Raw genomic sequence first — 56,602 nt, forward strand, 5'->3', positions numbered from 1 at the left:
CGGTAGAGGCGGACCGCCTCGGGCACGTCCTGGGCCACGCCGAGGCCGGTTTCGTAGGCGTAGCCGAGGTTCGTCTGCGCCGCCGCGTGTCCCTGAGCGCTCGCCGCCCGCAGAAGGTCGACCCCGGCCGCCGTGTCCACAGGGACGCCCTCGCCCCGCAGACGCATCCAGCCAAGGATGGACTGCGCCTCGGCGTGGCCCGCCGCGGCGGCCTCCTCCAGCACGACCACCGAGGCGGCCACGTCGGTGTCTCGCAGGCGGAGGGCCTCGGCGACGCGGGCGTCGAGGCCGGCCGCCGGGCGCTCGATCGTGGTGCCGGCCGGGACGAAGTAGAAGTCGCCGTCGTAGGACCACGAGGTCCACGGCTCCTGCTCGAAATCGCTGGCTTCCCGAACCCGCCGCTGGACGTTCCGGAGCAGTTGGATGAGTTCGAGGCCCGGCGTGTAGAACTCCTCCAGGAAGGCCTCCGTGAACAGCCCGTTGCGCCCGCTCATGTTGTCGCTGGCCCGCTCGCCCTGCGCCGTCGCGAACGAGATGACCGACCCCGACGGCCCCTGCGTCGAGGCCCACCCCCCGGCCGACGACCGCCACGACCGGAAGGGGTTGTCCCGGCAGGCGTCGAGGAAGACGAGCTTCAGCCGGGCCTCCGAGTCGTCGAGCGTGGAGAGGACCTCGCCGAGCGCGATCGAGCGGTAGCGCATCTGGGACTCCGTCACGACGTCGGCGTCGATCGGCACGAGGAAGTTGTCGCCCTCGACCTGGACGCCGTGGCCGGCATAGAAGAACAGGGCCACCTCGGCGCCGACCGCGTCGTCGGCGAAGTCGGCGAGGGCCTGCCCCATCTCCCCGTACGTCAGGTCGGTGTGGGCGTGGACGGCGAACCCGGCGGCGGCGAGGGCGCCGGACACGTCCTCGACATCGTTGGTGGGGTTCTGGAGCGCCGTCGCGTGCTCGTACGACGCGTTCCCGATGACGAGCGCGACGCGAGCCCCGGCCTCGACCTCGAGCCCCCGCGACCCCTCCGGTTGGGCCGACGCAGCGCTCGCGAGGGCGACGAATAGGAACAGACGGAATGCAGAGCGAAACATCGAACCAGCGGCTTAGTCGATCGGCGTGAGTGGGCGGAGCACGCGGAAGCCGATGTGGCCGTGCGTGTCCTTCGGGTCGGTGCCCTGGGTCATCTCAGCGGCGACGGCCTCGCGCCGGGTCGTGAACGAGCCGCCGGCGACGACGGCACTCGTGCCGCGGGCGTCGCGGAGCCACTCCCACACGTTCCCGAGCATGTGGTGGAGGCCGAGGCGGTCGGGCGCGATGGCCGGGGCCGGGACGGCAGCCCCGGCACCCGCCGAGCGGAGGTTCGCCTGCGCTTCCACGGCCGTGTCGGACCCGAGGCGGTAGGCCCATACCCATTCGGACTCGCTCGGCAACGTCCCTCCGACCCACCGCGCGTACTCGCGGGCGCCGTACCACGTCGCGTCGATGGCGGGCCGGTCCGCGGCGCCTTCCGTCGGCCGCCAGACGTCGCCGCGGGCGAACTCGATCTCCCGCGGTCGGTCGACGACGTACGGCTGGTTGCTCGTCCCGTCGAGATGGTTGAGGAAGTCGGCGAACTGGGCGTTGGTAACCTCCGTCGTCGAGAGGAGATAGCCGACGTCGGGGACGCCCTCGCGGGCCAGGAGCGCCGCGGCCTCCGACACGTAGGCGTCGACCCCGGGGATGAACGCGAACGTGAGGCGCGGCCCGTCGGACGGCCACGTGTCGGCCGCGACGCGGGGCGCCACTTCGTCGAGGGTCGCCACGGCGGCGGGATCGCCTGGGATCAAGCGGAGGAGGACGGCCGCCGCCTGGGCCAGCATCTGGAGGTCCCCACGCTCCGCCGATGCCGCCATCTGGAGCCGGAGCAGCTGGACACGCTGGGCCGCGAGTGGGTCGAGCCCGGCCTCGATGGCGAGCACGCGGTCGACCGTCGCCATGCGCTGGAGCCACAGCACGCGGTCGTCGCTCTCGGTGGCGAGGGCATAAAGGCAGGCGCGCGCGGCCGCGTAGGCGCCCTGCCGGATCTGCGCGTCGGCGGCGGCCGCCGTCTCGGCGAGATCGCTCGCGGGGCACCCGACGTCGGGCGCGGCGCCGTCCGACACCGTCTCGTCGGGCGCCTGGGCCTCGGCCGCGGGCTCCTCGGGGGGAGCGACCTCCGCCGCCACCGTCATCTCCGGCCGCTCGCGCACGCGCATGGGACGCGGCCGCTCGACCGCCGGCAGGCGCCAGCCCGCGACGGGGTCGTCGGGGGTCGATTCCGCGCCGTCGAGCAGCCCCGCCAGGAGTTCGGCTGGGAACGTCGCCGCCGCCGCGACGCCGCCCGGCGCGGGGGGGCTCACGGCCGGCGCGACGGCGCCTTCCTCCGTCGGTTGAGCGCCCTCTGGGTCCGGGGCCTCCGCCCCCTCCACCACGAGCGGCGGCGCACCACGCGCCGGCAACTCGGCGACCGTGAACTCCGTGGCCACCGGAACGGTCACCGTCCGCTGGCGGACTTGGCCGTCGGCGAACCGGAACGTGAGTGCATGCGACTCGGACGGGACGCGGAGCCTCGCGCTACCCCGCGCGACGAGCGTCCCGTCGACCTCCACGCGGGCCCCCGACCGGGTGAGGACGACGAGCCATCGCCCGACCCCGGCGCCGGGGTCGGTGCGGGCGAGACCCGCCTCGCCGCGAGCCACCCGGACGGCCTCGACCATGCAGCCGGGCTGGCACTCGGCGTCCGCCAGCAGAGTAGCCGTGCCACCGTCTCCCACGCGGTAGAGCGCCGTCACGACTTCCACCGCGCCCACGTCATCGGCCTCGTAGAGCAGGGCGCCGGCGTCGAACCCCTCGGCCAGCGGGACGGCTGCGGGCTGGGCCGTGGCGACCCCGGCCATCAACCCGGCCACGGCCAGCAGCACGCCTGTCCGGCGACGCAGGTGCTCTCGTCCCATTCGTCTCCTGGCTTAAAAAGTGATGCCGATCCGGAAGATGCCGACCCGGCTCTGCTCAACGTAGCCGTCGGCCGACAGGGCATCGGCGAGGTCGCTCGCGCTCTCGACGCCGGCCGGGTCCCATTGCGTGACCTGCCGCGTGTACCCGAGGGCCACGCCGAGACCGGTCTCCGCGACTTCGGCTACCCGGACCTCGGCGTCGAGCCTGACCGTCCGCTGCCCGAAGGCCGGGTCGAAGGCGATGTCGGAAAAGTCGGTGATCGTGCCCGGCGCCACCACGAACGCCAGCGTGCCGACGATCTCGGACGCGACCGAACTCGCGATCTCGGTCCCGGCCTCGAGCCCGAGCCCTACCCCGATGCCGAACCGCCCGAGGTGGAAGGCATCGGGGCCCTCCTCGGTCTCGGACGCCGGCTGCGGGGGCTGGAGATACTGGTACCCGAACGAGAACTGGATCGGGACGAGCGGCGTGACCCACGACTCGTCGCCGACGGTGAAGGCCCGGATCGTCGGACCGACCTGGAGGTCGACGAGGGCCGCGCTTCCGAGCGTCGTCGTCGAGCCGGGCGCGGCGCTCTCGGAGGCCACGTACCCCAGCGTCAGCGTCGACGACTCGCCGGCGAGCCGGAAGGCAATCCCGCTCCGCTCCTGCTCGGGGACGGGCGGCCGGTCGAGGCCGTCGTGGCCGAACAACGACTGGAATCGGAGCGGCCCGACGGTCACCGAGGCCGAGCGGCCGGCGGTGATCGGGTCGGACGCGGAGCCGCGGTACTGGGCGTCGGCGGGGGCGGCCGCGAGGACCAGGCAAAAAACGGCGAGGGCCGCCCGGAAGGGCGGAGGGAGTAAACGCATACGTCGACTGCGTTTCGGCGGAGGTGAGCGCCGGAAGGTAGAGCGAACCGCCGTTTGGCGTGTCGGGCATCCACCCGATTTTCCGAACCGGCCTCTCGTCACCCTTCGAGAGCGGATCTGCCCAGCCGTATGGGCCGCCCGCTCTACCTTCGGCGCCGTCTCGGCTCATCATCTCATGCGGATCCCCCTCGTCCTCGCCGCTCTGCTCGCACTCGTGCCCCCCGCGCACGGCCAGCCCGACCGGTCGGGCCTCGTGGTGCCCGTGGCCGGGGTCCCGCTCGACCCCGTCGACCTGCTCCGGGCCGAGAACCCGGCCCAGGCGTTCTCGGTGACGCTCGAGACCGAGAACGGGGCGACGCTCGTGCCCGAAGGCGAGGAGGTCCAGTTCCGAGTGGTGTCGATGCAGGCGGGGTACCTGACGCTCGTGTTACAGAGTGAGGACGGCACCGTGTCCGTCCTCTACCCGAACCGCTTCGCCCGCGGCGAGAGGATCGCGGCCGGCGCGACAGTCCGGATTCCGGAGGGGCCGGGGTTTAGGTTCACCTCGAAGGCCCCTTTTGGGCGCGACGTCGTCAAAGCTCTCGTCACCCCGCAGCCCCTCATCCATCCCGACCGCGCAGCGACGGCCTGGCGACGTTCCTCGATGATCCAAGTCTCGGGACCTCCGCCGACCGACGCCGGCACCGAGCTCGGCGGCCTCGACCCGGCGACGTGGGGCACGGCCTCGCTCGCCTTCGAGACCGTGCCGACGCGGGCGACGGGCGCGCCGCCGGTCCTCCCCCCGCCCCCGGAGAGCGCGTATCGCCCTGAGGCGCCGCTCGACGCGTGGCTCGATCGCTACCAAGATCTCCGTGGGACCCCGTCGGAGGTGAAGACGTGGGGCCTGTTCAGCCCGCCGCCGGCCCCGGCCCGGAGCGAGCCCGAGGCGGCCGAGCACGACAGCACGCTCGTCGTCGTGTACCGCCCGACGACCGGCTGGCGGAGCTTCGGCCGGCCGAGCGGCGGCGGCGGCGTCTTCGGGCAGGTCCGCTACGTCGACCCCGCCCAGGACACGCCCGATGCCTCCGGCACGCGGTCACTCCGGCGGGCCTTCGGCGGGACGTTCGACGAGGTCCTCGCCGGCCTCGACGCCGACCCCGACGTGCTGGCCGCCGTGCCGAACTACCGCGTCCAGTCGCTCGGTTTCCGGTCGGCATCGCGCCCGCCGACGGCCCCGGCCACCGGCGCCCCGGGCACGCCGACCTACTGGGAGGCCCAGTGGGGCCTCCACAACCCGTTCTTCCGGTCGCCCGCCGAGCGGCTCGACGTGGCGTGGCGGGCGGCCATGGAGCAGTACCGCGGGCCCGACGGGCCCGTCGTGGTGGCCGTCCTCGACACGGGCGTCCGGTTCGACAACCCCCACCTCGGCCCCGTCCTCTGGCGCAACGAGCTGGAGATCGCCGAGAACGGGATCGACGACGACGGGAACGGCTTCGTCGACGACGTTCGCGGATGGGACGCGCTCGACGGCGACGGCGACCCGACGGACCCGAACGCGGAGGAGAGCCACGGGACCTTCGTGGCATCCCAGATCGGCGGCGTCGGCGCCGCGATCCAGTCGATGGCCCCCGACGTCCGGATCCTGCCGGTCCGGGTGCTCGACGCCGAGGGCGGCGGCTCGCTCCGCCAGCTCATCGAGGGCGTCCGCTACGCCGCACGGAACGGGGCCCGAGTGGTCAACCTGTCGTTCGGGATCCCGCCGATGGACGAGGCGAACCCGGCGCTGGAGCGGCTCCTGGCGGCGCTCTACGCCGAGGCCGCCGACCTCGGCGTGGTGATGGTGATGGCCGCCGGCAACCACGCCGCCGACGGCCGGACCGTCCACGTCTACCCGTCGGGCGTCCGGGGGGAGAACACGATCTCGGCGGCGGCGCTGACGATGACGGGCGAGCTCGCGCCCTTCTCGAACTACGGGCCGGCCGTCGACGTGGCCGCGCCGGGGCAGGCCATCGTGAGCCACGCCGGACGCGGCGTCACGGTCGACGCGTTCGACGGGACGTCGATGGCGGCCCCGTTCGTGTCGGCGCTCGCCGCGATGCTCATCGCGCAGAACCCGACCTGGACGCCCGCCGAGGTCCGGGCGGCGATCGTCGAGACCGTCCGCCCGATTCCGTCGCTGGACGTCGCCTCGGGCGGGCTCATCGACGCGGCGGCGGCGCTCGCGCGGGCGCGTCAGTAGGCCTCCAGCTTCAGGTCCTCGATGGCGAACTGGAGCGTCCGCGTGACGCTCCCACCGGGGTCGAGCTCGAAGCGGAACTGCCGGGCCACGTAGCCCGGCGCCTCGACCTCCACCATGAGCACGCCCGGCGCCAGCCCGGCGAACCCGACGTCGCCGTTCCCATCGGTCGTCCCCGCGCTTGACGTCCCGACGACGCGGACGCGGGCGCTCGGGATCGGCGTGCCGTCGTCGGCGAGGACGACGGCCTGGATGGCGCCGGTCTGCGTGACTGGTTCGACGGGGGCCCGGGGCTGGGGAGCGGGGCGGGCGGGTGCGGTCTGGACCGGCGCGGTCTGCGCGGGCGTCGGAGTCACAGCCGGCGGGGCCTGGACGTCGGCCGGCGGCGGCTCGGGGTCAGAGGCCTCGGCCGGCCCCTCGGCCGGACCGTCGGCGGCCTCCGACGCGGGCTCGCCGACCGTCTCGACCGCAGCGGCTGTCGGAGGGCCGCCGGTCGCGGGCCACGCGACCCACACCCCGAGGCCGCTCGCCGCGAGGGCGACGGCGCCGAGGGCGGCCCACACCACAGGCCTCGACACCGCCGACGACGGCGCCGAGGCGGCCACGGCCGAGACGACGTGAGGCGCGGGAGGGGGCGCCGCGAGAGCCTGGTCAAGCGCGCGCGCCATCAAGGCGGCGCTCGAAAAGCGGTCGTCGGGGTCGAGCGCGGTCGCCGTGCGGATCCAGTCGCGGAGCCCGACGGGGAGCGCGGCGCCGTCGAGGGCCGCGTCGAATGGGTCTCGGCCGGAGGTGTGGAGCGCGTCGGAGCGACGGCGGGCGGTGAACTCGCGCGCCTCGGCGGGCGCCAGGAGCGTGTAGGCCGTCATCCCGACGCTGTAGAGGTCGCTCTCGGCGCGCGTCTCTTCGCCGCGGTCGACCTCCGGAGCCGCGTAGCCGGGCGAGCCGGCGCCGACGGCGGACGGGACGACGGCCGTGAGCTCCGAGATGCCGCTCCGCGCGATGCCGAGGTCCACGACGTAGAGGTTGTCGTGGGCATCGAGGATGAGGTTGTCGGGCTTGACGTCGCGGTGGAAGACCGGCGTATCGGTCACGGGCCGCCCCCCCAGGTCGCGCGACGGCCGCGTATGGAGCGTGTGGAGATAGTCGAGCACCCGGAGCGTGTCGCGGAGCCACGGGACGGCTTCGTCGACCGTGAACGGCGCTTCCCGCTCGCGGCGGCGCTTTTTGAGCGAGTCGCCCGCGATGTACTCCATGACCACGACCCACCGGCCGCGGTCCTCGAACAGGGCCTCAACGACCGGGAGGCGGGGGTGCCGGAGCCGTCGGAGCAGCAGGGCCTCCTTCCGCAGCAGGTCCTGGTTGAGCTGGTCGTGCCCCGTGTCGACCCGGCTCACCTTCAGCGCTACCTCGCGCGACCCGAACTCGCGCTCCCCGATGTGCCCGGTGTCGACGGCCCGAAGGACGCTCCCGGAGGCGCCCTCCCCCAGCGCCCCGAGCACCCGGTACTTCCCCCCGACGAGGTCGCCCGGCCGGAACGGGTCGGCGGGCGACGTGCGGGCTACGGTCGTCTCGTCGCGGAGCACGGCCATGACCCGGTCGAACAGCACCTTGTCGTTCCGGCGGAGCGCCGCCAGCTTCGCGTGTCGCTCGTCCTCGCTCAACCCCTCCAGTCGAGCGACGAGATCCTTCGGGGTCGGCGAGCCGGGGGAAGTCATGAGGTCGTGAGCGTCGGTCGCGCCGAACCTACCGCGTCGGGCACACATGGGACCCGGCCGTCGTCTGCGCCTCTCCCCTGCGCGTCCCCACCGTGCCCATGCCGCCCGTCCGCCCCACCCCGCCCGGCCCCGGGCAGCGCTCCGTCTGGGACTTCCCACGGCCGCCGGCCCTCGAACCCGTCGGTGAGACGGTCCGCATCGACTTCGGCGGGCGGGAGATCGCGCGGACCGACCGCGCGCTCCAGATCCTCGAGACGAGCCACCCGCCGACGGTCTACCTCCCGCCTGACGCCTTCGCCGAGGGCGTGCTCGTCCCCCGCCCCGAAACGTCCGGTTGCGAGTGGAAGGGGCGCGCGGTCTACTTCGACGTCGTCTCCGGCGGCGCCCGGGCCGAGAAGGCCGCGTGGGGCTACCCCGACCCGACGCCAGCCTTCCGCGCCCTCAAAGACCGCGTCGCCGTCTACGCCGGGCCGATGGACGCCTGCTGGATCGGCGACGAGCGCGTCGAGCCGCAGCCGGGCGGGTTCTACGGCGGCTGGGTCACGTCCCGCGTCGTCGGCCCGTTCAGGGGCGCGCCGGGCACGTGGGGCTGGTAACGGCGGGCGGCCTCGGCGCTAGGTTCGGTCCCCTTCCAGCCGCCCCATGCCCCTCCGCCTCTCCGACCTCCCCGTCGCCCACGCCAACCGTGGCGCGGTCCGCGCGCTCCTGTTGGCGGCCGTGGCGGTGGTGTTCGTGGCGATGGTCTCCGAGGTCGCGATGGCCGCGTTCTTGGGGGTCGTGATCGCGGTGTTCTTGCTGCCAGTCCACACGTGGCTTGTGTCCCGGCTCAGGAAGGCGACGCCGGCGGCGCTCGTGACGCTCCTCCTCGTCATCGTACCGGTGCTGGCGGTCGCCGGATACGGATACCTGGAGGTCCGAGACGCGGCCGAGTACCTGGGCGCGCACACGGCGGAGGTGGCCCAGAAGGTGGCCGAGGCCGTGAGCCGCCTCCCGTTCGTGACCTCCGACGTCAGCGGGGTGATCGAGTCGGGGTTGGACCGGGCGGCCGAGGCCGCGACGGGCGTGCCGGACGGGCTCCAGGACGCGATCGGGGAGTTCGCCGTCGCCGCCGCGATGTTCCTGTTCACGGCCTTCTACGTGCTGACCGAGCGGGCCCGGATCGTGGCCTACCTCCGCGAGCGCGTGCCCGCCAGCTACGCCCCGCTGGCCGCCCACCTCGAGCGTCATGCGAAGGGCGTGCTCTACGGGGCCATCTACGCGACGCTCGTCGCCCAGACGCTCAAGGCGCTGTGGCTGCTCGCGCTCCTCCTGGTGTTCGGCGTCCCGCTCCCGTTCACGCTCGCGCTTCTGGCCTTCGTGATCGGCTTCTTCCCCGTCGTCGGGTCGTGGACGATCTACCTGCCGGCGGCCGGCTGGCTCCTCGTCTTCGACGGGTCGCCGGGGAAGGCGGCGGCCCTCGTGGCGCTGGCGTTCGTCGTCAGCACGCCGCTCGTGACGTTCTACGTCCGCCCGAAGTTGGCCGCCGACCGATCCCACGTGCTCGACTTCTACTGGATGTTCGTCGGGCTGACGGCCGGGGTCTTCGCCTTCGGGATCCCCGGCGTCGTGCTCGGGCCGGTCGTCGTGGGGCTGTTGAAGGCGCTCCTCGACGTGGTCACCGACGACGAGAGCTGGCGGACGGCCGACGGCGACGACCCCGAAGCCGACGTCCTCGCCCAGGACGCCGTCGAGGCGGCCGGCTAGCGGGCCAGCCAGTCGGCGTAGAGCTCGGGGCGTCGGTCGCGGAGGAACAGCCGCCGCGCGTGCGACTGGCGCACCGCGTCGAGGTCGACGTCGGCGATCAGGATCTCCTCCGTGCCCTGGCCCGCACGGGCGATCACGCGGCCGTCCGGCGAGCAAACGAAGCTTTCGCCGGCGAACGTCAGCCGCTCCTCCGGCCCGACGCGATTTGCGAGCGCGGTGAAGTACCCGTTTTGGAACGCCGCGACGCGCATCTCGGCCTCGTACAGCCCCTCGGGCCATTCCCCGACGGCCCCGGCCTGCGGCACCACGACGAGCTCGGCGCCGTCGAGCGCGAGCGCGCGCATGGCCTCCGGGTAGTGCCGGTCGTAGCAGATCGCCACGCCGACGCGACCGGCCGCCGTCTCGTAGACCGGCAGCCCGCGGTCGCCCGGCGCGTAGTAGCCCTGCTCGTGGAACGCCTCGTAGTCGGTGATGTGAATCATCCGCGTCCGTCCGAGCAGCGTCCCGTCGGCGTCGATGACGGGCGACGTGTCGTAGGTCCGGTCCCCATCCCGCTCGAACAGGTTGAGCACGGCGACGACGCCCCGCGCGGCGCACCGCTGCTGAAACGCCTCGACGGTCGGGCCGGGGATCGGCTCGGCCCGGGCGAGCGCCTCGGGCGTCGCGTGGCGCTGGGGGTAGAACGGCGTGAACGGGAGCTCGGCGAAGGCGACGAGGTCGGCCCCGGCGTCGGCGGCGCGATCGAAGGCTGCCAACCCGCGGCGGAGGTTGTCGTCGAGGTTGTCGGTGGCGGGCTGCTGGACGAGGGCGAGGCGCATGGAGGCTGGGGGCTGGAGGGTGGGGACACAAGGTGAGCACGCCTCGACCGCAGAGCCCCCCTTTCCGTTGTCGTCCCGAGCGGAGCGAGGGGTGTCATTTCGGCTGGCTCCCCACTCACCACGAGTGGCACGCTCGGGTCCGACGATCCTTCGCTGCGCCGCTACGCGGCTCCGCTCAGGATGACACATCGGAGGCCGCGAGCCGGCGGACACCCCGACGACGCGGGCCCCTCCTTCTCGGTGCCGAGGCGGGCAGGGCAGGTGTCGTCCGTTTCCGACTCTCCCGTTCCCGCGAGCGCCGCAGGCCGCCCTCTTCCCCCGGCTTTCGCGGTCTCGGGGTCGGCGGCTCTGTTGTTTTGAGCCACTCCCAACCGACCCCACCCCCATGGAGCGCACGCTCGCCATCATCAAGCCGGACGCCGTCAAGGCGGGCCACGCCGGCAAGATCCTCGACCGCATCCTCTCGGAGGGCTTCGCCGTCCGCGCGATGAAGCTCGTCACCCTGACCCAGGCCCAGGCCGAGGGGTTCTACGCCGTCCACGCCGAGCGGCCGTTCTTCGGCGAGCTCACCGAGTTCATGTCGTCCGGCCCGTGCGTCCCGCTGGTCCTCGAGCGCGAGGACGCCGTCGCCAAGTGGCGGGAGGTGATCGGCGCGACGAACCCGGCCGAGGCCGCCGAGGGCACGATTCGGAAGCAGTTCGCGACCTCGATGGGCGAGAACGCCGTCCACGGCTCCGACTCCGCCGAGAACGGCGTCAAGGAGGGCCGCTACTTCTTCTCGGAGAGCGAGATCGTCCAGAACGGCGCCGACGTCATCGACGCGTAGCGCGTCGTCGCCACGGATTTTGCGGCCGGTGCCTCCCCGCGCCGGCCGTTTTTTGTAGCTCTGCTCGCCTCGGCACCGAGGCGGGCGGAGCTAGCGGCGACGGCGACCGTTGCCGCGGCTGCCGGGGAGCGGGCGCCCGAGCCGCGGCGCGAACAGGTCGCTCGTGTCGACGGCGTTCGTGACGGCCGGCATCGTCGGGTCCGAGACGTCGGCGCCGTCGAGGTCGAACGTCTCCGTCGGGTTGTTGTCGCCATCGACGAGGACGACGCGCGGCTTGTGGGCCTCGGCCTCCTCCGGCGTCATGTCGGCGTAGGCCATCACCACCACGAGGTCGCCGGGCGCGCAGAGGCGGGCGGCCGGGCCGTTGAGGCAAACCGTCCGAGTCCCGGCCTCGGCCGGGATCGTGTACGTTTCGAGCCGGCTCCCGTTGTTCACGTTGACGACCTGGACGCGCTCGTACGGCAGGATCGAGGCCGCCTCCATCAGTTCCCGGTCGAGCGTGATCGAGCCCTCGTAGTGGAGGGCGGCCTCGGTCACCGTCAAGCGGTGGAGCTTGCCTTTGAAGAGGGTGATCGTCATGGCGGGAGGGGTGGGGGATGCGGGGCGGGGGATGCGGGCCTCATCCCGCGTCTCTCACCATCAGCGTGGTGTTGTCGATGAGTCGGGTGTCGCCGAAGTACACGGCGAGAGCGGCAAGGTAGCGGCCTCCGGAAGGGCGTTCTGGTGAGAGTGTGTCAACGGGCTGCAGCGCGTCCGCGTCGACGACCTCGGCGTACTGGAGCCGCGCGAGCGGAGCGGCGGCGACCTGCGCTTCCATCGTCCCGCGGATCGCCGCCGCGTCGCGCTCGCCGAGCTCGACGGCGGCCTCGGCCGCGCGGAGCGCCTGCGAGAGCACGACGGCCTGCGCGCGCTCCTCGTCCGAGAGGTAGCGGTTGCGCGACGAGAGCGCCAGCCCGTCCGGCTCCCGCACGATGGGGTGCCCCACGAGTTCGACCCCGAACCCGAGCTCGGCCGTCATCCGGCGGAGGATCGCCAGTTGCTGGGCGTCCTTCTGGCCGAACACGGCGAGGTGCGGGCGGCACGCCAAAAACAGCTTCGTCACGACCGTCGTGACGCCCTCGAAGTGGCCGGGACGCGTGGCCCCGCAGAGGTGCCGGTCGAGGTCACGGACCGACACCGTCACCCACGGCGGGAGCCCGAACGGGTACATCACCCCGGCCGAGGGCGCGAAGACGGCGTCCACCCCGCCCGCCTCCGCCAGCGCGTCGAGGTCGGCGTCGAGCGTGCGCGGGTAGGCCTCGAAGTCCTCGCCCGGCCCGAACTGGGTCGGGTTGACGAAGACGGAGACGGTCACGTGCCCGTCGCCTCCGGCCCGCTGGCGGGCCTCGCGCACGAGCGCGAGGTGCCCGTCGTGGAGCGCGCCCATGGTGGGGACGAGCACGAGGCGGCGGCCGGCGGCGCGGGCCGCGTCGGCCTCGGCCTGCATGGCCTCGATGGTGCGGTGGACCGGTGGGCGGGTGGGCACGGGGGCGCGGGGGACGTCAGATCGATGGACGGGCTCGGACGGATCAAGTTCGCGGAGACCGCCCGAACCGCTTCCGCTCGGCCCGGTACGTTCTCGTGCCCTCCCCGCCTCGTCCCTACGGCTTCGCTCCGGAGAGCCGTCGAGGCGGTCCGACTCCCCTCCCCCATCAGCCTCCCCATGTCCGACGTCCGCATCGAAACCGACTCGCTCGGCGAGGTCCGCGTGCCCGCCGAGGCGCTCTACGGCGCCCAGACGCAGCGCGCCAAGGACAACTTCCCCGTCTCGTCACTCCGCTTCCCGCGCCGGTTTATCGAGGCGCTCGGGACCGTCAAGGCCGCGTCGGCGCGCGCCAACAAGCAGCTCGGCTTGCTCGAGCCCGAGACGGCAGACGCCATCGACGCCGCCGCGCTGCGCGTGCGGGAGGGCGACCTCGACGACCAGTTCGTGCTCGACATCTTCCAGACGGGCTCGGGCACGTCGACGAACATGAACGCCAACGAGGTCATCGCCAACGTCGCGACGCAGACGCTCGGCGGCGCGCTCGGCTCGAAGGGCGTCCACCCCAATGACGACGTCAACTACGGCCAGTCGTCGAACGACGTGATCCCGACGGCCATGCACGTCGCGGCGCGCGTGGCGATCGAGCGGGATCTGCTGCCGGCGCTGGAGCGGTTCGCGAGCGCGCTCGAGGACAAGGCCCAGGCTTTCGACGACGTCATCAAGAGCGGGCGGACGCACCTCATGGACGCCACGCCGGTCCGCCTCGGGCAGGAGTTCGGCGGGTACGCCGCCCAGGTCCGGAAGGGCATCGCGCGCGTCGAGGCCGCCTCCGAAGAGCTGGCCGAGCTCGCCCTCGGCGGGACGGCCGTCGGGACCGGCATCAACCGGCCCGACGCGTTCCCCGAGGCGGCCATCGCCGAGATCTCCGAGATCACGGGCGTGGCCTTCCGTGAGGCCGAGAACCACTTCGAGGCGCAGGCCGCCAAGGACGGGTACGTCGCCGCCGCCGGCGCGCTCAACACGCTGGCGGTGTCGCTGCTGAAGATCGCCAACGACATCCGGCACCTCTCGTCGGGCCCCACGTCGGGGCTGTCGGAGATCCAACTCCCGGCCATCCAGCCGGGCTCGTCGATCATGCCGGGCAAGGTGAACCCGGTAATGAGCGAGGCCATGATGATGGTGGCCGCGCGCGTGATGGGCAACGCCGTGACGATCACCGTCGGCGGGCAGCACGGGAACTTCGAGCTCAACGTGATGATGCCGGTCATGGCCCACGCCATGCTGGAGTCGATCGAGGCGCTCTCGGGCGTGCTCGACGCGTTCCGCGAGCGGTGCCTCGAGGGCATCACGGCCAACCGCGAGCGGGCGCGCGAGCTGCTGGAAAAGAACCCGTCGATCGCGACGGCCCTCAACGCCGAGATCGGCTACGACGCCGCGTCCAAGGTGGCCAAGAAGGCCGCGGCCGAGCAGAAGTCGGTCCGCGAGGTGCTGCTGGACATGGGCCTCATCCCGGAGCAGCGGATCGACGAGGTCCTCGACGTCCGCTCGATGACGGAGCCGGGCATCCCGGGCGAGTAGCGGCCCCCGTCCGCCTCGGTGGCTGCCCCGACGGTGCCGTCGAGGCGGGCAAGACGACGCAACCCGAGACCGTGTGGCCGGTTCAACGGACGCCCCGAGGCTCCCGTCGGTGCCGCCTCCCATCGGAACCGTGGAGCGCCATTCTGCCCCCTCCCAATGCGCGCGGCTCTCTGTGTTCTCGCCCTCGTTGCCCTCGCCGCCTGCGGCCCCGGCGACGAGTCGGCCGCCCCCGTCACCGAGGCGGGCCCGGCCCCAGCCGACACCGCCCGCGCGCCCGCCCCGCCACCCGCAACCGACACGACGCTCACGGCCGACGGCTGGGGCCCGCTCACCGTCGGCATGACGAGGGCCGAGCTCGTGGAGGCCGTGGGCGATGCGCCCCCCGACGTGGCGACGGGCCTGGCGGACACGGGCTCGTGCGAGGAGTTTCACCCGGTCCGCGCCCCGGAAGGCCTGCTCGTGATGCTCGAAGACGGCGTGCTCACGCGCGTCTCGGCCAGCGGGGAGTCCGAGGTGACGACGCCCGAGGGCCTCGGCCTCGGCGACGCCGCGGCCGACGTCGAGGCGGCCCACGGCGACGACGCCGTAGTCACGCCCCACAAGTACGTCGAGGCGCCCGCCGCGTACGTCACCGTCTGGCGGTCGGGCGACGGCGGCGAGGCCGTCCGCGGGATCCGCTACGAGATCGGGGCGGACGCGACCGTCGAGCGGATCCACGGCGGGGGCCCCAGCATCGAGTATGTCGAGGGGTGCCTCTGAGGGCTACTCCGGCACCGGGACCCCAGGGAAGGGCCAGAGGGGTGACGGGTCGGGCACGCCGACGCCGAGCGCCAGGAGCAACTCCGCCAGCTGGCCCCGGTAGTACACGAGCGGAGTGAGCCCGAACGTGCGGAGCGCGTCGCCACGGGGGAGTCGCGCGACCGGGTCCCCCTCCCGCTCCAGCAGCCAAGGAGCCCTCATGTCGTCCGGTCCAAGGCCGATCAGCGCCCGCCGGACGCTCTCCTCGTTGGCCGCGTACGCCTCGCTGATCTCGGCCGACATCTCGAGGTCGAGGGCCGGCTCGAGGTCGAGCGCCAGCTTGTCGAGTTCCAAGATCCACCCGATCCGTTCCACGAGGCGGACGAGGCGCCACGAGAGCGTCCGGATGGTGGGGAGGTCGGGGTGGGGAGACCAGTCGAGGTGCGCCTCCGGGAGCAGCAAGAGGAGCGTTCCTGTGCGCTCGACCTCGATGAGGGCCTCGTTCAAGATGGCCGGACGGGGCCGTTTCACGGACGTCTGCTCCGCCTCCCGTCGTCGGGCCGGACGGGGGGGCCGAGCGTTGGGATCTGGGGACCAACGCACGACCTCGGCGAATGCGAGGGCCGTGTCGTTCCCCAGGACCCACGACGCTCCGGACGGCCACGTGCTGGTGTGAGCCACGACGAACTGAGCGCGGTGGTCCTGACCCTGATGGGTCAGGATGCGGACCGTCTGGTCACGTCTGGGGACCCGGTCGGCGAGGTTGTACCAGCCGGGCGGCAGATCGAGGGGAAGGGGCGGCACGGCGAGTCTCATCGGGCGGTCTGCATAGGGTCGAGGGCGCCGTCGGTTCCGCATGGATGAGATCGACGCCGGTACTGTTCAAAACCTATGCACGCCTTTGGACCGCCCGCCGCCCGTCGATACCCCCCTCCCCACCCCCGACACCGATGCCGAGGACCACCGCTGAGCGGACACGCCACCGTCTGACCCGGCGCTACGCGGTTGCCGTGGTCTCGATCGCGGTCGCCGCCATCGCCGCGCACTCGCTGATCGGGGTAGCGCTGCTCCAACGGACGCGGGACGCACACGTCGTGAACCTCGCCGGACGCCAGCGGATGCTGAGCCAGAGGATCGCCAAAGAGGCCGTCCTCCTGAGCACGGGCCGAACCGGCGCCTCGGCGGCGACCCTTCGAGCTCTCGCGGACGAGTGGGCGGGGACGCACCGCGGTCTCCTCGACGGAGACGCGAGCCGCGGGCTCCCCGGCCTCGACGCTCCCTCCATCCGTCCCGCACTCGACGCCCTCTCCGACGAGATCGCGCGCGTCCAAAGGGCGGTGGAGGGGCTCACCACGTCGGCGGCGACGGGGGACTCCGCACAGACCGAGCGCCACCTCGGCGAGATCCTCGAGGCCGAGCGATCGTTCCTTCCGCGAATGGACCGCGTCGTGTTCTCACTCGACGACGCCTCCGTGCGGACGAGCCGTCGGCTCCAGTGGGTCGTGCTCAGCCTCCTCGTATTCATCCTGGCGCTCCTCGCCGCGGTCGCCCGGTACATTTTCCGCCCCTCGATCCGCGACGTCGTCCGGGCCCTCGATCGGGTGGGGGAGCAGGCACGGCTCCTCCGGACCGTGATCGACGCGATCCCTGACCACATCTACGTCAAGGACGTGGAGGGGCGAGCCACGCTCCGGAACGTCGCCAGCGCACGGGCCCTCGGCTTCGACGACCCCAAGCTCGCCGTGGGGCACACCGACTCCGAATCCGGATCGGCGCTGGGCACCGCGGCCCTCCGCGACGACCTGGAGGTGATCCGCACCGGCGTGCCCCTGTTGGACAAGGAGGAGCGCGGTGAGAAGGGAGAGTGGTTCGTGACGACCAAGATGCCACTCCGCGACGACGCCGGCGACGTCGTCGGACTGGTCGGCGTGACCCGGAACGTGACGGCCATCCGTGAGGCCGCCGCGATGTTCGAGGGGCTCGTGGAGCACTCCGTCGCCGGGACGGCCATCATCCAAGACGGCCACATGGCCTACGTCAACCCCCGCATGGCCGAGATCTTCGGGTACACGGTCGAGGAGATGACGGGCCTCCCCGCCCTCTCGATCGTCCACGAGGACGACCAGGATCTGGTGCGCGAGAACCTCCGCCGCCGGATCGAGGGCGAGGCCACCGCGATCAGCTACAACGCTCGGGGCCGCACGAAGACGGGCCGGACGATCCACGTCGAGTTGGCGGGGGTCGGCGGGGAGCACGAGGGGCGCCCCGCCGTGATCGGCACGGCCATGGACGTCACCGAGCGGGAGGAGGTCGAGCAGACGCTCTACCACCAGGCCCACCACGACCCGCTCACCGGCCTGCCCAACCGTGCGCTCTTCCAGGTGCGACTGGACGTCGCCGTCGAACGGGGGGACCGCGTGAACGACGAGGCCGGCTACGCCGTGCTGTTCATCGACCTCGACCGGTTCAAGGTGGTCAACGACACGCTGGGCCACTCGGCGGGCGACCGACTGTTGCAGAAGGTCGGCGAACGGATCGAGAGGGTGGTCCGTCCCCGTGACACGGTCGCGCGCTTCGGAGGCGACGAGTTCGCCGTTCTCCTCGACAAGGTCGCGGGGCCCGAGCACGCCGAGCGCGTAGCGGCCCGGGTCAAGGACGCCCTCTCCTCCCCCATCCGTGTCGATGGGAATGACCTCTCCGTCGGGGCCTCCGTCGGGATCGTCATGGCACGGGCGGATCACTGCGACGCCGACGCGGTGCTTCGCGAGGCCGACCTCGCGATGTACGAGGCGAAGCGCGCCGGCCGCGGCCGCTCCGCGACCTACGACATCGTCGCCCATGGGGCGATGTCCCGGCGGCTTCGCCTCGAAATAGACCTCCCGCAAGCCGTCGAACGGGACGAGCTCCGCCTGGCCTATCAGCCCATCGTCGATCTCACCGACGGAGCCCTCGTGGGGTTTGAGGCGCTCGTCCGATGGGAACACCCGGAGCACGGCCTGCTCTATCCCGACGCGTTCATCGGCGCGGCGGAGGACAGCGGGCAGGTCGCCGCCGTCGACCGGTGGGTCCTGCGCGAGGCGTCCCGACAGATGGCTGCGTGGCGGGAGGGCCTCGCCGACGACGCGGTCCTGATGCTCAACGTGAACTGCACTGGCCGGGACCTCCTCGAGTCCGACTACACCGACGCCGTCCGGCGGATCCGCGACGAGGGCGGCGACCCCGACCACCTCTTCCTCGAGATCACCGAGTCCGTCCTGGTCGAGGACCCCGACGCCGTGACGGCCGAGCTGAGAAGCCTCCAGAACGTCGGCGTCCGGTTCTGCATCGACGACTTCGGGACCGGGTACTCCTCGCTGGCGAGCCTCCACAGCCTCCCGGTGGACCGGGTCAAGGTCGACCGCTCCTTCGTCGCGGAGATGGCCGAGCGGACGGAGAGCGCGGCGCTGGTGCGCACGATCATCCGGCTCGGCCAGATCCTTGGCAAGTCGATCGTCGCCGAGGGGATCGAGACCGTCGCGCACCTGGAGGCGCTCTGCGGGATGGGCTGCGCCTACGGCCAGGGGTACCTCTTCAGCCGGCCCCTCTGGCCGGACCAAGTGAGCGAGTTGCTCGCCTCGGAGCGGCCTCCGTGGGCGACCTATTGGGCGGACGCCGACGTGATGGCCGTGTAGGGGACCCGCACGGAGCCTCTCCGTTGTCTCAGGCGTGACCGCCCTCGGCCCAGGCGTTTCCGGGCCGGGCGTCCGTGAAGCGAGGGCGTTGCGCCGTGGCAGCCTGCCTCGCGGGGACGGGGGCACGACGCCGCCTGGGAGGGTCGTCGGGGGATCGCATGGAGGCTCCGCCCGCGGAGTCTCTCCCTCCCGAGGCCGATCTCGTAACCCCCCGAGACTCAATCCACCGGAGCAAGGGGACCCCCCCACGCCCCACTCGTTCCAATTGGAGTGGGTATCCGGGTCGGCACAGTACTTGATTTGGGACGTCCCTCACTCACCCCGTCCCCCCATGGGCCAGCAGCAGCTTCTCCTCCTCGTCCTCGGCGTCGTCATCGTCGGGCTCGCCGTCGTCGTCGGCATCCAGAGCTTCAACGAGAACCAGCGGAAGTCCGAAGTCGACACCTACACCGCACAGGGCGTCGCCCTGGCCGGCGACATCATCGCCTACTACATGAAGCCCGAGGCGACCGGCGGTGGCGGCCAGGACGCGGCCAATCTCGCCACGCTGACGATCGACGAGCTCGGCTACAGGCGGGATGTCTACGACACGTGGCAGGGCTACAACCGCACGGGCATCCTCTCGGACGGCGTGGTCCGCTACGTCGCGCCCGACGCGACGGCCCCCCTGCTCCACATCCACAAGTATCCGTCGACGAACGGCGACACGCGTGTCGAAGTGTACGTATTTGGCCCGTCTGAGGACTGCATCGTCGCCCGGAACGACAGGCTGAACGTGAGCGCCACGTGGTCGGACGGGGGGAGCGACGGGACGCCACCCGCCAACCCGAACCCGGGCGTCTGCTCCTGGTAGCGGACGCGACCGACCGACTCCCCTGCCCGCCTCGGTGACGCCGCCGAGGCGGGCAGGGTCAGGCCGTGCCTCCGATCCAGTCGGTCCGCGCGGTCATGGCCTCGAAACCGACCCGACCCGAGAGGAGCCGCGTGACCTCGGTGTGGCGCTGGCGGACCGACAGCCGGTCGGCCTCCAGCGCGAGGGTGGCGTCGGCGCCGTCGAGGATCGCGTCGGCCTCGTGGCGCAGCGCGACCCGCTGACGCTCGTCCGCCACGCGACCGGCGACCTCGCCGATCGTCTTGAGCGCGTGGAGCGCGGCGTTCCGGTCGGACGCGAGGTACGGCCGGAGCTGCCCGAAGACGCCCCCGACGAACTGCTCGAACGTCGTCGGGTGCGCGACGACGCGGAGGGCGCCGTCGTCGTCGTAGCGCTCGGGGCGGGGGAAGTCGCGGCCGGCGAGGTCCTTGAGCGCGGCGCCGAGCCAGTCGAGGCAGGCGATGGCCGTGAACGGGTCGTTCACGCCCGGCGAGAGCGCCCGCGCCGCGATCTCGACCAGCTCATCGATCAGGAAGCGGACGTCCTGACGGGCCGTCCGCTTGGCGCCCCAGGCGAACGCCGTCCGGATGGCGTCGCGGGTCTCATCCGTGACGTGATCGGGCGGCCAGGCGAGGACGAGCGTGTCGCCGTCCGCCACGAAGTCGCCCGGCCGGTGCCGGATGCGGAGCAGGAGGTCGTGCTCGCACGCCAGCCGGAGGACCGCGTCGGCGTCGATGCCCGACACGTAGCCGGCGCCGTCGGCCGCCACGCGCTGGGCGTCGTCGTAGAACCCGTCCGGGAGGGGCGACTCGGGGTCCTCCCCGTCCGCCTCGCGCGTCGCGTTCCCCTCCCCGATCCGCTCCGGAAACAGCGTGTCGACCTTGCCGAGGAGGTCGCGCCCGACGCCCGCGACGAGGTTCGAGACGTGGATGCTCTCCGGGACGTGGTGGATGAAGTAGATCAGCACGCCGACGGACGCCACCGCCAGCGCCAGCCCGACGAGGATGGCGACGTGCGGAACGAACTCGCCTACGGCCCCCTCCCCTTCCGCCGCCGTGCGGATCGTGCGGAGCACGAGGAGGCAGTAGAGGAACGTCGCGATAAAGGTGCCGAGCGTGACCTGGTTGCCCCGGTCGTCCATGAAGTTGGCCAGGAGCCGCGGGCCGTACTGGCCGCTCGCGTAGACCACGCTCGCGATCGTGATCGAGAACGTCACGCCGGCCACGCCGATCATCGATCCGGCGATCGTCGAGAGGACCGCCCGTGCGCCCTCGGGCCGGTTCCCGTACAGGAACGGGACCTCGCGGATCCACTCGGCCCCGACCCGCCCGTCGAAGCTGATCAGCGCGACCGACAGCACGGCCGCGCCGATCGTCATGAGCGACGGGATGAACCAGTAGCTGGCGCGGACAGCCTCCCAGGTAGCGGCGGCGCGGGCGTGGATCGGGGGCACGGAACGGAGGGGGAGGTCCGGGCCCAACGCCTCTCCCCCGTCCCGGCTCCGCGACCCTCGTTCGTGGGGAACGCCCGGACCTAGCGCCGGTGCGTCTTGCGGGCTCGGCGGAGGGCGCTCGGCTCGCCCGGCGACACGAACGGACTATCGATCACGACGAACCGGTAGTCGAGGTCGATCCCGCGCGAGATGCCGATCCGACTCGTGGTCTCGACGCGAGCGTCAGGGACGGCCTCCCCTTCTGCGAAGAACAGCGGCGGCGAGGTGAGGTCGGTCCCGTGGAGCCGGCTCTCGGTCGCCTCCGGCGGCTCGTTGATGCCGAACGCCTGCGTCAGCTTGCCCGGCCCGTTCGTCAGGTCCCGCCGCCGGCGCACCGAGGCGGGGCGGTTGGCGGTCATGGCCGCCTCGCCCTCGACCGGCTCGACGGCCCGGATCAGCACGGCGCCGGCCTCGCCCTCGGGCTCGGTCACGACGTTCAAGAGCCAGTGCGTGTAGTAGATCTTGTAGACGTACGCCGTGCCCGGCGCCGCGAACAGATCCGCCGCGCGACCGACGGGCTGGACGCGGCCGTCGTCGCCGAACGTGGCCTTCCACCCGTGCATCGCGGGGTCGTCGGCTCGGTAGCCCTCGGTCTCGACGATCCGCCCGACCAACCGGCCGTCGTCTGGCGACTCGTAGACGAGGAGCGCACCGAGGAGGTCGCGGGCGACCTGGAGCGTCGGGCGGGCGAAGAACGAGAGTGGGAGCGGCGACACGCGTAACACGGGGGCGGTCCATTCGTACGGGCGTCCTCGCTCCCGTGTGCCGCCATGCCCCGCCGCCGTCTCCAGCGCATCGCTCTTTCCGTCCTGTTCATTCTGTTCGCGACCGTCGCGCTCCGACAGCTCCGGGGCCTCTTCCAGCACGACCATCACCGGGAGCACCGGATCGAGCACGTCCACCGGCACCACGACCGGACGGACCGACACCACCGCCACCATCACGACGTGCACGTTGAGGTGGACGAGGACGTCGTCGTCGAGATCCGGTAGCCCACCCCGCCTCGAGGCGTCGACGGACGAGAGCGGAGGGAGGCCACGCCGTCGCGGGAATGTGGCTCCGTCCGGGGAGGACGGGAGATGTGCGCGGAGTCGTCCGACTCCGTCGTGCGGCCGAAGTGCGGTTTTTTTAGCACGTCCCTGTAACTTCAGCCCGGCGCCCTCCGTCGGACGGGCGCACCCTGTCTCCCCTCCCCGCCCATGTCCCGTCCCCGCGCCCAGCGAGCCCTCCTGACTCTTTTCGGGCTCCTCCTCGTCGCCGTCGCGGCCACATCCATCCGGCCCGCCGTCCGCAGCTCGGGCCCCATCGAGCACCGCGTCGCGCACGTCGACGAGCGGAAGGTCGAGGTCGCCGTCCGGTCCGTCTCATCGCGCGACGTCCTCTTCGACGAGTCCTTCCGCGTCCGCGAGGGTGGCGAGCTGACGGTCGACCTGGGGAGCGAGAGCGTGACCGTCCGGACCGTCCGCGGCGACCGGGCGCGCGTCATCGTCGAGGGCGACGGCCGCGACGCCGAGGTGGAGTTCGAGCGCCGCCGGTTCTCGGCCCGCGCCGACGGCGCCGACCTCGTCGTCCGGACCGACCCGCCCCGCCGGCGCTGGTCGATGACCCGGACCGACGCCCGGTTCCGGGTCACGGTCGAGATCCCACGCCGGTACTCGGCCGACATCGACCTCGGCTCCGGCAGCGTCGACGTGGCGTCCCTCATGGGCGACCTCCGCGTCGACGTCGGGAGCGGCTCGGTCCGCGTCGAGGACGTCGAGGGCGACGAGATCTCCCTCGACACGGGGTCCGGCAGCGTCCGCGCCCAGACGCTCCGCGGCGATGTCCGCATCGACACCGGCTCCGGGAGCGTCTCCGTCGACCGCGTTTACGGCCCCCTCTCCGTCGACACGGGCTCCGGCAGCGTCTCCGTCGGTGAGGTCGACGGCGAGACCCACATCGACACGGGCTCGGGCGGCGTCTCGATGACGCTCCGGTCGGCCGCGGCGTCGCGCGTCAGCACCGGCAGCGGCTCGGTCGAGCTCCGCCTCCCGCGCGGCGCCGGCTTCGACGTCGACCTCGACGGCGGCTCGGTCCGCATCGACGAGGCCCTCGGGTTCTCGGGCCACCGCGAGCGCGACGAGGCCCGCGGCCGGCTCGGGCGCGGCGGCCCGATGCTCTCCGTCGGCACCGGCAGCGGGACGATCCGCCTTGTGACCGGCTAGGCCCCACGGTCCCCTCTCTCTCCCGCCCCGACGGCGTCCGCCAGCGACTGGCGGGCGCCCTCGGCGTCCGTGATCGGCGCCTGGCAGACGTGGTTCTCGCAGACGTAGGCCGTCGCGCGGCCGTCGACGGCCGTCTGCGCTTCCGCGAACGGGACGAGGTCCGTGATCGGCGCCGGCCCCTGGCCGGGCGCGCGGAGGACGAACACGGCGTGCGGCGCGTAGACCTCGCGGACGGCCCTCAGCATCGCGGCCGTCTCGTGCATGCCCTTCCCGTCGGCGACGACGACCTCCTGCGTCGGCCCCTCGGCGAACAGCGCGGCCGTCAGAAGGTGCGTGAACCCGTCCGGGTGCTCGCGGACGACGTCGGGCGCCTGGAGCCCGCGGTGAGCCGCGGCCTCGAGCTCGTCCCGACCCGTGAGCCGCGCCAGCCGGAGTCCGTTGAGGATCGCGACGCTGTTGCCGGCCGGGAGCGCGCCGTCGTCGAGCGCCCGCTGGCGGACGAGGAGGTCGAGTGCGTCGGCCGGAGAGAGGAAGTAGCCGCCGTCGGGCGCCTCGAAGCGGTCGCGCATCCGGTCGTGGAGGTCGAGCGCGGCGCCGAAGTAGGCGGGGTCGAACGTCGTCTGGTAGAGCTCGATCAGCCCCCAGACGAAGAAGGCGTAGTCGTCGAGGAGGCCCGGGATGCCGGCCTCGCCGTTCCGCCAGCGGTGGAGGAGGTCGCCGGCGTCCGACCGCATCTCGCGGAGGACGAACCGGGCCGCCTCGGTGGCGGCGTCGGCGTAGTCGGTCCGCCCGAACGTCCGGGCCGCGACGGCGAGCGCGGCAATCGCAAGGCCGTTCCAGTCGGCGAGGACCTTGTCGTCGAGGAGCGGCCGGGGGCGCTCGCTGCGGGCGTCGAGGAGTCGGACACGGATGCCGTCGAGCCGCTCGCGGAGGACATCGGGCTCGAGCTTGAGGCGGTGGGCGGGCGCCGCCAGCGGGTCCGCCGCGCCGAGGCGGCGCTCGTACAGGTGGAGGACGTTGGCGCCGGTCGGCTGGTGGGTCGCCTCGTCGAGGTAGTTGCCACCCGCGTCGGCGCCCCAGACGTCGGCCGCGAGGCGGGCATCGTCCGGCCCGAGTGAGGCTTCCAGCTCCGCCATCGTCCAGACGTAGAAGGCGCCCTCCTCGCGCTCGCCGGCGGCATTGAGCGAGTCGGCGTCCTCGGCCGAGGCGAAGGCGCCGCCGGGCTGGCGGAGGTCGCGGAGGACGTAGCCGAGCGTCGCCTCGGCGGCCTCACGGAGGTCGTCGGCGCCCGTGGCGTGGGCGGTTTCGGTGCAGGCGATGACGTAGAGCGCCTGGTCGTAGAGCATCTTCTCGAAGTGCGGGAGCAGCCACTCCCGGTCGGTCGAGTAGCGGTGGAGCCCGCCGCCGACCTGGTCGTAGGCGCCGCCGCGGCGGACCGCCCGGAGCGCGGCGACGGCGACACGGGCGAGCGCGGCGTCGCCGGTGATCGCAGCCCGACGGATAAGAAACAGCGCGTGGTGCGGCGTCGGAAACTTGGGCGCGGCGCCGAAGCCGCCGTGCTCGGGGTCGGCCCGGCGGAGGAGCGCACGCGTGGCGGCCTCGATCTCGGCCTCGCCGAGCGCGTCGCCCCCTTCGGGCTCCGCCATCTGCCGCACGATGCCCGCCAGCTCCTGGGCGGACCGGCGGACGCCGTCGGCGTTCTGGCGCCAGTGCTCTGACACATTCTCGGCGAGCTCGCGGACGCCGATCCGCCCGCCTCGGCTCTCGCGCGGGAGGTACGTCCCCACCCAGAACGGCTCGCGCGTGTCCGGCGTGAGGAGCGCCGTGAGCGGCCAGCCGCCGCGGCCCGTCGCGGCGAGCACCGCCGCCATGTAGACGCCGTCGACGTCCGGCCGCTCCTCCCGGTCCACCTTGATGCAGACGAACGCGTCGTTGAGCGCCCGCGCCGTCTCGGGGTCCTCGAACGACTCGTGCTCCATCACGTGGCACCAGTGGCACGTCGCGTAGCCGATCGACAGGAACACCGGCACGTCGCGGCGGCGAGCCTCCTCGAAGGCCGCGTCCGACCACGGCCACCAGTCGACGGGGTTGCCAGCGTGCTGGAGGAGGTAGGGGGAGTTGGCGTCGGCGAGCCGGTTCATGGAGGTGGGGGTGCGGGAGGCGCGTACGAGCGGCGCCGGGCGCGGTGCCCCGTCACGGATCCGGGACGGATGTGCAGACCAAAGTGCATGAGGTGGAGGCGCTCAGAAAATGAGCGATACGTGCACAGGTCTGACGACACTCTCCATTCATGGTCCGCCTCTCGATTCTCTGCCTTCTCCTTCTCGCCGCGTGCCGACCGGCGCCCTCCGGCCTGACGCCTCACGAGGCCGCCCTCGCCCACCTCGACGCGCTCCGCGCCGGCGACGCCGACCGGGCGCTCGCGCTCCTCGACGAGGCGGCTGAGGCCGGCCACCTCGAGGCGCTCCACATCCTCGCGCATGCCCACGGCCGAGGCTACCTCCAAACGCCCTACGACTCGGTTCAGAAGTCCACGTCGCACCTCCCGATCTTCTCGACGCGGTGGGAGGCGGGGCGGGCCCTGCGCCGCTTCGAACGCGCCCTCCGTGACTCCGTCCGCGCAGGAAGCGTCGAGGCGCAGTTTCTGGTGGCCGACCGCCTCCTCGGCACGCGACGGATCCCTGGCGCGCGTGACGAGGTCGACCCCGACTCCGCCCGCGCCCTCTACCACACGCTGGCCGCCCGCGACGCTGACCCTCTCCGCCTCGCCTTCCTCGCCAACCGGCTCGGTGACGACGAGGCGTACCTCGCGCACCTCGACGACGCTGCCGAGGCGGGCGACCCCAACGCGTGCGTCTTCCGCTACTGGCGGCGCCGAGACCGCGACGCCCGGTTCTCCGCGGCCGGCGTAGCCCGGGAGATCGACGCGCTCGAGGCGTGCCGCGCGCGCGCCCTTGAGGCTCACCACGACGCCGAGATGTTCACGTCCGGCGAGCGCGTCGTCGGCGACCTCGCGGCACAAGCGCGCGAGGGGAACGCCGAGGCCACCGCGACGCTCGACTCGCTCCGGGCGACCGGGGTGTTTGATCGCCATCCCCGGCTGGCACCGCTCGCCGACGCCGGCGTGCCGGGCTGACCCGAAAAGAGCCCCCGCCCCGAAGGGCGAGGGCTCTAGGGCCGGGGAGGTGGTGGGCTCCCCGAGTCCGCCAGATCGGCTTAGCGGACGACCGTGAGCTGCCGCGTCAGGCGCTGCCCGTCGACGTCGAGGACGACGACGTAGACGCCCGCCGGCAGGGCCGACGTGTCGAGCGCAACATCGGTCCGTCCCGCCTGGAGGCGGCCGGCGTGCGGGCTCGCGACCTCGCGGCCGAGCAGGTCCAAGACGGCCACGCGGGCGTCGCCGGCCTCCGGCATCGAGACGCCGACCGTGGCGACCGATGTGGCCGGGTTCGGGCCGACCGCGAGGTCGAGCACGAGCGCCTCGGCCTTCGCCGGGACGACCCCGAGCACGTCGCTCGGCGGGGCCACCGGCGGCTCGTCCATCGCCACGGCGTCCAACTCGCCGGTCGCCGTCATCAGCGCCTGCGTCGAGTAGTACGCGACCTGCGTGATCCGGTAGCCGTAGCCCGTGACCGAGTAGTCGGTCACGATGTTCGACTTGATCGTCGAGCCGTCGACGACGGCCCAGAAGCCGGACCGGGTGCCGGTGTAGGTCGCCCGGGTCGTGTTGCCCGCGTCCTTGATGTAGACGAAGTCGTAGTTGTTCTCGAGCTCGAACTGGGCGAAGTACATCGCGACCTGCTGGGCGCCGGTCTTCGTGTAGGTGTGGGTGTAGTTGTAGTTGTTGGCGTACGGGTGCGGCGTCTGCGCGTTCGCCGACTCGTAGTACCACTGGGCGGTGCCACCGCCGCCTCCGCCACCGCCGCCGGACGAACCGACGCCGACCGCGGCCCACGCGTTCGTGACCGCCGTGACCTGCGACGAGCCCGACCCGTAGAGGTCTGTGGCCGCCTGGATCGTCCCGGCGCGGGCGGCCGAGAAGGTCGTCGAGGACGTGAAGTAGTTGGCGAGGGCGCGGTACCAGATCCGCTCGGTCGCGTTGCGGCCGATGCTGGAGACGCTCACGCCGTTGTGCGTGCCGCCGGCCGCCATCAGGTAGGCCGCCTTGTTCGGGATGCCCGAGTTCGTGTGGACGCCGCAGTAGTCGTTCGACTGTGACGGTGAGCATGAGCCGGGGTAGAGTCGGTCGTCGTAGTGGTCCGGCTGGCCCTCGGCGGGCGGGTTGCTCAGGCTGCGGAGCGCGTCACCGCCGGTGCCCGGCGTGTACGAGTTCTCCCCGAGCGTCCAGTCGTCCCGGTCCACCATCACGGCGAAGATGTCGGAGACCGACTCGTTGAGCGCGCCCGACTCCTTCTGGTAGACGAGGCCAGCCGTGTACTCGGTCACGGCGTGCGTCAGCTCGTGGGCCGCGATGTCGAGTTCGACGAGCGGGCCGAACGTGGAGCCGTCGCCGTCGCCGTAGACCATCTGCTGGCCGTTCCAGAACGCGTTGTTGTAGCCCGAGCGGTGGTGGACCGTGCTCGTCATGTTCGCGCCGGAGCCGTTGTAGCTGTTCCGGCCGTGCGTGTTCAGGAAGTAGTCGTACGTGAGGATCTGGCCGTAATGGGCGTCAACGCCGGCTCGGGCCGCCGACGACGTGAAGTTGTTGTCGGAATCCGTGATGTAGCTGCCCGGGAGCGAGGTCCCGTTGTTTCCCGTCATCGTCCGGATGTAGGACGGGCCGCGGGTCGTGTCGTAGAGGTAGTAGGTCCCGCCCGAGGAGTAGGTCGGGATCGTGACCGTCCCGCTGTAGAGGCTCGAGCCGGAGCCCGTCTCGGGCGCGACCATGGCGAGCACCGACGAGTCGCTCTGGCGGGCGTATGGGACGCCCGAGGCGGCCGCGGTCGCCTCGACGCGCGGGTCGAAGGTGTGGATCGAGTTGAACCGGTGCAGGACGTCGCCCGTCTTCGCGTCGACGAAGACCTCCCAGTTGGCCGGGCGCGGCGCGTCGACGAAGAGGCGGACGTGGTACGCCAGCCGGTAGCCGTCGTCGTGGGGGTAGACGACGAGGTCGGCCGTCGGCGTCCAATCCATGGCGTCGCCGAAGGCGTCGGCCGGGACGGAGTCGCGGAACTCGACGGGGCCGAGGTCTCGCTTGGCGAGCACCAGGGACGCGTCGGCGGCGAGCGCCGGCCGCGTGTCGATGTCTGTGGCGCCCGGGTGGAGGTCGCCCCCCCACGCGACGGCCCGGCCGTCGCGGATGTGGAGGGCGCCGTCGCCGGTCCACACCGGCACGCCGTCGACCGTCTGGCGGACGCGGACGTGCGTCATGCCGAGGTCGTCGGTCTCGGTCCGCTCGACGCGGAGCTCCGGGGCCGAGGCGAACCCGAACGCGGCGGCGTGATCGCGGAAGAAGCCGGACACGTCGTTGGCAGACGCGCGGCCGAGGTCGCCGGCGAGGAACGTCGGCGTGTCGCGGTCGGTGGCGTAGACGGAACGCGTGACGGCGCCGAACTCGGCGGCGACGGCCTCGCGGGCGTCCTGGGCCGAGGCGCCGGGGGTGAGGAGGAGAGCAGAGAGCGCGAGGGCAGCTAGGCCCCTGCGGAGAGGTGCAACACGCATAGAGATGGGTGGTGGGATGACCCCGGCGAACCGCGCCGGGCTGTGCGCCACGCTAGGCGCTCACCTCCCATTCACACAACTCCCACGACACCTTCCAACGAGAGAGGGCGTGGCACCTCGCGCCGTCAACGGGCGTGCAATCGGGGCTGGACCCGCTCTACTGGGGGACAAGTGCGTGCCCCACCTTTTTGAGAAGAAACAATGAACCGTAGGACAAAATCGGACGCCGTGAGCGGTGCATCCGAGGAGTAGTACGCCGATCACGGGACCGGTCGTCTAGAACGTTCCCTCGGCCTTGATCTGCAGGTACCGGTTGACCGCGTCCACCGTCAGCCGCTCCGGTGTAGTGAGGAGCGCGCCGACGCCGTGGCGCTCCAGCGTCCGTGCGATCTCACGCTTCTCGAGGGCCAGCGACTCGGCGGTCGCCTTGACGTAGACGTCCTCGAGTCGCTCGGCCGTCGACGTGAGGAGGTCGCGGATGCCGGTGTTCTCGAACAGGACCACGACGAGGCGGTGGCTCCGCGCGATCCGCCGGAGATAGGGGAGCTGGCGCTCGAGCCCGGCGACCGTGTCGAAGTTGGTCATCAGCAGGACGAGCGACCGCTGGCGGAGGCGCCCGCGGAGGACGGCGTAGAGGTCCTCGAACGACGGGTCCTGGTAGCCGGGGTCGAGCCGGTAGAGCGCGTCGAGGAGCGCCGCCAGCTGCCCGCGGCGACGGTCGGGCGGGACGACCCCGCGGGCCTCGCGGTCGAACGCCACGAGGCCGGCCCGGTCGCCTGTGAGGAGGGCCGTGTTGAGGAGGACGAGCGCGGCGTTGACGGCGTGGTCGAGCAGCGTCATCCCCTCGAACGGCGACCGCATCGCGCGCCCCATGTCGAGCGCGACGACGACCGGCTGCTCTCGCTCGTCCTGGTAGGTGTTGACCATGAGCCGCGGCTCGTGCGCGCTCCGCCGCGCCGTCGCCTTCCAGTTGACCGAGCGGCGGTCGTCGCCCGGGACGTACGGGCGGACCTGGTCGAACTCCATCGTGTGCCCCCGCCGCCGGACGCGCTTCACGCCGACCTCCCGGAGCCGGTCGCTCTCGGCCAGGAACGCGTAGCGCTTCATCTGCTGGATCGAGGGGTAGACGACCGCCTCGCCGCCCTCGGCCACCACGAACCGCCGCGCGACGAGCCCGAGCGGCGACGACACATACACGAGAAGCCGGCCAAAGTCGTACGCCCCGCGCTCCGTCGGCCGGAGGGAATACGCGAGCCGGGCCTCACCGCGCGCGGGCACCGGCACCACGACGCCGTCGCCGCGCTCCTGGAACTGGACCGGCACCTCGTCGATCACGCGCGCCGACACCCGGACCCCGTACCGACTGCGGACGAGGACCTCGACCTCGTTGGGGTCGCCGAGGGACAGCTTCTCGGGGACCTCGCGCCGCCCCGTGACCGCACCGCCCGTCCCCCACAGCAGCACGAGGTCGGCCACGACGAGGGCGGCGAGCGCGAACGCGGCGACCTCGACGACCGGAAGCAGCGGCGCCCACACGAACGCGGCGACGAACGCCGCTGCCAGCCCGAGGAGGGCCCAGAACGGCCGGGCGGTGAGGAACAGGTCGCGGAAGGGGTTGGGAAATCGGGACGGGGGGCCCGGGGCACCCGCCTCGGCGCCGCGCTCACCGAGGCGGACGGAGTCGCCCCCCCCCTGCCCTGCCGACGCCGCGACGACGCCGGCCGGGTGAGCCTCGGCCCGTTCCTCGTTCCCGTTCCCCATGCCCCTTACCTCGGCACCTCGATCTCCTCGACGATCCGCCGGAGGACCGTCTCGGGACGAACGCCCTCGATCTCACGCTCGGCCGTCAAGAGGACGCGGTGCCGAAGCACCGGCGCCACGATCGTGCGGAGGTCGTCGGGCGTGGCGAAGTCGCGGCCCGACATGGCGGCGACGGCCTTCCCGCCACGGACGAGCGCCAGCGTCGCGCGGGGGCTGGCACCGAGCGACAGCGACGGGTGCCGCCGCGTCGCCGCCACGATCGCTGCTGCGTAGGTGAGCACGGGAAGCTCGACGCGGACGCCGCGGACCGCTGCTCGCGCCTCGCGGAGCGCGTCGGCGTCGAGGACGACCTCGACCTGCTCCTCGTCCATCACGCCGCCGAAGCCCTGGAACCGCGTCAGCATCTCGACCTCCTCCTCCTGCGACGGGTACTCGACCACGACCTTGAACAGGAACCGGTCGAGTTGGGCCTCCGGGAGCCGGTACGTCCCCTCGTGCTCGATCGGGTTCTGCGTGGCGACGACCATGAACGGGTCCGGCAGCTTGTGCGTCGTGCCGTCGACGGTCGCCTGACGCTCCTCCATCGTCTCGAACAGGGCCGCCTGCGTCTTGGCGGGCGCCCGGTTGATCTCGTCGATCAGGACGAGCTGGGCGAAGATGGGGCCCGGGTGGAACTCGAAGGTCCGCGTGGCCGGCGAGAACACGCTCGTGCCGAGGACGTCGGCCGGCATGAGGTCGGGGGTGAACTGGATCCGCGCGTAGTCGAGCCCCGAGGCCTTCGCCAGCAGCCGCGCCGTGAGCGTCTTGGCGACGCCCGGGACGCCCTCGATGAGCGCGTGGCCGCCCGCGAGGAGGCACGCCACGAGCTCGTCGATCAGCCCGTGCTGGCCCACGACGACGCAGCCGATCTGGGTGCGGAGCGCGTCGACGGCGGCCTCGACCGGCGCGAGGTCGGCCGTTGGGGCGAACGGGTCCGGCGCAGAATCGGATGTCGGCGCGGCCTCCTCCACCTCGGCCCTTCGGCTTCGCTCAGGAGAGCCGTCGAGGCAGGCGGGGTCGGGCGGCGTGTCGGGAGCGTCGGGCATGGGTCGGCGACTAGACGTGGCGGAAGAAACGGGCGACGCGGGCGTCGAGGCGGACGAGGTCGTGGGCGTCGGGCCGCTGGCGGGCGCGACGGAGCGCGCCGAAGAGTTGCTGGGCCTCGTCCTCGGGCACGCCGGCGCGGGCGGCGGCGAGGCGGGCGGTGTCGTCGTCGAGCGCGGGCTCCGTGATGCGGAGCTCCGTGCGGAGCCGGTCGAGCACGACGCGCTCCATCCGCCGCGCGAGGGCCCGGTCGTCGCGGTGGACGAACCGGAGGCGGCCGACGGTCCGCGCGAACTCGCGCTGCGCGTTCGGGGGGGGCGCCACGACGGGGACGGCCCGCTGCCATCGGCGCCCGCGGAAGGCGAGGTACAGCACGCCCGCCAGCAGCAAGACGACGTAGGCGCCGCGGAGCGCGGGCGTCTGGAGGACGTAGCGGAGCGGCGTCGCGGCGTGCTCTTGGTACGGCTTGAGGTAGTCGTCCCACAGGACGGGCTGATCCGGGAGCGAGGCGACGAGGGCGGCGGCGTAGGCCGGGCCGTCGCCGGCGCCCGTGAGCGCGGCGTTCGAGACGGCCAGCGGGGTCGACGAGATCAGCACCTCGCCCCGCCCGTGGCGGACGCGCACGAGCGTCACCATCCGCTCGGTCTCCTCCCACGGCCAGACGGCGTGACCCAGCACCTCCGTCCGTGCCGGGTCGAGGCCGACGATTTCGGCTAGCTGCACGTCGATCGGGAACGCGTAGTCGCCCGCGACCCCGGGCGGTACCAGCGTGAGCGTGTCGGGATTGAACTCCGCCCGCGCTCCGAAGGCCTCCACCCCGCCGAACACCGGATCCACCATGATGGCCTCCGGCTCCTCGTAGACGCCCAGGTCGCCGTCCGCCAGGACGCCCTCCTCCGCCTCGGTCGTGTCGGGGACCATGAGCGCGTCGGCGAGCGGGCCGCTCAGGCCGTGCGTGAGGAGGGCGAGCGTGTTGCCGCGCGCCACGAAGTCGAGGACCCGCTCGGCCTCGGCCGCGTCGGGCGCGACCGACTGGGCGAGGACGAGGTACGTCCGGCCGCGGAGCGTCGTGTCGGCGAACAGCTCGAAGGCCGGGACGGCGACGGGTTCGACGGGCTGGCCGAGCCACGCGGGGAGCGATTCGTAAAACACCTCGGCGTCGAAGGGGGCGTCGCCCTCCCGCTCCAGCCGCACGCGGAGGTCGAGCGGCTTCGGCCGTGCCATCTCGACGGCGATCAGGGCGAGGATCATCACGCCCACGAGGAGGAGGTAGCCGCGGACGCTCATGCGGGCACCGAGGCGGGCGGGGCCGGGGCGGCCTCGTCGAAGAGCGGGGCCAGCTCGGCGTGGAGCGCCGGCGGGACGGGCCGCTCCCCGTACCACACGGCGTCGAACACGCGCGTGGCGCGGGCAAAGGTCGCGGCGCGGTCGGGGCGGGCGGCGCGGACCTCGGCGACGTACTGGCGGTTCGTCTTGTCGCGGCGCCACGCGATCGCCCCGGCCGCGTCGAGCGCCTGGAGCAGGAGGAGGTAGCGCACGCGGATCGCCTCGCGGTGCTCTCCCGCATCGAGCGCCTCGCGGAGGCGCGTAGCCAGGTCCACCTCGGCGATGTCCTCGGCGTCGAGGAGCGGGCCGACGCCGCCTCCCGCGTCGGAGCGGCGGGCGAATACGCCCCCGCCTTCGACCCGGAGCAACCGAGCCACGGCCCAGCCGACGACGAGCACGGCGAGCCCGATCAGCACGTAGCGGCGCACGTCGGGCGTCGTGTTCTCGTAGACCGGATCCCAGAGGGTCCGCCGGAGCCAGCGCAGGAACTGCTCCCACAGCGATGGGCCCTCGGCCTGTGGGGTGTCGTACTGGAAGTCCGGGTCGGCGCGGTAGGCACCGAGCGTGGCCGGGGCCGGCGCGGGGACGAGCGTGTCGGTGGCGAGAGGGGCGCCGTAGACGTCGGCCGGGTCCTCCGGTGGGAGGCGATCGGCCGGGAGGACCTCCGTTGGCGGCGGAGCGGGCGGTGGCGGCGGGGTCGCGGGGGGCGCTGGCGGGGGCGCCTCCTGGGCGACGGCCGCGACCGCGAGCAACGCGAAGACGAGCGCTCTCACCCGCGGAACCCGCCGCCGCGGAAGCCTCCCCCGTTCTGGTTTGCGTCGCGGTCCCCGGCGTCGGCGCCCGGCGCGGGCGGAGGCGTCGGGTCGGGCGCGTCGAGGTCGTCCGCTTCGGCGTCGAGGCCGGCGAGCTCGTCGAGGTCGGCGTAGAGGCCCGAGCCGTCGAGCTCCTCCGCCAACCGGCCGTGCACGAAGTACAGCGCCACGAGCGGGATGAGGTAGCCGGCGTACGAGACCACCTGGAGCGGCGCCATCACGGCGCCCATCATCGAGAACATCGCTGTCGGGTCCGTCTCGATCGTGTTGATGCCGACGACCATCATCACGATGTAGAGCGGCATCGAGATGATCAGGATGATGACGTAGAACAGGAGGCCGGCCAGCAGGAGCGCGCCGAACGAGAAGCCCCACGAGTCCTTGACGAGCAGGCGCGCCCGTTGCCACGACGACGCGAGCGAGTCCTCCTCCAGCGTCCGCACGGCGATGGTCACGGCGTAGTACGGGAGCGACCAGACCACGAACGCCATCCACGCGAGGATGCCGAGGCACGGGACGATCGCGATGACGGCCGAGGCCATCACCACGAGGGCGTACACGACCGACAGCCCGAGGAACGGGAGGAGCAGGCCGCGGGCCTCCTCCCACAGCACGCCGGCCGTGATCTCGCCCGCGAGCCCCTCGCGGTACAGCTTGACGTAGGCCGAGGCCGCCGCGACCGTCAGCGCGCCGCCGAGGAACCCGAACAGCAGGATCCCCAGGTACGTCGGCCCGAACATGGCGAACGGGTCGTTCTCGATGGCCGCGGGGTCGGCCATGAGGCCGCCCATCTGGTACATGTAGAGGCCCGTCGCGATGCCCGTCGCGAGGGCCACCGGCGCCACGACGGCGACGTAGCTCGTCAGCAGCTCGCGCCAGTTCTCGCGGAGCAGGGCGACGGTCCCGTTCATCACGTCGCCCACGTCGCGGAGCTTGCGGAAGGGGATGGACCCGCGGTCGGGGAAGTCAGACATGGGGAGCGCGGCCGCGGAGGGCCGGGAGGACGACGAAGTAGCCGACGAGAAACGCCAGCGATCCGAGGATGACGATGAGGCTCGCCCAGAGCGGCATCTCCGTTCGGCGCGTCACGACCCCTTCGAGGAGCGCGGCGAACGCGAACACGGGCACGAGGCCGACGACGATCTTCAGCCCGCGGACCGCGCCTCTACGGAGTGCCGCGAGTCGCGGATACGTCCCGGGCAGCAGGACGGCGTTCCACATCGTCAGGCCCGCGCCGCCAGCCACGACGATGGCCGCCAGCTCGAGCGTCCCGTGGATCATCACGACGCGGAACCACTTGGCGAGGAGCCCTTCGGCGGCGAACAGGTGCGCGAAGGTGCCGACCATGATCCCGTTCTGCACCAGCACCCAGCCCGTCCCGACCGAGGCGCCCGGGACCGGCGCGCCAGGGAAGAAGCCCGTGAACGCGAGGAACGACACGCGGATGTTGTTGAACGCGATGCCCAGCGTCATGTCGAGCTGGCGGGCCTCCTTGTAGACCGCGAAGGGGTCGCCCGCCTCGATGTTCGCCTGGGACATGTTGACGTAGCCGTCGCCCAGGATGAGCCGGACGAACGTGGCGTCGCCGACCGACGAGACGGCGCCGACGCCGATCGCACCGAGGAACAGGAGGAGCGAGGCCAGGAGGGCGCCGCGGGCCTCGTAGACGGCCTCGGGCACCTCGTGCGTCCAGAACCGGACGAGCCGGCCGCGCTCCTCGCGGCGGTTCCGGTAGACCTGCGCGTGGGCCTGCGCCGAGAGGTCGTTGAGGTAGGCCGCCGTCGCCGAGCCGGGGTAGAACGTCTTGGCGTAGGCGAGGTCGTCGCCGAGGCGGACGTAGGCGTCGGCCAGCGCGTCGGGGTCGACCGCGCCGTCGGCGTCGAGGAGCCCTTCGAGGGCGCGCCAGGTCGGGGCGCGGCGGCGGACGAAGACGGCTTCGCGCACGGGGTGGCAGCGGGGGGAGCGTGACGGGCCGGAAGGTACCCCCGGTGCTCAGATGGGGCACCCGCACCGACTCCCCGAGCGGCTTGACCCGGGCGCACGGCGGCCGATACCCGGGGCAGACTCCGCCCGCGCCCCATGTCCGCCCCCGTCATCTCCACCTGGTTCTACGCCGAGCGCGAGGGGGAGGAGAGCGTCTACCCCCAGGTCGGCGGCCGGTCGTCGTCGACGTGGTTCCAGTCGGTCTACTGGCGGTGCGTGGTGGACTTCTTCGCCGCCAGCGCGCGCGTCAACCCCGACGCCCGGCACCGGCTCTACACGAACCTCGACGCGGTCCCCGACATCGACGGGTTCGACACAGCGACCTTCCTGGCCCGGCACGGCGTCGAGGTCGTCGTCCTCCCCTACACGTCGAAGCCGCCGGCCGGCTGGCACTCGGCGTGGACCAACCAGTTCTACGTCCTCGACGTCACGGCCCACCTCGCCGAGACGCTCCCCGAGGCGGACACGGTCGGCGTCCTCCTCGACTCCGACTGCGTGTTCACCCGGTCCATCGGGCCCCTCGTCGAAGCCGCCCGCGAGCACGGCGCGCTCACGTTCGACGCCCACGTGGCCGACGACGACGAGATGAACGGGCTCTCGCCCCGCCAGCTCGGCCGGCTCCTCGCCGAGATGGACGGCGTCGGCGGCGACGGGGCCTCGCCGGTCGTGCCCTACCTCGGCGGCGAGATCGTGGCCGGCACGCGCGACGCGCTCCGGGCCGTCGTGCGGGAGGCACAAGCCGTGTGGCCGGAGATGGTCCGCCGTCACGAGGCGGGCGAGCCGAAGACGAACGAGGAGGCCCACCTCCTGAGCGCCGTCTACCACCGCCTCGGGCTGCCCGTCGGCACGGCCGACCCCTTCATCGACCGGATGTTCACGTGGTTCACCGGCGCGACCGTCCGCCCCGGCCACGAGGCGATGATGGTCTGGCACCTCCCCAACGAAAAGCGGCTCGGCCTCCGGCGCCTGTTCCGGGCCGTCCGCGACGACGACTCGTGGTTCTGGACGCTCCCCGTCGGCGACGCGTGGCGCCAGCGGCTCGGCCGGACGCTCGGCGTGCCGCGCCGGACGCCTGCCAAGTGGGTCCGCGACGTCGGCCGCGCCGTCCGCGACAAGGTCGAGCGGCCGGCGTAGGGAAGGATCGGGGGATGAGGGGCCTCGAAACGGCCCGCCTCCCTCCCCTCCCCTCACGCGCCGAGGCCGAGGTAGTTGTCGGGGCCGGGGACGACGAGGTTCCGCAGCCGCCCCAGCCCGAACGCGAACCGCCCGTAGGCGGCCCAGGCCCGGAGGCGGTCGGCCCCCGAGAGCGGCGCGTGCGTGATGGCCTTCGCGAACTCGACGGCGCGGCCGGCCGACGGCAGCAGCGGCCCGGTCGGGCGGACGCCCGTCTCGTACTCGATGTAGTCGCGGCGCGAGAGGTGGCGCGCGCTGCCGGCGTGGTGGCGCTGCTCGAAGAGCGGCGCGTCGAGGTAGGCGATGGGCCCGCGGAGCAGGAGCTCGGCGCAGAGGGCGTCCTCGACGCCCGGCATCGCGAACGGCCGCGACTGGCGGACCGCCTCGGCGCGGAAGACGGCGTAGACCAGCCACTGCCCCGGCTTGTCGCGGAGGAACCGGAGGAGTCGGGCGCCGGGGTCCGGCCCGTCGAGCGCGCGCTGCGTGTCGGGCGTCCACGCCCAGACCCCGCCGTCGCCGTCGTGGAAGCCGCCGGCCTCGGCGTCGTACGGGTACGGCGCGCCCGCGTCGTCGACGAGGCGGAGCGCCGTGTGGGCGCCGACGGCCTCGGGACGCGCGTCCAGCTCCGCGAGGCACCGCGCGGCGTAGTCCGGGAGCGGGACGTCGTCGTGGGCGGCCCACTTCACGAACGGCGCGCCGGTCTCGAGCGCGAGCGCCATCGACCGGTTGAAGTTGCCATTCGCGCCGAGGTTCGCCTCGTTGCGGTGGTAGCGGATGCGGGGGTCCGCCTCGGCCGCCGCCCGAGCGATCTCGGCCGTGCCGTCGGTCGAGGCGTTGTCGGTGACGACGGCGACCCAGCGTTCTTCGGTCTGCGCCTGGAGCGCCTCGAGGGCGCGGGGCAGGTACCGCTCTCCGTTGTAGACAGGGACGGCGAACGCGATCCGGGGCGCCGTCACGTCAGGCGGCGGCGAATTGGGCGATGGCGTCGTCATAGATGACCCGGAGCTCGCGGTAGTTGACGTCGCGGGAGTACCGCTCGGCAAAGCGCATCCGCGTCTGGGCGCGCATGGCGTCGAGGCGGTCGGGGTCGGACGTGAGCTCGCGGATGGCGGCGGCGAGCGCCGCGGCGTCGCCGCGCGGAAACAGCCGACCGGTCACGCCGTCCTCGATCATCTCGGAGAACGCGCCGTGGTCGGTCGCCACGACGGGCGTCCCGACGCCCATCGCCTCGACGGCCACGAGCGGCCAGCCCTCGTACCACATCGACGGCGCCACGAGGAGCCCGGCCGTGGCCATCGTCCAGACCATCGCGTCGGGATCGAGCCAGCCGAGCCACTCGATCCGGTCGTCGGCCTCGGCCGCCTCGCGGACGAGGTCGGCGAGCTCGCCGTCGCCCGCGATCTTGAGCGTCGGGAGCGTCGGGTCGAGTGCCCAAGCGTCGAGGAGGACGCTGAGCCCCTTCCCGTTCGCCAGGCGACCGGCGAACAGGACGTGGTCGCCCCCCGGGCCGTCGATGGGGACCCCCTCGGCCGCGTTGTGCTTCACGGCGATCCGGTCGGCCGGGAGCCCGCCGTCGGCGAGCACACCCCGCGCGAACTCGCTCAGCGCGACGTACCGGTCGACGGCGTGGTCCCACGTGCCGAGCGCGCGGTGAGCAGCGATGGTGCTCGCCACGGCCGCCGTCGCCGCCGCGCTCCCGCGGTAGCACTTGTGCCGGACGGCCGGCGCCGCGAACGCCTTCCCCACGCAGTCGTGGCAGAGCCGGCCATCCCGCAGCAGGAGGTTGCCCGGGCACACCATCCGGAAGTTGTGGAGCGTGTGGACCGTGGCCGCACCGCCCGCGTGGGCCGCGTGGAACACCGACGGCGACGCCAGCGGCAGCGTGTTGTGGACGTGGACCACGTCGACCCCCTCGGCCTCGACGATCCGGCGGACCTCGGCGTAGGCCTCGCGACTCCACAGCGTCCGCGTGGCGAGCGCCAGCCGGCCCATCCCGTCGACGTCGTCGTTGTGGAGCTCGTAGCAGAGCACGCGGTGGCCCCGCTCTTCCAGGAGCTCGCGCTCGCGCTCGTAGACGCCGTCCTCCCCGCCCCGGTGCTGGTAGACGTTGTGGACGAGCAGGACCGTCAGCGGGGAGTCGCTGAGGTCCTCGGCCAGGAGCGACCCGCTGCGAACCGGGGCACGGAGGGCAGGAGCGATCGTCATCATGAGAGCGAGGCGCTGAGGAGGGCCTCGCGGCCGGGGGCCCCGATCGCACTGCCCGTGGATCCGTCGAGGCTGGCCAGGCCGTCCCCCGCCGGCGGCCGGTCCAGGCCGAGCACCTCGGCGTAGAGCGCGTTGACGGCGTCACCGTTGGCCTGCCAGCTCAGCTCGTGGGCCCGGGCGATGGCCCCGCGGCTCCGACGGTCGTAGCCGGCGGGATCGGAAGCCAGCGTCGTCACGGCCTCGGCGAGACGGCGGACCGCCTCGTCAGGCGTCGTCACCGGGACCGGCACGCCGCAGGCGTCGGAGCAGACGTCGGCCGCGCCCTGGTGGTCGAGGTACACGACGGGAAGGCCCGCCGAGAGCGCCTCCAGCATGACGTTGCCCGACGTGTCGCGGAGGCTCGTGAAGGCGAAGGCGTCGGCCTGGGCGTACAGGTCCATCAGCTCGGCGCGGGGCATCCAGCCCCGCCACTCGACGCCCGGCACGCCGCTCAGGAGGTCGCGCTCCGGCCCATCCCCGACGACGATCAACTCGATCTCAGGTCCCCCCTCACGAGCCGCCCGCTGGAGCCGATCGAGCGCGGCGAGCGCGAGCCGGAGGCCCTTCGTGGGGATGAGCTGTCCGGCCCAGAGCAGGCGGAACGGGCCGGGCTCGCGATCCGCCCACCGCTTGGCGTCCCCGACCGCGCCCGTGCCCGTCTCCAGGAGTTGGCGGACCGGGGCGCCCGTGATCTCCTCCAGGTCCCGCTTGCCCGTCGAGTTGGCGGCGAGGAGCACGTCGGCCGCCTCGGCGGCTTCGCGGACGCGCCGGCCCCGGAGCTGGATGCCGTTGAGTACGGTCCGCACGCGCTCGGTGACGGCCATCGACCGACTCCCGATGTCGAGGAAGGCGGCCGGGGTGTTCTGGGTCCCCCCCACCGGTCCCCAGACGAACGGGACGCCGAGCTTCCACAGGTCGCCGGGCTCGCGGTAGCCGCAGAACGTCACCTGGTGAGCGAGGTCGTACGGGCGCTCCGCGTGGAGCCGTCGAGCGAGCCGGAGCGCGCGGGCCTGCCAGCGGCGGTAGGTCGGGTAGAACGCACCCGGGACGCGGTGGAGCGCCCGCTCCAGCCGGGTGTGGGGGACCCGGTAGAACCGGACCGCGTCGGCGATCCCCTCGGCCTCGACGCCCGTCGCGAGGAGGGCCATCTCGTGGTCGGTCGCGCAGAGGATCACGTCGACATCGCCGAACCGGGCGGCCTGGACCACCCGGTTCCACCCGACGAAGGGCTCCGAGCCGAGCGTGGGGTCGCAGGTGTAGGCCCCGAGAAGGAGGCGGGGGCGAGGGGACATGGAGCCTGGCGAGGTGGGGGACGCCAGGCGCTCTGCACGATCCGAGCCGATCCCCACCCGACCTGTTCGGTCGGCCCCGTCCGTCACGCCGACTCGACGGGCGCGGCGACTGAACCCACGGGCGCCCCGTCCCCGGACGGCGCCGGCCCCCCGGCCGCCCACGACCACGACGGCCCCGAGGCGGGCCGGGGCGCCGCCCCGACGCGGAGGTCGTCGAGCAGGTGCGGGTGCGTCCGCTGGAGGCGCGTGCCGGCGAGCGCGAGGCCGAAGACGGTCCAGAACGGGATCGCGCCCATCGGCCCCTCGAGGTACACGTCGAACGACGCGTTGACGTGGGCCGCCAGCCAGAGCGCGCCGCACACGGCGTAGAACCCGGCCCACCCGTCGAGCCCCCGCAGCCGCGCCTCGACGGCCGACCGCCCGACGCGCCAGAACCAGAGGCCCTGGATCAGCAGCCACACCAGGAACATGGGGACGCCGCCGCGAGCGAGGACCGTGAGGTGCGAGTTGTGTGGGCTCCGCAGCGACCCCTCGTCGTCCACGTTGAAGCCGTCGTCGTCGGCGAGGTTGATCCCAAAGCCCTTGCCGTCGAGGAAGTGCGCCCCGCCGAACGTGTAGTCGATGATCTTCCCCCACCACTCGAGGCGCCACTCGGCCGTGTTGGCGAGCTGGGGGTTGTCGCTGCGGCCCGCGATGCTCTTGACGTTCTCCCAGACCTGCTCGACCGAGAACTCCCGCGTCCCGTCGTTGATCTTGATGCCCGACGAGCCGACGGCCAGGCCGAGCACGACGACGAGCGCGCCGACGTACACGAACCGCCCGTACCGCGCGGTCGCCGGCTTCCACAGCGTCGCGAGCCCCATCCCGAGCACGAACCCCAGCATCCCGCCACGGGACGTGATCATGAGCCCGATGATGCCCGCGGTGAGCCCGACGATCAGGGCCGGCTTCGGGCGCTGAAACCCGACCGTCACGAGCGTCACCGCAGCGGCGAGCGTGACGAGGAGGTCGCCCGGCTTCGTCTGGATGATGAGGACGTTCGCCCACGGCCACACGGGGAACGCCTCGAACACGCGGATGAAGAAGTGGACCGGCCACCCGACCAGGATCACGCCCCACACGAGACGCGGGGCGTGGGCGATCAGCCATCGGAGCCGCCCCGGCTTCTCGAGCACCAGCCCGGCCGCGATGAGTGCGAACAGGCCGTAGAGCACGACCATCCCGTCGCGGGCGGCGTCGATCCCCCACGTCGGGAGGCCCATCGCGACCCGGATCGACGCCCAGCCGATGAGCCCGACGAGGAGCCCCATCGCGGCCCCGGGCACGACGCTCGTCCGGCGCATCGCGCCCGCCAGCGCGACGAGCCCGAGCACGAGGGCGACCTCGCCGATGAACAGCGGCGGGAAGCCGAGGTAGGCGAACCCACGCCCCGCCACGGCATAGCCCATCAGGACAACGCCCAGGAACGTCGTGTACTTGTCGCCGAACGGGCGGCGCTGGGGGACGGCGTCGGGGCGGAACGCCCAGGGGTGCGGGGCCTCCATGCTCATACGGGCTCGAGGAGCGGCGCGTCGGCCGCCTCCGGCTCCGCCGGCCTCGGGGTGAGGTCCGTCGAGGCGGACGACGCCGAGACCGCGGGCGGCTCGGGCGCGTCGAGCGACTGGCGGGCAGGCCGGACGAGCACGACCAGCTCCGTCAGCAGGCCGAGCAGGTCGGAGAACAGCGCGCCGACCACGCCGAACGCGGCCGTCACGGCGAGACCGGCCGTCGACACGACGGCGACGGTCGCGACGCGGGCGCGGAACACGGCCGACGGCCGCTCGGCGCTCCGCACGAGCGTCACGAGCAGGTTGGCGACCGCGGCCCCGAGCGGCGCCAGCGCGAGGAGGATCAGGATCGGGAGGCTCACGGCGTACTGCCCGTCGTAGAGCCACGCCACGGCCGCCCGGCCGCCCACGAGCGTGAGCCCGCCGTAGGCCAGCGCGAGCGCCACGAATGCCACCCCGACTTTGCGGAGCGTCGGCCGGATCTCACCCGCCGCGCGAGCGCGCACGAAGATGGGCAGGCACAGCGTGGCGAGGGCCGAGAACCCCATCAGCGCCGGCATCGCGAGGTTGTAGAACGCCCGCAGCGACCCGCTCCCCTCGAGCCCCACGAACAGCGGCAGTGCGAGGTACGGGATGGACGACTGGACCCACTCGATGGCGCCGGTCGGGGCGGCCCAGCGCCCGTACTCGACGTGCGCCGCCCGCGCGTCGGCGAGAAGGCCGGCCTCGGGGACTCGCACGGGGACGCCGAGGCGGACCGCCAGCACGATCGCCGCGACCAGCGACGTCGCGGCCATCAGGCCGAGCGCGGCCGGGCCGGAGAGCCAGCCGACGTGGTTCAACCCCAACGCCCCGCTCACGAGCAACACGAGATAGACAACGCCCGCGCCCGCCGCCCACGACGGCCGCGACACGACGTAGCAGGCCCGCCGCATCAGCCACAGCCCGAGAATCGCCCCCTGCGCCACGGCCAGCGTCACAAACAGCGCGCCGAGCGCCGGGCTGCCGACGACCCACACGACGGCGCCGATGGACGCGAGCACGGCGCCGGCGGCCATCGAGAACCGCGCGTGGCCGGAGAGGAGCGCCCGGAGGTAGGCCCCCGTTCGCCCCTTGAACCGCTCGGGCCCGAACACGAGCATCGGCTCGATGAGGAGCCCGCCGTGGACCGTCCCCGCCAGCAGGAACACGATGAACGCCACCGTGAACGCGCCGTAGGCCTCGGGCGAGAGCCACCGCGCCAACAGCACGTTGACGAGGAAGTTGGCCCCGGCAAAGAGGGCCTGGTCGAGCACCGTCCACACGCCCTGCCGCAGCCACGAGCCGCGGAGGAGGTCCCGAAGGGCAGAGACGAGGGAGGCCATGAGGCGTGCCCGGAGGCCGGCCGGCGGGAGACCTCGGCGGGCGCGCCGAGGCGGGACGTCTACTGGGCGAGAAGCTGGAACAGGAAGGCGACGGTCCCGGCCGCACCGATGACCGTGGCGGCGTCCTGCCACCCGAACCGGCGCCGGTCGATCACCTCGACGAGGAGGGCGTCGTCGTGGCGCAGCGGCGGGATGACCGACGGGTTGCCGGCCGCGTCGGCGAGGAGCGCGCCGTAGATGAGGCCGGTCCCGGGCCGAATCAGGCGGAGCTCGACGCGCCGCTCGCTCTGCCGGTCGCGCACGTCGATCCGAGGGCCGCCGGAGAGGGCGAGGAGCCGCCGGAGGTCCGTCTCGTCGGCGATCTCATAGAGGCCGGGGTTCACGACCGCGCCCTCGACCTGGACCTGGATCGTGGCCTCGCCAGGCATATGGTGCTGGTAGTAGCCGGGCGCGTTGGAGACGGTCTGCTCGCTCTGGCCGATCCGCGTGACCGGCCGCTCGGAGGCGTCGGGCCGGCCGTACGGGTCGGCGGTCTGGGCGAGGGCGAGGGCCGGGAGGAGCCCGGCGAGGAGGACGAGGCGACGCATCGGAGTGGGGGGAGCGGTGGAGATGCGGGGGTCAGTCGCGGGCGGCGTGGCGGACGCCGGCCGTGGCCTTGAAGCCGACGGCCCCGCGCGGGTCGAACCGATTGAGGACCGCGCCGACACGCGTGAGCCCGACGCCGGCCAGCTCGGTCGCCACCTGGGTCATGGCGTCGAGGTCGGTCCGGTCCGCCTCGGCGACGAGGAGGGCCGCGTCGGCGTAGGGCGCGAGGAGCGTGGCGTCGGCGGCGGCGAGGGCGGCCGGCGTGTCGACGACGACGATGTCGAACTTGCCGCGGCAGTAGTCGAGGAGCTGCTTCACCGTCAGGGCCGACCACATCTGGTCGGGGCGCTCGACGGTCTCGCGCGGCGTCATGGCGAGGAGGTTGGGCACGGCCGTCGTCCAGAAGGCGACGTTGGCCTCGGGCGGCCCCTCGCCGAACTGGGCGTGCGGCTCGAGCCCGAACAGGTCGCCGACGGCCGGGTGGCGGAGGTCGGCGTCGAGGAGGAGCGTGAGCCGGCCGGCCTGGGCCGCGGCGACGGCGAGGTTGGCCGCCGTGAGGCTCTTGCCCGCGTGGCCGTCCGGGCTGCCCACGAGGACGACCTGCGGGTGCGCCCCGCCGCCGGCGTAGAGCCCGGCGTGGAGGTGCCGGAACGCCTCAGCCTCGGGCGCGAACGACCGCGTGAGCGTCACGAGGCCGGGGTGGACGACGCAGCCCTCGATCTCCTGCCGGCCGCCGCGGAGGGCCTCTTTGAGGTCGGGGACGGTCCCGATGACGGCGAAGCCGCGGTCGCGAAGGTCGTCGGGCGTCCGCGTCTTGGTGTCGGTCTGGAAGCGGAGGAACGCGAGGCCGAGGCCGAGGAGGAGGCCGAGGAACCCGCCGAGGCCGAGCGACAGCGGGAGGACCGGCGACGACGGCTCGCGCGGGGTCTGGACCTCGCGGAGCACCTGGGCGAAGCCGAACTCGGTCGTCTCCGACAGCTCGGCGCGGTCGAACTCGGTGCGGAGCTGCTGGAGCGTGGCCTCCGAGGTGGCCCGCTGGCGCTCGAGCTGTTCGAGCTCGACCTGCTGGCCGGGCACGGCGCGGAGCTGGCCGCGGGCCTCGCCGAGACGGCGGGAGAGCGTCGAAGCGCGGGCCTCGGCGCCGGCGAGATCCGCCTGGACGGACGAGATCTGGCGCTGGAGCTCGGCGACGTAGGCCTGACCATTCGCGCCGTCGCTCGACAGGCTGAGCCCGCCGGCGGCCACGGCCGCGTCGGTCTGCGAGCCGATCCGCGCGCGGCGGTCGGCCTTGAGGCTCCGGAGACGCGTGTCGATGCTGGCCACGTCGGGATGGCCTGTCGGGTCGCCCCGGAGCTCGGGGTTCTGCATGTAGATCTGCTCGAGGAGCCGCTCCAGCCGCGCGATCTCGGTGTCGAGGTCCGTCGTCTCGACGACCGACGGCACGTCGGCGCTCCGCTCCAGCCGCTCGGGCACCGACGCGAGGTCGCTCCGGAGCTGCCCGAGGCGGGCGCGGTGGGTCTGCGCCTCGACGCGGGCGAGGTCGAGCTGGCCCTGGAGCTGGCCGATCTGGGACACCGTCACCCGCGTCTGCTCGTCGAGGCCGGCCGCGTTCTCGGCCGTCATGAAGCCGGCGAGCTGGTTCTCGATCTCGTCGAGCTCGCCCTCGCGCCGGGCGATCTGCTCTTCGAGCACCTCGCGCGTCCGCGTCGAGCGCTCGCGCGACGACGACTGCGTGAGGGCCTGGTACTCGTCGGTGTAGAGGCGGGCGATGAGGGCGGCCTCCTCGGCGCTGCCGGCCGCGGCCTCGACGCGGATGGCATCGGCCTGGTCGGCGGCAGGCCCGATCGTCACGACCTCCTCCTGGAGGTAGTCGGCGAGGCCGTCGGCGGTGAGCGGCGTGCCGTAGCGGTCGACGGCGCCCTGAATGGAGGTGAAGGCCTCGGCCTCGGGCTGGCGGAGGAGCGTCTCGGCCGTCCGCTCGGCGATCTGCGGCGCCTGCTGGAGCACGAGCCCCTGGTTGACGACCTTCGAGACGCTCTCGCCCGGGGCCGCGGCCACGCCGCCGGCGCCCGTCTGGGCGGGGTCGTTCGGGATGATGAGGAGGACGCTGTGGGCCTTGTAGACCGGCGCCGAGAACAGGCCGTGCGCCGCGCCGAGGGCGAGGCCGAGCACGGTCAGGCCGAGCACGAGCGGCCAGTGGCGGCGGAGCATCCGGAGCGTCCGGCGCATCGAGCGCCGCGCCTCGTCACGCGTCGCCGCCGAGGACGACGCGGGCGGGACCGGGGGCACGGGCGGGCCGCTCGGCGCCGTCGCCGGGACCGACCGCGAGACCGGCGCGAGAGCCGCCGTCGGCGCGTCGTCCGTGTCGAAGTCGATGCGGAAGCCGTCCCCGTCGTAGTCGACGTCCCCGCCGACCTCGCGGGCCGGGTCTGCCAGCGCCGACGCCCGCACGGGGGCGGCAGCCTCGGGCGCCTCGACGGCGATCTCGGAGGCGGCGACGGGCTCCCACGCGGGGGCGGCCGGCCGGGAGGCGCCGTCGCCGGGCAGGCTGAGGTCTTCGAACACGGCGTCCTCGACCGAGGCGTAGGCGCCGGTCGGCGGCGTCTCGTGGCGGGAGTTCGGCGGACGGTCGGACATGAGGGGCGGGGAGAGTCCCGGGTATCGGCGGCGGCCGGACTGGCTTCAATCGCCCCGCACGCAAGCGCTACACCCGTCTCTCTCGCCCCCCTCTTGACCCGCCCCGAATGGCACGCCGGGCCGACACCGCCCCACCCTATTGCCGATTCGTCCGGGTCATGGCGGAGACCGAGACGACGGCGCCCGCCACGGCCCCTCCCTCGCTCTTCTACTTCCCCACTGCCCGCCTGCCTCGGCCCGGTTCTGGACCCTCCCGACGCAGGCGGACTCGCGACGACCGCTGGCTCGTCCGGCTCGCCGAGACATCGGCACCCCAGATCCATCAGCCCATCCCCGAGGCGGACGGAGCCGGCGGCCTCAGACGATCAGCATGCAGTCGCCGTACGAGTAGAACCGGTACCCCTCGCGGACGGCGTGTCGGTACGCCTCCATCACCGGCCCCAGCCCCCCGAACGTCGCCGTGAGGACCAGCAGCGACGACTTCGGCAGGTGGAAGTTGGTCAGGAGCGCGTCGACGGCGCGAAAGCGGTAGCCGGGCGTGACCGTGAGGTCCGTCGGCCCGGCGACCGGGTGGAAGCGGCCCGCGTCGTCGGCCGAGGTCTCGAGCGCGCGCGTCGAGGTCGTCCCGACGGCGACGACGCGCCCGCCCGACTGGCGGACGCCGTTGAGCGCGTCGGCCGTCGCCGGCGAGACCTCGATCCGCTCGGGCGCCACGCGGTGCTCGCGGAGGTCGTCGGCGCGGACGGGCTCGAAGGTGCCGTAGCCGACGTGGAGCGTGACCTCGGCCGTGACGACGCCCTGTTCTCGCAGCGCCTCGACGGTGCCTGGCGTGAAGTGGAGTCCGGCCGTCGGCGCCGCGATGGCGCCGCGCTTGCGGGCGAAGACCGTCTGGTACCGCTCGCGGTCGGCCGCGTCGGCCTCGCGGTCGACGTACGGCGGAAGCGGCATCCGCCCGATCTGTTCGATCGCGACCTCCTCCGCCTCGACGGTCTCGAACGGGTGGCCGTCGCGGAGCAGTCGGACGCGGCGGCGGCCGCTCTCCTCGACCGCCTCGACGCGCGCCCCGAGGTGCTCATCAAAAAGGACCTCGGCGCCGGCCGTCAGCTTCCGCCCTGGCTTGGCGAGGGCCGACCACGTCCCGTCCTCCGCCCGCTCGACCAGGAACAGTTCGGCCCGCCCGCCCGTCGGCCGCCGCCCCACGAGCCGGGCCGGCACGACGCGCGTGTCGTTGAACACGAGCGCGTCGCCCGGGTCCAGGAACTCGCCGAGGTCGGCGAACTGGCGGTCCTCGACGGCCCCCGTACCGCGATGGAGCACGAGCATCCGCGAGGCGTCGCGCCGCTCGGCCGGCCGCTGGGCGATGAGCCCGTCGGGCAGGTCGAAGTCGTAGGGGGCGAGGGAATCGGGCAACGGGGAGACGGGCGATGGCAGAGTGAAACCTAGGGGCACCCTCGGCCCAGGTCCCACCTCCCCGTTCCCAATGCCCTACAACTGTGCAGCGCGGCGGCGGACGGACGCGAACTGGCTGTCGTCCGTGCGGAGGCCGCGGCCGTCGTAGCGGCGGGCCATCTGGCGGACCGACTGCATCCGCTCCGACGAGAGCGGATGCGAGCGGAAGAAGGCGACGCCGCCGCCCCGCTCCTGAGAGGCCAGCCGCTCCAGGAGGTCGGCGAGGCCGTCGGGGTCGTAGCCGGCGTTGGCCATGATCTGGACGCCGAGTTGGTCGGCCTCGCGCTCGTCGCGGCGGGAGAACGACGCGAAGGCGCCCTGGGCCGCGATCTGGGCCGCGATCCCCTCGACGCCGCTCCCGAGGCCGACGGCCCCGGCGACGGCGTTGACTTCCTGGGCGGCCGAGAGCCGTTGCGTCCCGTGCCGGGCCACGCCGTGGGCCACCTCGTGGGCGATGGCCCCGGCCAACTCGCCCGCGCTCCCGACGTTCTCGATCAGCCCGGTGTTGATGTAGACGAGCCCGCCGGGCACGTTGAACGCGTTGATCGCGTCGTCGCGGACGACGTAGAACCGCCAGGGCCGGTTGCCGAGCTGCGTCTGGCGCGCCATGGCCTGGCCGATCGAGTTCACGTAGTTCGTGAGCGTCCGGTCGTTGGTGAGCGGGAGCTGCTGGGCGAGCTGGTCTTCGAGCTGGCGGCCGGCCTGCCACTCCTCGTCGACGGAGTAGTAGTTGGCGCCGCCGAGCGTGGCGCAGGAGGCGAGGCCCAGGGCGAGGACGGCGAGCGCCGCCGTGCGGAAGGCGTAGGTCATGGGTCGTGCGGTGGTGGGAAGGGCAGAACGGTGCCTCGGGGGGCCTCCGTTCCTCCCCAAAAGCCGATCCAGGATCGCCCCGGGTCACACCCTCCCCCCAGACTCCACCCCGCCCTGCCCCCGTCGGACGTGGCGCCGAGGCGGGCAAACCGGCCCGAATAGCGCCGTTAACGGGGACGAGGCCGGTCTCCCAGAAAAAGAGCGCGGCGAGGTGCCGATTTCAAGCCGGCCTCCGCCTTGAGGGGGGAGCCCTCCTCCCTCCACGACACCCCCACCCTCCCCATGCGACACCTCCTCATCTCCTCCGCGCTTCTGGTCGCGATGGGCGTCTCCGCCCAGACCCCCGGCGCCATCGTCACGGCCAACCCCTCCCTCTGCCTCTCCGAGTACGGCAGCTACGTACACACCCGCGCCTGCACGCCGTCCGTCAACCAGTTCGCCTCCGTCTACGTCTCGCCCCGGAACGCGTTCTATATCAAGACCACGAGCGGGGGGTGCCTGAGCGCGTTCGAGGGAGCCGGCCGGCCCGTGCGGAGCGTGGCCTGCAACGAGGCCGACGCCACCCAGCGCTGGTGGATCCACCCCAGCGGCCAGGTCCAGAACCAGGCGAACCAGGCTCTGTGCCTCGACGTCGAGGGCGGCCTCGGCCGGGACCGCCGGGTGCTGAACTACGCCTGCGACCTCAACGGGAACGAGGCGGCGCGGCGCGACAACCAGCGGTTCTACCTCGGCGGGACGGTTCGCTACGACCCGGGGCTCGCTCAGCGGGCGACGGTGGCCTCCCGGCTGCCGGGCACCCACCACGTCACGACCGGCCTCCGCGGCGCGGGCATCATCGCCCCCGGGGGCGGCAACCTCATCGCGGCCGGCGGGGGCAACCTCATCGCGGCCGGCGGCCTCAACTAGCCCCTCCCCCTCCCGACCATGCGACTCCTCCTCCTCCTCGCCCTCGCCGCAGCAGGGCCCGCCTCGGCCCAGCCGGGGGCCTTCCTCACCGCGTCGCCCCAGGCGTGCCTCTCCGCCCCCGACGGCCCCGTCGTCACCACCGACTGCACGGCGGCCTCGAACCAGTTTGAAGTCGACCGGGTCGGCCCCCACACCGTCGTCCGGGTCGGCACCCAGTGCCTCGCTGGCGCCACATCGGGTGCCCCCGTGCGAGCGGTGCCCTGCCGGGGCGGCGATCCCGCCCAGGGGTGGCGGATCACCGACGGGCGCGTCGAGAGCGCCGCCGCCCCCGGGCTGTGCCTGGCCCTCGGCGCACCGCCGGCGCAGGGCGCCCGGGCGACCCTCGAGGCGTGTGCGACCGACGGGCCCGCCGCCGAGCGCCAATGGTTCGCCCTCGGCGAGATCGTGCAGAACGCCGCGCTCGCCCGGCTCGCTCGCCGGGCCGACACGCTCGTCGGCTCGGAGCACGTCCGCCGGCACCCCAGCGGCGTGGCCGTGATCGCCGACGGGAGCAATCACTTTGTCCGCACGGGCGGGGCGACCTACGCACGGGCCCCGCGAGGCGCCATCCGGTAGCCCCATGAGATTCGTCCTCGCCCTCGCGGTCGTGGCGGGCGCCCACGCCCAGCCCGCACTGGAAGCCGGAGCCGCCCCTTTCGCCGACGACCGCTACGCCGAAGCCCTCGCCGCCTTCGAGGCCGCGGAGGCCGACCTCGCCGGCTACCCCCCGCTGACGCTGTGGCAGGGCCTCGCCCGCTACGGCGCGGCCGGCGCGCCGACCTCGATGTCCGCCGACGCGTTCTGGACCGCCCAGTCCGACCTCGGCCGCGCCAACACGGCCGACCGGATCTGGGGGACCGCCGTCACGTTCCTCAAGGGGCTCCTGTATTGGCGCGCCGGAGACGCCGCCAGCGCCGCCGACTGGTTCGAGTGGTGCGCCCCAGACGGCCTCGCGGCGGCGTCCTGTGCCCAGGCCCTCGCCGACGTCCAGGCCGGCCAGCCGGCTCCACCACTGGCTCGCTGGCCTGAGCTCGTCGAGCTTCCCGGGAGGGCCGGCGCCGCTCCGCCCGCCGACCCGCTCGCCGCGCCGCCCGGAGCGGAGCCCGCTGCACCGCCACCAGGCGGGGGCTTCCCGAGGTTCGGGCGCGGCCACGTCGTCCTCGTCAACACGGCCGGACCCCTGTGGGGCCGCGGGGTGGTCGAGGAGGTCGGCGAGGCGGGGACCCACTCCGAGGGGATGTACCTCATCGAGGGCGACGACGTCTACCGCGGCTGGTACTGGCACGGCGACGTCGAGGCGCCCGACCGCGAGCCGGTCTGGACCGACCACTACGTCGGCCGGTGGGACGTCCGGATTCCGGGGGCCATCACGACCCGGACGGACGGGAGCACGCGGACTACCACCGTCTCGGGTGGCATGCGGCTCCCGCCCCTCGAGGTGTTCCCAGACGGGACCTACGCCTGGGCCACCGACGACGGGGTGATCCGAGGCACCTGGATCCCGCGGGACGGCCTCCCCGGCATCGTGCTGCTCCGCGGGGACGAGGGCGCGGACTGGACGCTCTACCCGAACTCGGACCGGTCGTCGACAGAGACGTTCGGGACAGATCTCATCATCCTCAACTCCCCGACCGCGACCTACCGCGACGCCTACCGCATCCGAGACTAACGGTCCGGAGCGGCGCGAGGGCGGCTACCTTTGGCGGCCCTCGCCTCGCTCCCCGTGCCCGGCGCGCCCGACGTCACCCGCCTTCTCCGCGACCACGCCGCCGGCCGGCCGGCGGCCGGGGGCCCACTGCTCGCGGCCATCTACGACGAGCTCCGGCAGATCGCCCGCGCCCGCCTTCGCGGCGAGCGCGAGGACCACACCCTCTCGACGACCGGGCTGGTCCACGAAGCCTACCTCCGCCTCGTCGACGTGACGCGAGTCGAGTGGCGCGACCGCGCGCACTTCTACGGGGCGGCCGCGGGCGTCATGCGCCGGGTCCTCATCGACTGGGCGCGCGCGCGGACGGCAGAGAAGCGGGGCGGCGAGGCGGCCGCCCTCTCCCTCGACGCGCTGGTCCAGAACGGAGAGCTGCCGGACGGTCCCCCGGCCCCCGTCCCCGCCGGCGACCTCCTGGCGCTCGACGAGGCGCTCGACACGCTCGCGCGCCTCTCGGCCCGCCAAGCCCGGGTGGTGGAGTGCCGCTTTTTCGCGGGGCTCACCATCGAGGAGACCGCCGAGGCGCTCGGCGTCTCGGCCAAGACGGTCAAGCAAGACTGGCGCCTCGCGCGGACGTGGCTCTATGCCCAGATCCGTCCCGGCGCCGCGGCCAGCTCGCCGGCCGAGGGCTGAGCGGCCGCCCCTCCCCTCGCCTGTTTGCCTGTTCCCCATGACGCCTCACGACTGGGAGACCGTCGGCCGCCTATTCCATGAGGCGGCCTCCCTGCCCCTCCCCGACCGGAGCCCGTACCTCGACGAGGCCTGCGCCCCCGGCCTCCGCGGCGAGGTCGAGCGGCTCCTGGCGGCGGAGCCCCCCGCCGAGGCCTACTTCGACCCCCCGACCGGGCTCGCGGCGCTCCTGCCCACCGCGGAGCTGCGAGAGGTCGTGGCGCGCGAGCGGGACGACGACTTGCCGGCCGGCGCCCGGGTCGGGCCCTGGGAGATCGTCGAGGAACTGGGCCGGGGCGGCATGGGCGCCGTGTATCGCGCCCGTCGGGCTGACGCCCAGTACGAGCAGACCGTCGCGCTGAAGGTGGTCAAGCGCGGCATGGACACCGACGCGCTGCTCGCCCGCTTCCGGCGCGAGCGGGCCGTCCTCGCGAGCCTGGAGCACCCCGGGATCGCCCGCCTCGTCGACGGCGGGGCCGCGCCCGACGGCCGGCCGTACCTCGCCCTCGAACTCGTCGACGGCGAGCCGATCACGCGGTGGGCCGACCGGCACCGGCTCGGCGTCGAGGCCCGGCTCCAGCTCTTCCTCCAGGTCTGCGAGGCTGTCGCGCACGCCCACCGGCGGCTCGTGGTCCACCGAGACCTCAAGCCGTCGAACGTCCTGGTGGACCCCGAGGGCCGGGCCCGACTCCTCGACTTCGGCCTGGCGGCCGTCCTGAGCGACGACGCCTCCGAGGCCGGCGAACGGTCCATCGGCGGCCCCCGACTCCTCACGCCCGAGTACGCGGCGCCGGAGCAGTTCGAAGGCGGGCCGACCACGACCGCCACCGACGTGTACACGTTGGGCGTCCTCCTGTACGAGCTGCTCACGGGGCGGCGTCCCCACGGCACAACCCGGCGGCGTCTGCCCATGGGGGCCACCCCGACGGCGCGGCCCGCCCGGCCCAGTGCGGCGGCGACGCGGCCTCAGGAGCGCGACGACGCGCCCGAGGCCGAGGCCCTCGCCGCCCTCCGTGCGACGACGCCGGCCCGGCTCCGCCACCGCCTCCGTGGCGACCTCGACGCGATCGCGCTGACGGCGCTCCAGGCCGAGCCCGAGCGGCGGTACGCCAGCGTCGACGCCCTCGCCGACGACGTCCGCCGCCACCTCGCGGCACGACCGGTGGCCGCGCGCCCCGACCGGCTCGCGTACCGCGCCTGGGCGTTCGCGCGGCGGAACCGGGCCCGGCTGGCCGCCGCCGCGCTCGCCCTCGCCGTCGCCGCGACCCTGGGCGGGCAGGCCCTCCTTCAGCAGCGGGCCGCGGCGAGCGAGCGGGAGCGGGCCGACCTCGCCTCGGCCTTCGTGCTCGGCCTCCTGACCGAGTCGGACCCTCGCGAGGGGGCCGGGGGGACAACGCCCGTCCGCGACGTGCTCGCCCGCGCCGAGCGCCGCGCCGAGGCCGAGCTGGCCGGCCGGCCCGACCTCCTCGCGCGCGTGCTGACCACGGTCGGGGGCACGCTCACGGAACTGGAGGAGTATGACCGGGCCGGGCCGCTGCTGCGCCGGGCCCTCGCACTGGCCGAGGCGACCGGCGACGCGCCGGCCGCGGCCGAGGCGCACATCCGCCTGGCGGGGCGGGCCCGACGGCAGAACCGCTACGAAGCTGCCGCCGCGCACGCCCGGCAGGCCGCCGCCACCGCCCTCCCCCGCGGGGACGCCGCCGCGGTCCTCCACGCCCGTGCGCTCGGCGAGCAGGCCGCCGTCGCCGCCGACCGGGGCGCCTTCGACGCCGCCGCCCGGGACTACCGCACCGCCCTCGACCTCCTACGGGGTGCGTCACGAGCGGAGCGCCACACGGCCAGGCTCCTCTCTCAGCTCGGTGGCGTCTTGTCGGACGTCGGCGACCTCGACGGCTCCGCACGGGTCCTACGGGAGGCCGCCGCGCTCCAGCGAGAGCTCGTGGGGCCGTCCCACCCCGACCTCGCCTTCACCTACGTCTCGCTCGGCAACACGCTCGAACTCCGCGACAGCCTCGCGGCTTCCGTGGCGGCCCACCGAGAGGCCCTCGGCGTGCTCCAGCGGGCCTACGGCGAGGACCACTGGGCCACGGCGACCGCTCTCCACAACCTGGCCAGCGCGGAGGACGCGGCCGGCCGCGACGCCCTCGCGGCCCAACTCTACGACCGCGCCCTCGCCATCAAGCGACGGCTCTACGGCGACACGCACGGCTCCGTCGCGGCGACGCTGATCAACCTGGGGTACCTCCAGTACGAGCAGGGGGCCGTCGTCGACGCCGAGGCGACGACGCGCGAGGCGCTCCGCGTGGCACGGGCCATCTACGGCGACGCCCACTTCCGGACGGCCCTGGCCGCGTACAACCTCGCCGAGATCCTCCTCGGCCAGCGCCGAGCCCTCGACGAGGCCGAGCGGCTGGCAGCGGAGGCCCTCGTCGTGGACCGGGCGACGTACGGCCCCGACGACGAGGGGACGCTCCTGACGGCGCTCCTTCTCGGGCGCGTGCAAGCCGCGCGGGGCGCGTGCGGGCGGGCCGTTCCTACCCTGCGGGCCGCGCTCGGCGCGATCGACGGCCGGCTTCGCGACGCGCCGGAGCGCCGGGCGGCCGCGGCCGACCTCGCAGCCTGCGAGGGCTGAGCCTGGCCGCCTCGGTGACCGCGCCGAGGCGGGCGGCCTCGTTCCGGAGGCTACTCGTCCTCGTCGTCCTCCGGCTCGTTCGTGGGCACGGCCTCCCGTGCGGCGTCGATGACGGCCTCCAAGAAGTCGTCGGCGTCGTGCTCGGGTCGCCAGCGGACCTGGCGGGCGCCCTCGGGGTGGAGCCGCATCCAGTTGGCGAGCATCCGCATCTCGTCGACGTCCGGCCGGAGGTGGCTCTCGGGCGGGGGGAGCGCGGGGTCGAACGCCTCGGCGAGCGCGGCGGCGAGGTCGGCGACCTCGTCCGGCGCGGGGTCGGCGGGGAGGTCGACGCGACCGGCGAGGCGGCCGTACCGGATCAGGAAAAGTTGGGCCCCGCCCTCGTGGCCCTCATAGCCCGGTGCGAGTGGCTCGATCAGGACCGCGTCGTGCTCGTGGACCGCGCTCGCGATCTTCCGCTGACGGCCGAGCGTCCGTTGGAGACGGCGGAGCTGGTCGCGGTACCACCCGGCGGCCTCGTACTCGCGCGACGCCGCGGCCTCCCGCATCGCCTCCTCGACCATGTCGACGGCCTCGGTATCCCGGCCGGTGAGGAACGCGCGGACGCGCTCGACCTCGAGCCCGTACTGCTCGGCGCCCTCGCCGCCGACGCACGGCGCGCCGCACCGGCCCATCTCGTGGTAGAGGCACGGCCGGCCGAGCGTGAACACGTTGTCGTCGCACTCCCGGAGCATGAACAGCCGCCCGATCAGCTCGACGAGCTCCTCGGCCTGGCCGCGGCGCCCGAGCGGCCCGTAGTACTCGGCCCCGTCGTGCGCGATGCGCGGCGTCCACGAGATCGTGGGGTACGGGTGCGTCGCGTCGAGGCGGAGGAACGGGTAGTCGCGGTAGCGCCGCTGGGCGCGGTTGTAGACCGGGAGGTAGTTCTTGATCAGCTTCGACTCCTCGAGGAGCGCCGCCAGCTCGGTCCCCGTCTCGCGCCACGTCACGTCGCGCACGTCACGGACGAGCTTCCGCGTCTTCGGCACGTGGCTCTCGACGCCCGTGAAGTAGCTCCGCACGCGGTTCCGGAGGCTCTTGGCCTTGCCGACGTAGATCACGCGGCCCTTCGCGTCGCGCATGAAGTAGACGCCTGGCCGGTCCGGCAGGAGCGGCAGGATCTCGTCGCGGATCTTCCGGAGGTGGCTCGGCTCGCGGCGCGTGTCCTTGTAGCGCCGTCGCTGGAAGGCGAGCACGTCCTCGACCGTCTCGACGCCGAACTCGATCCGCATCCGGTCGAGGAGGATCGTGAGGAGCTCGGCCGTGGCGACGGCGTCGCCGAGGGCCCGGTGCCGGCCGTTGACCGCGATGCCGAAGTGCTCGATGAGCTTGCTCAGCCCCTTCGACGGGAGCGACGAGAGGAGACGCCGGGCGAGGCGAAGCGTGTCGAGAGACGGGTTCTGGAGCGGCGGGAGACCGGCTTCGGCGAGCGCCACGTCCAAGAACCGCGCGTCGAACGGGAGGTTGTGGGCCACGAGGACCGCGTCGCCGAGGAACTCGAGGAACCGCGGCATGACCTCGGCGGCCTGGGGCTGGCCGTAGACCATGGCCGTCGAGATGCCCGTCAGCCGCGTGATCCGGTGGGGCACGTGGCGGCCGGGATCGACGAGTTGCTGGAACGTCTCGACGACCTCGCCGCCCATGAGGCGGGCGGCCCCGATCTCGATCAGC

General features: G+C 73.3%; 45 protein-coding genes (2 of these 45 cut by a window edge). 17 read left to right on the top strand and 28 right to left on the bottom strand.

Annotated elements, in window-relative coordinates; genetic code table 11:
- The 3 genes in view from BSZ37_RS16515 to BSZ37_RS22165 are tightly spaced (at most 12 nt apart) and all read right to left on the bottom strand, a layout consistent with a single transcriptional unit that may run on beyond the window.
- On the bottom strand, nucleotides 1–1,088 hold the 5' portion of the coding sequence (locus BSZ37_RS16515; protein ID WP_095511608.1) for a caspase family protein. Its footprint begins 382 nt before the window's first position; only the first 1,088 of its 1,470 coding nucleotides appear in the window; it begins with the start codon at nucleotides 1,086–1,088; the stop codon falls past the left edge of the window.
- Between the two features lie 12 nt (nucleotides 1,089–1,100).
- Nucleotides 1,101–2,969 carry a formylglycine-generating enzyme family protein gene (locus tag BSZ37_RS22700; RefSeq protein WP_143537697.1) on the bottom strand — a complete coding sequence of 623 codons (1,869 nt, stop codon included), beginning with the start codon at nucleotides 2,967–2,969 and terminating at the stop codon, nucleotides 1,101–1,103.
- A gap of 12 nt (nucleotides 2,970–2,981) precedes the next feature.
- Nucleotides 2,982–3,821: a hypothetical protein gene (locus BSZ37_RS22165; RefSeq protein WP_179299704.1), complete on the bottom strand. Its 840-nt coding sequence runs from the start codon at nucleotides 3,819–3,821 to the stop codon at nucleotides 2,982–2,984.
- 175 nt (nucleotides 3,822–3,996) lie between these two features.
- On the opposite strand from BSZ37_RS22165, the gene BSZ37_RS16530 reads away from it, so the two are divergent.
- Complete coding sequence (locus tag BSZ37_RS16530; protein WP_179299705.1) at nucleotides 3,997–6,039, top strand: S8 family serine peptidase; 2,043 nt, start codon at nucleotides 3,997–3,999, stop codon at nucleotides 6,037–6,039.
- On the opposite strand, the gene BSZ37_RS22705 is transcribed toward BSZ37_RS16530, so the two are convergent.
- Entirely contained in the window at nucleotides 6,033–7,751 is a 1,719-nt protein-coding gene (locus BSZ37_RS22705) for a serine/threonine protein kinase (RefSeq protein ID WP_179299706.1), read from the bottom strand. The two genes, BSZ37_RS16530 and BSZ37_RS22705, sit on opposite strands and share 7 nt — an antisense overlap.
- 98 nt (nucleotides 7,752–7,849) lie before the next feature.
- On the opposite strand from BSZ37_RS22705, the gene BSZ37_RS16540 reads away from it, so the two are divergent.
- On the top strand, nucleotides 7,850–8,347 hold the full coding sequence (locus BSZ37_RS16540; protein ID WP_179299707.1) for a DUF427 domain-containing protein: 498 nt from the start codon (nucleotides 7,850–7,852) through the stop codon (nucleotides 8,345–8,347).
- 46 nt (nucleotides 8,348–8,393) lie between these two features.
- The gene (locus BSZ37_RS16545; protein ID WP_095511614.1) at nucleotides 8,394–9,494 is read left to right on the top strand and encodes an AI-2E family transporter; all 1,101 of its coding nucleotides are present in this window, start codon (nucleotides 8,394–8,396) and stop codon (nucleotides 9,492–9,494) included.
- Here BSZ37_RS16545 and BSZ37_RS16550 read toward each other — a convergent pair.
- Complete coding sequence (locus tag BSZ37_RS16550) at nucleotides 9,491–10,312, bottom strand: carbon-nitrogen hydrolase family protein (RefSeq protein ID WP_095511615.1); 822 nt, start codon at nucleotides 10,310–10,312, stop codon at nucleotides 9,491–9,493. The genes BSZ37_RS16545 and BSZ37_RS16550 overlap by 4 nt on opposite strands.
- Before the next feature lie 385 nt (nucleotides 10,313–10,697).
- On the opposite strand from BSZ37_RS16550, the gene ndk reads away from it, so the two are divergent.
- Nucleotides 10,698–11,138, top strand: coding sequence for a nucleoside-diphosphate kinase (gene ndk / locus BSZ37_RS16555; RefSeq protein ID WP_095511616.1), 441 nt, complete (start codon nucleotides 10,698–10,700; stop codon nucleotides 11,136–11,138).
- 90 nt (nucleotides 11,139–11,228) lie between these two features.
- Here the strand turns inward: ndk and panD are convergent, their stop codons facing one another.
- Nucleotides 11,229–11,717 carry an aspartate 1-decarboxylase gene (gene panD, locus BSZ37_RS16560; RefSeq protein WP_095511617.1) on the bottom strand — a complete coding sequence of 163 codons (489 nt, stop codon included), beginning with the start codon at nucleotides 11,715–11,717 and terminating at the stop codon, nucleotides 11,229–11,231.
- Nucleotides 11,718–11,757: 40 nt separating this feature from the next.
- Nucleotides 11,758–12,663, bottom strand: coding sequence for a pantoate--beta-alanine ligase (panC, locus tag BSZ37_RS16565; protein ID WP_218830538.1), 906 nt, complete (start codon nucleotides 12,661–12,663; stop codon nucleotides 11,758–11,760).
- A gap of 177 nt (nucleotides 12,664–12,840) precedes the next feature.
- On the opposite strand from panC, the gene BSZ37_RS16570 reads away from it, so the two are divergent.
- Together BSZ37_RS16570 and BSZ37_RS16575 are read left to right on the top strand one after the other, a co-directional pair.
- Complete coding sequence (locus BSZ37_RS16570; RefSeq protein WP_095512433.1) at nucleotides 12,841–14,241, top strand: class II fumarate hydratase; 1,401 nt, start codon at nucleotides 12,841–12,843, stop codon at nucleotides 14,239–14,241.
- A 156-nt stretch (nucleotides 14,242–14,397) separates the two neighbouring features.
- Nucleotides 14,398–15,000 (top strand): hypothetical protein, encoded by a 603-nt coding sequence (locus tag BSZ37_RS16575; protein ID WP_179299708.1) that lies wholly within the window; start codon nucleotides 14,398–14,400, stop codon nucleotides 14,998–15,000.
- 3 nt (nucleotides 15,001–15,003) lie between these two features.
- On the opposite strand, the gene BSZ37_RS16580 is transcribed toward BSZ37_RS16575, so the two are convergent.
- The gene (locus BSZ37_RS16580) at nucleotides 15,004–15,783 is read right to left on the bottom strand and encodes a DinB family protein (RefSeq protein ID WP_179299709.1); all 780 of its coding nucleotides are present in this window, start codon (nucleotides 15,781–15,783) and stop codon (nucleotides 15,004–15,006) included.
- A gap of 146 nt (nucleotides 15,784–15,929) precedes the next feature.
- Between BSZ37_RS16580 and BSZ37_RS16585 the strand changes: the two genes are divergently transcribed.
- Both BSZ37_RS16585 and BSZ37_RS16590 read left to right on the top strand, forming a co-directional pair.
- Nucleotides 15,930–18,650, top strand: a complete 2,721-nt coding sequence (locus BSZ37_RS16585) for an EAL domain-containing protein (RefSeq protein ID WP_179299710.1) — start codon at nucleotides 15,930–15,932, stop codon at nucleotides 18,648–18,650.
- Nucleotides 18,651–18,981: 331 nt separating this feature from the next.
- Complete coding sequence (locus BSZ37_RS16590) at nucleotides 18,982–19,503, top strand: hypothetical protein (RefSeq protein WP_095511622.1); 522 nt, start codon at nucleotides 18,982–18,984, stop codon at nucleotides 19,501–19,503.
- 58 nt (nucleotides 19,504–19,561) lie between these two features.
- Here the strand turns inward: BSZ37_RS16590 and BSZ37_RS16595 are convergent, their stop codons facing one another.
- Nucleotides 19,562–20,974 carry a DUF2254 domain-containing protein gene (locus tag BSZ37_RS16595; protein ID WP_218830539.1) on the bottom strand — a complete coding sequence of 471 codons (1,413 nt, stop codon included), beginning with the start codon at nucleotides 20,972–20,974 and terminating at the stop codon, nucleotides 19,562–19,564.
- An 80-nt stretch (nucleotides 20,975–21,054) separates the two neighbouring features.
- Nucleotides 21,055–21,729 (bottom strand): DNA-3-methyladenine glycosylase, encoded by a 675-nt coding sequence (locus BSZ37_RS16600; protein ID WP_218830540.1) that lies wholly within the window; start codon nucleotides 21,727–21,729, stop codon nucleotides 21,055–21,057.
- Between the two features lie 54 nt (nucleotides 21,730–21,783).
- On the opposite strand from BSZ37_RS16600, the gene BSZ37_RS22170 reads away from it, so the two are divergent.
- Together BSZ37_RS22170 and BSZ37_RS16605 are read left to right on the top strand one after the other, a co-directional pair.
- Nucleotides 21,784–22,005 carry a hypothetical protein gene (locus BSZ37_RS22170; RefSeq protein WP_179299401.1) on the top strand — a complete coding sequence of 74 codons (222 nt, stop codon included), beginning with the start codon at nucleotides 21,784–21,786 and terminating at the stop codon, nucleotides 22,003–22,005.
- A 207-nt stretch (nucleotides 22,006–22,212) separates the two neighbouring features.
- The gene (locus tag BSZ37_RS16605) at nucleotides 22,213–23,217 is read left to right on the top strand and encodes a DUF4097 family beta strand repeat-containing protein (RefSeq protein WP_095511623.1); all 1,005 of its coding nucleotides are present in this window, start codon (nucleotides 22,213–22,215) and stop codon (nucleotides 23,215–23,217) included.
- Here BSZ37_RS16605 and BSZ37_RS16610 read toward each other — a convergent pair.
- Nucleotides 23,214–25,358, bottom strand: coding sequence for a thioredoxin domain-containing protein (locus BSZ37_RS16610; RefSeq protein WP_095511624.1), 2,145 nt, complete (start codon nucleotides 25,356–25,358; stop codon nucleotides 23,214–23,216). The two genes, BSZ37_RS16605 and BSZ37_RS16610, sit on opposite strands and share 4 nt — an antisense overlap.
- Nucleotides 25,359–25,507: 149 nt before the next feature.
- Between BSZ37_RS16610 and BSZ37_RS16615 the strand changes: the two genes are divergently transcribed.
- Nucleotides 25,508–26,353, top strand: coding sequence for a hypothetical protein (locus BSZ37_RS16615; protein WP_095511625.1), 846 nt, complete (start codon nucleotides 25,508–25,510; stop codon nucleotides 26,351–26,353).
- An 80-nt stretch (nucleotides 26,354–26,433) separates the two neighbouring features.
- Here the strand turns inward: BSZ37_RS16615 and BSZ37_RS16620 are convergent, their stop codons facing one another.
- The 7 genes from BSZ37_RS16620 to BSZ37_RS16650 all read right to left on the bottom strand — a co-directional run bounded on the left by BSZ37_RS16620 (nucleotide 26,434) and on the right by BSZ37_RS16650 (nucleotide 35,804).
- Entirely contained in the window at nucleotides 26,434–28,878 is a 2,445-nt protein-coding gene (locus tag BSZ37_RS16620; RefSeq protein ID WP_095511626.1) for a M4 family metallopeptidase, read from the bottom strand.
- Nucleotides 28,879–29,154: 276 nt separating this feature from the next.
- Nucleotides 29,155–30,639 carry a DUF58 domain-containing protein gene (locus BSZ37_RS16625; protein ID WP_095511627.1) on the bottom strand — a complete coding sequence of 495 codons (1,485 nt, stop codon included), beginning with the start codon at nucleotides 30,637–30,639 and terminating at the stop codon, nucleotides 29,155–29,157.
- A 5-nt stretch (nucleotides 30,640–30,644) separates the two neighbouring features.
- The gene (locus BSZ37_RS16630; protein WP_095511628.1) at nucleotides 30,645–31,724 is read right to left on the bottom strand and encodes an AAA family ATPase; all 1,080 of its coding nucleotides are present in this window, start codon (nucleotides 31,722–31,724) and stop codon (nucleotides 30,645–30,647) included.
- Nucleotides 31,725–31,734: 10 nt separating this feature from the next.
- Nucleotides 31,735–33,009: a DUF4350 domain-containing protein gene (locus BSZ37_RS16635; protein WP_095511629.1), complete on the bottom strand. Its 1,275-nt coding sequence runs from the start codon at nucleotides 33,007–33,009 to the stop codon at nucleotides 31,735–31,737.
- Nucleotides 33,006–33,821: a DUF4129 domain-containing protein gene (locus BSZ37_RS16640; protein ID WP_095511630.1), complete on the bottom strand. Its 816-nt coding sequence runs from the start codon at nucleotides 33,819–33,821 to the stop codon at nucleotides 33,006–33,008. The genes BSZ37_RS16635 and BSZ37_RS16640 overlap by 4 nt, the downstream gene beginning before the upstream one ends.
- Complete coding sequence (locus tag BSZ37_RS16645; protein ID WP_095511631.1) at nucleotides 33,818–34,834, bottom strand: hypothetical protein; 1,017 nt, start codon at nucleotides 34,832–34,834, stop codon at nucleotides 33,818–33,820. The genes BSZ37_RS16640 and BSZ37_RS16645 overlap by 4 nt, the downstream gene beginning before the upstream one ends.
- Entirely contained in the window at nucleotides 34,827–35,804 is a 978-nt protein-coding gene (locus BSZ37_RS16650) for a stage II sporulation protein M (protein ID WP_095511632.1), read from the bottom strand. The genes BSZ37_RS16645 and BSZ37_RS16650 overlap by 8 nt, the downstream gene beginning before the upstream one ends.
- 135 nt (nucleotides 35,805–35,939) lie before the next feature.
- Between BSZ37_RS16650 and BSZ37_RS16655 the strand changes: the two genes are divergently transcribed.
- Nucleotides 35,940–36,977: a hypothetical protein gene (locus BSZ37_RS16655; RefSeq protein WP_095511633.1), complete on the top strand. Its 1,038-nt coding sequence runs from the start codon at nucleotides 35,940–35,942 to the stop codon at nucleotides 36,975–36,977.
- 53 nt (nucleotides 36,978–37,030) lie between these two features.
- Here the strand turns inward: BSZ37_RS16655 and BSZ37_RS16660 are convergent, their stop codons facing one another.
- The 9 genes from BSZ37_RS16660 to BSZ37_RS16700 form a co-directional block, all read right to left on the bottom strand.
- Nucleotides 37,031–38,008 (bottom strand): glycosyltransferase family 2 protein, encoded by a 978-nt coding sequence (locus BSZ37_RS16660; RefSeq protein ID WP_095511634.1) that lies wholly within the window; start codon nucleotides 38,006–38,008, stop codon nucleotides 37,031–37,033.
- Nucleotides 37,974–39,221 (bottom strand): glycosyltransferase, encoded by a 1,248-nt coding sequence (locus BSZ37_RS16665; RefSeq protein WP_179299711.1) that lies wholly within the window; start codon nucleotides 39,219–39,221, stop codon nucleotides 37,974–37,976. Before BSZ37_RS16665 ends, BSZ37_RS16660 begins: the two co-directional genes overlap by 35 nt.
- Nucleotides 39,221–40,552: a glycosyltransferase family 4 protein gene (locus BSZ37_RS16670; RefSeq protein WP_095511636.1), complete on the bottom strand. Its 1,332-nt coding sequence runs from the start codon at nucleotides 40,550–40,552 to the stop codon at nucleotides 39,221–39,223. The genes BSZ37_RS16665 and BSZ37_RS16670 overlap by 1 nt, the downstream gene beginning before the upstream one ends.
- 83 nt (nucleotides 40,553–40,635) lie before the next feature.
- Entirely contained in the window at nucleotides 40,636–42,096 is a 1,461-nt protein-coding gene (locus tag BSZ37_RS16675) for an O-antigen ligase family protein (protein ID WP_179299712.1), read from the bottom strand.
- Nucleotides 42,097–42,098: 2 nt separating this feature from the next.
- On the bottom strand, nucleotides 42,099–43,463 hold the full coding sequence (locus BSZ37_RS16680) for an MATE family efflux transporter (RefSeq protein WP_095511638.1): 1,365 nt from the start codon (nucleotides 43,461–43,463) through the stop codon (nucleotides 42,099–42,101).
- Nucleotides 43,464–43,522: 59 nt separating this feature from the next.
- Nucleotides 43,523–44,050 (bottom strand): polysaccharide biosynthesis/export family protein, encoded by a 528-nt coding sequence (locus tag BSZ37_RS16685; protein ID WP_095511639.1) that lies wholly within the window; start codon nucleotides 44,048–44,050, stop codon nucleotides 43,523–43,525.
- A gap of 31 nt (nucleotides 44,051–44,081) precedes the next feature.
- Complete coding sequence (locus BSZ37_RS16690; protein ID WP_095511640.1) at nucleotides 44,082–46,685, bottom strand: GumC family protein; 2,604 nt, start codon at nucleotides 46,683–46,685, stop codon at nucleotides 44,082–44,084.
- Between the two features lie 357 nt (nucleotides 46,686–47,042).
- A complete protein-coding gene (gene queA, locus BSZ37_RS16695) occupies nucleotides 47,043–48,095 on the bottom strand; it encodes a tRNA preQ1(34) S-adenosylmethionine ribosyltransferase-isomerase QueA (protein WP_095511641.1) in 1,053 nt (350 codons plus the stop codon).
- A 75-nt stretch (nucleotides 48,096–48,170) separates the two neighbouring features.
- Nucleotides 48,171–48,944 (bottom strand): M48 family metallopeptidase, encoded by a 774-nt coding sequence (locus tag BSZ37_RS16700; protein ID WP_095511642.1) that lies wholly within the window; start codon nucleotides 48,942–48,944, stop codon nucleotides 48,171–48,173.
- Nucleotides 48,945–49,226: 282 nt separating this feature from the next.
- Here BSZ37_RS16700 and BSZ37_RS16705 point away from each other — a divergent pair, with 282 nt between their 5' ends.
- From BSZ37_RS16705 to BSZ37_RS16725, 5 genes are read left to right on the top strand one after another with little or no spacing between them, the layout of a single operon-like run.
- Nucleotides 49,227–49,850, top strand: a complete 624-nt coding sequence (locus BSZ37_RS16705) for a ricin-type beta-trefoil lectin domain protein (protein WP_095511643.1) — start codon at nucleotides 49,227–49,229, stop codon at nucleotides 49,848–49,850.
- Between the two features lie 18 nt (nucleotides 49,851–49,868).
- Entirely contained in the window at nucleotides 49,869–50,465 is a 597-nt protein-coding gene (locus tag BSZ37_RS16710; RefSeq protein WP_095511644.1) for a ricin-type beta-trefoil lectin domain protein, read from the top strand.
- 4 nt (nucleotides 50,466–50,469) lie between these two features.
- The gene (locus tag BSZ37_RS16715) at nucleotides 50,470–51,558 is read left to right on the top strand and encodes a hypothetical protein (protein ID WP_095511645.1); all 1,089 of its coding nucleotides are present in this window, start codon (nucleotides 50,470–50,472) and stop codon (nucleotides 51,556–51,558) included.
- A 54-nt stretch (nucleotides 51,559–51,612) separates the two neighbouring features.
- Nucleotides 51,613–52,227 (top strand): sigma-70 family RNA polymerase sigma factor, encoded by a 615-nt coding sequence (locus tag BSZ37_RS16720; protein WP_095511646.1) that lies wholly within the window; start codon nucleotides 51,613–51,615, stop codon nucleotides 52,225–52,227.
- Between the two features lie 37 nt (nucleotides 52,228–52,264).
- Complete coding sequence (locus tag BSZ37_RS16725; RefSeq protein WP_179299713.1) at nucleotides 52,265–54,895, top strand: serine/threonine-protein kinase; 2,631 nt, start codon at nucleotides 52,265–52,267, stop codon at nucleotides 54,893–54,895.
- 50 nt (nucleotides 54,896–54,945) lie between these two features.
- Here the strand turns inward: BSZ37_RS16725 and BSZ37_RS16730 are convergent, their stop codons facing one another.
- Nucleotides 54,946–56,602: the 3' portion of a DEDD exonuclease domain-containing protein gene (locus BSZ37_RS16730; RefSeq protein WP_095511648.1), read on the bottom strand. The gene runs 71 nt beyond the window's last position; 1,657 of the gene's 1,728 nt are visible here — the last part of the coding sequence; the start codon falls outside the window, past its right edge; its stop codon occupies nucleotides 54,946–54,948.

This window comes from Rubrivirga marina, assembly GCF_002283365.1.
Taxonomy (GTDB): domain Bacteria; phylum Bacteroidota; class Rhodothermia; order Rhodothermales; family Rubricoccaceae; genus Rubrivirga; species Rubrivirga marina.

Excerpts from the sequence above, each read along its gene's own strand:
- BSZ37_RS16615 (WP_095511625.1), top strand. The coding sequence starts at position 25,508 with ATGGTCCGCCTCTCGATTCTCTGCCTTCTCCTTCTCGCCGCGTGCCGA.
- BSZ37_RS16575 (WP_179299708.1), top strand. The coding sequence starts at position 14,398 with ATGCGCGCGGCTCTCTGTGTTCTCGCCCTCGTTGCCCTCGCCGCCTGC.
- BSZ37_RS16665 (WP_179299711.1), bottom strand. The coding sequence starts at position 39,221 with ATGACGATCGCTCCTGCCCTCCGTGCCCCGGTTCGCAGCGGGTCGCTC.
- BSZ37_RS22705 (WP_179299706.1), bottom strand. The coding sequence starts at position 7,751 with ATGACTTCCCCCGGCTCGCCGACCCCGAAGGATCTCGTCGCTCGACTG.
- BSZ37_RS16685 (WP_095511639.1), bottom strand. The coding sequence starts at position 44,050 with ATGCGTCGCCTCGTCCTCCTCGCCGGGCTCCTCCCGGCCCTCGCCCTC.
- BSZ37_RS16710 (WP_095511644.1), top strand. The coding sequence starts at position 49,869 with ATGCGACTCCTCCTCCTCCTCGCCCTCGCCGCAGCAGGGCCCGCCTCG.
- BSZ37_RS16675 (WP_179299712.1), bottom strand. The coding sequence starts at position 42,096 with ATGGAGGCCCCGCACCCCTGGGCGTTCCGCCCCGACGCCGTCCCCCAG.
- BSZ37_RS16550 (WP_095511615.1), bottom strand. The coding sequence starts at position 10,312 with ATGCGCCTCGCCCTCGTCCAGCAGCCCGCCACCGACAACCTCGACGAC.
- ndk (WP_095511616.1), top strand. The coding sequence starts at position 10,698 with ATGGAGCGCACGCTCGCCATCATCAAGCCGGACGCCGTCAAGGCGGGC.
- BSZ37_RS16645 (WP_095511631.1), bottom strand. The coding sequence starts at position 34,834 with ATGTCTGACTTCCCCGACCGCGGGTCCATCCCCTTCCGCAAGCTCCGC.
- BSZ37_RS16655 (WP_095511633.1), top strand. The coding sequence starts at position 35,940 with ATGTCCGCCCCCGTCATCTCCACCTGGTTCTACGCCGAGCGCGAGGGG.
- BSZ37_RS16540 (WP_179299707.1), top strand. The coding sequence starts at position 7,850 with ATGCCGCCCGTCCGCCCCACCCCGCCCGGCCCCGGGCAGCGCTCCGTC.
- BSZ37_RS16705 (WP_095511643.1), top strand. The coding sequence starts at position 49,227 with ATGCGACACCTCCTCATCTCCTCCGCGCTTCTGGTCGCGATGGGCGTC.
- panD (WP_095511617.1), bottom strand. The coding sequence starts at position 11,717 with ATGACGATCACCCTCTTCAAAGGCAAGCTCCACCGCTTGACGGTGACC.
- BSZ37_RS16605 (WP_095511623.1), top strand. The coding sequence starts at position 22,213 with ATGTCCCGTCCCCGCGCCCAGCGAGCCCTCCTGACTCTTTTCGGGCTC.
- BSZ37_RS22170 (WP_179299401.1), top strand. The coding sequence starts at position 21,784 with ATGCCCCGCCGCCGTCTCCAGCGCATCGCTCTTTCCGTCCTGTTCATT.
- BSZ37_RS16570 (WP_095512433.1), top strand. The coding sequence starts at position 12,841 with ATGTCCGACGTCCGCATCGAAACCGACTCGCTCGGCGAGGTCCGCGTG.
- BSZ37_RS16680 (WP_095511638.1), bottom strand. The coding sequence starts at position 43,463 with ATGGCCTCCCTCGTCTCTGCCCTTCGGGACCTCCTCCGCGGCTCGTGG.
- BSZ37_RS16610 (WP_095511624.1), bottom strand. The coding sequence starts at position 25,358 with ATGAACCGGCTCGCCGACGCCAACTCCCCCTACCTCCTCCAGCACGCT.
- BSZ37_RS16625 (WP_095511627.1), bottom strand. The coding sequence starts at position 30,639 with ATGGGGAACGGGAACGAGGAACGGGCCGAGGCTCACCCGGCCGGCGTC.
- BSZ37_RS22700 (WP_143537697.1), bottom strand. The coding sequence starts at position 2,969 with ATGGGACGAGAGCACCTGCGTCGCCGGACAGGCGTGCTGCTGGCCGTG.
- BSZ37_RS16725 (WP_179299713.1), top strand. The coding sequence starts at position 52,265 with ATGACGCCTCACGACTGGGAGACCGTCGGCCGCCTATTCCATGAGGCG.
- BSZ37_RS16585 (WP_179299710.1), top strand. The coding sequence starts at position 15,930 with ATGCCGAGGACCACCGCTGAGCGGACACGCCACCGTCTGACCCGGCGC.
- BSZ37_RS16660 (WP_095511634.1), bottom strand. The coding sequence starts at position 38,008 with ATGACGACGCCATCGCCCAATTCGCCGCCGCCTGACGTGACGGCGCCC.
- BSZ37_RS16690 (WP_095511640.1), bottom strand. The coding sequence starts at position 46,685 with ATGTCCGACCGTCCGCCGAACTCCCGCCACGAGACGCCGCCGACCGGC.
- BSZ37_RS16530 (WP_179299705.1), top strand. The coding sequence starts at position 3,997 with ATGCGGATCCCCCTCGTCCTCGCCGCTCTGCTCGCACTCGTGCCCCCC.
- BSZ37_RS22165 (WP_179299704.1), bottom strand. The coding sequence starts at position 3,821 with ATGCGTTTACTCCCTCCGCCCTTCCGGGCGGCCCTCGCCGTTTTTTGC.
- BSZ37_RS16545 (WP_095511614.1), top strand. The coding sequence starts at position 8,394 with ATGCCCCTCCGCCTCTCCGACCTCCCCGTCGCCCACGCCAACCGTGGC.
- BSZ37_RS16715 (WP_095511645.1), top strand. The coding sequence starts at position 50,470 with ATGAGATTCGTCCTCGCCCTCGCGGTCGTGGCGGGCGCCCACGCCCAG.
- BSZ37_RS16670 (WP_095511636.1), bottom strand. The coding sequence starts at position 40,552 with ATGTCCCCTCGCCCCCGCCTCCTTCTCGGGGCCTACACCTGCGACCCC.
- BSZ37_RS16620 (WP_095511626.1), bottom strand. The coding sequence starts at position 28,878 with ATGCGTGTTGCACCTCTCCGCAGGGGCCTAGCTGCCCTCGCGCTCTCT.
- BSZ37_RS16635 (WP_095511629.1), bottom strand. The coding sequence starts at position 33,009 with ATGAGCGTCCGCGGCTACCTCCTCCTCGTGGGCGTGATGATCCTCGCC.
- BSZ37_RS16590 (WP_095511622.1), top strand. The coding sequence starts at position 18,982 with ATGGGCCAGCAGCAGCTTCTCCTCCTCGTCCTCGGCGTCGTCATCGTC.
- BSZ37_RS16630 (WP_095511628.1), bottom strand. The coding sequence starts at position 31,724 with ATGCCCGACGCTCCCGACACGCCGCCCGACCCCGCCTGCCTCGACGGC.
- BSZ37_RS16700 (WP_095511642.1), bottom strand. The coding sequence starts at position 48,944 with ATGACCTACGCCTTCCGCACGGCGGCGCTCGCCGTCCTCGCCCTGGGC.